Source organism: Streptomyces sp. NPDC090106, assembly GCF_044747265.1.
In the GTDB taxonomy this organism is placed as follows: domain Bacteria; phylum Actinomycetota; class Actinomycetes; order Streptomycetales; family Streptomycetaceae; genus Streptomyces.
Genome location: NZ_JBIVDS010000009.1, coordinates 230,686 through 288,356 on the forward strand (window position 1 = coordinate 230,686; position 57,671 = coordinate 288,356).

Annotated in this window: 42 protein-coding genes (2 of these 42 only partly in view); 18 read left to right on the plus strand and 24 right to left on the minus strand. The window is 72.2% G+C overall.

Features of this window, described 5'->3' with window-relative positions; all coding sequences use genetic code 11:
* From ACIPSE_RS28405 to ACIPSE_RS28420, 4 genes are all read left to right on the plus strand, one after another.
* A protein-coding gene (locus tag ACIPSE_RS28405) for a right-handed parallel beta-helix repeat-containing protein (protein WP_401667663.1) crosses the window boundary here: on the plus strand, nt 1-2,785 show its 3' portion. Its footprint begins 530 nt before the window's first position; 2,785 of the gene's 3,315 nt are visible here — the last part of the coding sequence; the start codon falls outside the window, past its left edge; the stop codon is at nt 2,783-2,785.
* A gap of 43 nt (nt 2,786-2,828) precedes the next feature.
* A complete protein-coding gene (locus ACIPSE_RS28410; protein WP_401667665.1) occupies nt 2,829-4,073 on the plus strand; it encodes a metallophosphoesterase in 1,245 nt (414 codons plus the stop codon).
* A 101-nt stretch (nt 4,074-4,174) separates the two neighbouring features.
* Nucleotides 4,175-5,389 (plus strand): cytochrome P450, encoded by a 1,215-nt coding sequence (locus ACIPSE_RS28415; protein WP_401667668.1) that lies wholly within the window; start codon nt 4,175-4,177, stop codon nt 5,387-5,389.
* A 385-nt stretch (nt 5,390-5,774) separates the two neighbouring features.
* Complete coding sequence (locus ACIPSE_RS28420) at nt 5,775-8,786, plus strand: glycosyl hydrolase (RefSeq protein ID WP_401667671.1); 3,012 nt, start codon at nt 5,775-5,777, stop codon at nt 8,784-8,786.
* A gap of 71 nt (nt 8,787-8,857) precedes the next feature.
* Here the strand turns inward: ACIPSE_RS28420 and ACIPSE_RS28425 are convergent, their stop codons facing one another.
* Entirely contained in the window at nt 8,858-11,155 is a 2,298-nt protein-coding gene (locus ACIPSE_RS28425) for an ATP-binding protein (RefSeq protein ID WP_401667673.1), read from the minus strand.
* A 333-nt stretch (nt 11,156-11,488) separates the two neighbouring features.
* Between ACIPSE_RS28425 and ACIPSE_RS28430 the strand changes: the two genes are divergently transcribed.
* The gene (locus tag ACIPSE_RS28430; protein ID WP_401667676.1) at nt 11,489-12,181 is read left to right on the plus strand and encodes a DUF4232 domain-containing protein; all 693 of its coding nucleotides are present in this window, start codon (nt 11,489-11,491) and stop codon (nt 12,179-12,181) included.
* A gap of 100 nt (nt 12,182-12,281) precedes the next feature.
* Here the strand turns inward: ACIPSE_RS28430 and ACIPSE_RS28435 are convergent, their stop codons facing one another.
* Both ACIPSE_RS28435 and ACIPSE_RS28440 read right to left on the minus strand, forming a co-directional pair.
* On the minus strand, nt 12,282-12,653 hold the full coding sequence (locus ACIPSE_RS28435; RefSeq protein WP_401667678.1) for a VOC family protein: 372 nt from the start codon (nt 12,651-12,653) through the stop codon (nt 12,282-12,284).
* Between the two features lie 322 nt (nt 12,654-12,975).
* Complete coding sequence (locus tag ACIPSE_RS28440; RefSeq protein WP_401667681.1) at nt 12,976-13,335, minus strand: hypothetical protein; 360 nt, start codon at nt 13,333-13,335, stop codon at nt 12,976-12,978.
* Nucleotides 13,336-13,676: 341 nt separating this feature from the next.
* Here ACIPSE_RS28440 and ACIPSE_RS28445 point away from each other — a divergent pair, with 341 nt between their 5' ends.
* Nucleotides 13,677-16,946, plus strand: a complete 3,270-nt coding sequence (locus tag ACIPSE_RS28445) for a LamG-like jellyroll fold domain-containing protein (protein ID WP_401667683.1) — start codon at nt 13,677-13,679, stop codon at nt 16,944-16,946.
* Nucleotides 16,947-17,028: 82 nt separating this feature from the next.
* On the opposite strand, the gene ACIPSE_RS28450 is transcribed toward ACIPSE_RS28445, so the two are convergent.
* The 11 genes from ACIPSE_RS28450 to ACIPSE_RS28500 all read right to left on the minus strand — a co-directional run bounded on the left by ACIPSE_RS28450 (nt 17,029) and on the right by ACIPSE_RS28500 (nt 32,716).
* Nucleotides 17,029-19,392 carry an AbfB domain-containing protein gene (locus tag ACIPSE_RS28450; RefSeq protein WP_401667685.1) on the minus strand — a complete coding sequence of 788 codons (2,364 nt, stop codon included), beginning with the start codon at nt 19,390-19,392 and terminating at the stop codon, nt 17,029-17,031.
* A 127-nt stretch (nt 19,393-19,519) separates the two neighbouring features.
* On the minus strand, nt 19,520-20,554 hold the full coding sequence (locus ACIPSE_RS28455; RefSeq protein WP_401667688.1) for an ABC transporter permease: 1,035 nt from the start codon (nt 20,552-20,554) through the stop codon (nt 19,520-19,522).
* Complete coding sequence (locus tag ACIPSE_RS28460; protein ID WP_401667690.1) at nt 20,551-21,513, minus strand: ABC transporter permease; 963 nt, start codon at nt 21,511-21,513, stop codon at nt 20,551-20,553. Before ACIPSE_RS28460 ends, ACIPSE_RS28455 begins: the two co-directional genes overlap by 4 nt.
* Nucleotides 21,506-23,065, minus strand: coding sequence for a sugar ABC transporter ATP-binding protein (locus ACIPSE_RS28465; protein ID WP_401667693.1), 1,560 nt, complete (start codon nt 23,063-23,065; stop codon nt 21,506-21,508). Before ACIPSE_RS28465 ends, ACIPSE_RS28460 begins: the two co-directional genes overlap by 8 nt.
* A 99-nt stretch (nt 23,066-23,164) precedes the next feature.
* Nucleotides 23,165-24,259 (minus strand): ABC transporter substrate-binding protein, encoded by a 1,095-nt coding sequence (locus ACIPSE_RS28470; RefSeq protein ID WP_401667696.1) that lies wholly within the window; start codon nt 24,257-24,259, stop codon nt 23,165-23,167.
* A gap of 665 nt (nt 24,260-24,924) precedes the next feature.
* The gene (locus tag ACIPSE_RS28475) at nt 24,925-25,959 is read right to left on the minus strand and encodes a LacI family DNA-binding transcriptional regulator (protein ID WP_401667698.1); all 1,035 of its coding nucleotides are present in this window, start codon (nt 25,957-25,959) and stop codon (nt 24,925-24,927) included.
* A 312-nt stretch (nt 25,960-26,271) separates the two neighbouring features.
* On the minus strand, nt 26,272-27,378 hold the full coding sequence (locus ACIPSE_RS28480; protein ID WP_401667701.1) for a peptidase C39 family protein: 1,107 nt from the start codon (nt 27,376-27,378) through the stop codon (nt 26,272-26,274).
* 136 nt (nt 27,379-27,514) lie between these two features.
* Complete coding sequence (locus ACIPSE_RS28485) at nt 27,515-29,617, minus strand: iron ABC transporter permease (RefSeq protein ID WP_401667703.1); 2,103 nt, start codon at nt 29,615-29,617, stop codon at nt 27,515-27,517.
* On the minus strand, nt 29,614-30,678 hold the full coding sequence (locus ACIPSE_RS28490; RefSeq protein ID WP_401667706.1) for an iron-siderophore ABC transporter substrate-binding protein: 1,065 nt from the start codon (nt 30,676-30,678) through the stop codon (nt 29,614-29,616). The genes ACIPSE_RS28485 and ACIPSE_RS28490 overlap by 4 nt, the downstream gene beginning before the upstream one ends.
* Nucleotides 30,679-30,791: 113 nt before the next feature.
* The gene (locus ACIPSE_RS28495) at nt 30,792-31,676 is read right to left on the minus strand and encodes an ABC transporter ATP-binding protein (RefSeq protein WP_401667708.1); all 885 of its coding nucleotides are present in this window, start codon (nt 31,674-31,676) and stop codon (nt 30,792-30,794) included.
* Between the two features lie 167 nt (nt 31,677-31,843).
* On the minus strand, nt 31,844-32,716 hold the full coding sequence (locus ACIPSE_RS28500; protein ID WP_401667710.1) for a helix-turn-helix domain-containing protein: 873 nt from the start codon (nt 32,714-32,716) through the stop codon (nt 31,844-31,846).
* Between the two features lie 242 nt (nt 32,717-32,958).
* Here ACIPSE_RS28500 and ACIPSE_RS28505 point away from each other — a divergent pair, with 242 nt between their 5' ends.
* Nucleotides 32,959-34,191 (plus strand): phosphatidylserine/phosphatidylglycerophosphate/cardiolipin synthase family protein, encoded by a 1,233-nt coding sequence (locus ACIPSE_RS28505; protein WP_401667713.1) that lies wholly within the window; start codon nt 32,959-32,961, stop codon nt 34,189-34,191.
* 30 nt (nt 34,192-34,221) lie between these two features.
* On the opposite strand, the gene ACIPSE_RS28510 is transcribed toward ACIPSE_RS28505, so the two are convergent.
* The 3 genes from ACIPSE_RS28510 to ACIPSE_RS28520 all read right to left on the minus strand — a co-directional run bounded on the left by ACIPSE_RS28510 (nt 34,222) and on the right by ACIPSE_RS28520 (nt 36,577).
* Nucleotides 34,222-34,917: an SDR family NAD(P)-dependent oxidoreductase gene (locus tag ACIPSE_RS28510; protein WP_401667715.1), complete on the minus strand. Its 696-nt coding sequence runs from the start codon at nt 34,915-34,917 to the stop codon at nt 34,222-34,224.
* 40 nt (nt 34,918-34,957) lie between these two features.
* Nucleotides 34,958-35,539 (minus strand): DUF4383 domain-containing protein, encoded by a 582-nt coding sequence (locus tag ACIPSE_RS28515; RefSeq protein WP_401667718.1) that lies wholly within the window; start codon nt 35,537-35,539, stop codon nt 34,958-34,960.
* 144 nt (nt 35,540-35,683) lie between these two features.
* Entirely contained in the window at nt 35,684-36,577 is an 894-nt protein-coding gene (locus ACIPSE_RS28520) for a hypothetical protein (RefSeq protein ID WP_401667720.1), read from the minus strand.
* 304 nt (nt 36,578-36,881) lie between these two features.
* Here ACIPSE_RS28520 and ACIPSE_RS28525 point away from each other — a divergent pair, with 304 nt between their 5' ends.
* A complete protein-coding gene (locus tag ACIPSE_RS28525; RefSeq protein ID WP_401667722.1) occupies nt 36,882-38,090 on the plus strand; it encodes an oxygenase MpaB family protein in 1,209 nt (402 codons plus the stop codon).
* Between the two features lie 72 nt (nt 38,091-38,162).
* Here ACIPSE_RS28525 and ACIPSE_RS28530 read toward each other — a convergent pair whose 3' ends face one another.
* The 5 genes from ACIPSE_RS28530 to ACIPSE_RS28550 all read right to left on the minus strand — a co-directional run bounded on the left by ACIPSE_RS28530 (nt 38,163) and on the right by ACIPSE_RS28550 (nt 44,075).
* Complete coding sequence (locus tag ACIPSE_RS28530) at nt 38,163-39,383, minus strand: TetR family transcriptional regulator (protein WP_401667725.1); 1,221 nt, start codon at nt 39,381-39,383, stop codon at nt 38,163-38,165.
* Between the two features lie 102 nt (nt 39,384-39,485).
* Entirely contained in the window at nt 39,486-40,526 is a 1,041-nt protein-coding gene (locus ACIPSE_RS28535) for a porin PorA family protein (protein ID WP_401667728.1), read from the minus strand.
* A gap of 205 nt (nt 40,527-40,731) precedes the next feature.
* A complete protein-coding gene (locus ACIPSE_RS28540; RefSeq protein ID WP_401667730.1) occupies nt 40,732-41,379 on the minus strand; it encodes a TetR/AcrR family transcriptional regulator in 648 nt (215 codons plus the stop codon).
* Nucleotides 41,380-41,458: 79 nt separating this feature from the next.
* Entirely contained in the window at nt 41,459-43,291 is a 1,833-nt protein-coding gene (locus ACIPSE_RS28545; protein ID WP_401667733.1) for an AMP-dependent synthetase/ligase, read from the minus strand.
* Between the two features lie 61 nt (nt 43,292-43,352).
* Nucleotides 43,353-44,075, minus strand: a complete 723-nt coding sequence (locus ACIPSE_RS28550) for a TetR/AcrR family transcriptional regulator (protein ID WP_401667736.1) — start codon at nt 44,073-44,075, stop codon at nt 43,353-43,355.
* 258 nt (nt 44,076-44,333) lie between these two features.
* On the opposite strand from ACIPSE_RS28550, the gene ACIPSE_RS28555 reads away from it, so the two are divergent.
* The 6 genes from ACIPSE_RS28555 (at nt 44,334) to ACIPSE_RS28580 (ending at nt 51,560) form a co-directional block, all read left to right on the plus strand.
* Entirely contained in the window at nt 44,334-45,563 is a 1,230-nt protein-coding gene (locus tag ACIPSE_RS28555) for an oxygenase MpaB family protein (protein WP_401667738.1), read from the plus strand.
* A gap of 182 nt (nt 45,564-45,745) precedes the next feature.
* The gene (locus ACIPSE_RS28560; RefSeq protein ID WP_401667741.1) at nt 45,746-46,969 is read left to right on the plus strand and encodes an oxygenase MpaB family protein; all 1,224 of its coding nucleotides are present in this window, start codon (nt 45,746-45,748) and stop codon (nt 46,967-46,969) included.
* A 119-nt stretch (nt 46,970-47,088) separates the two neighbouring features.
* Complete coding sequence (locus tag ACIPSE_RS28565; RefSeq protein WP_401667743.1) at nt 47,089-49,395, plus strand: molybdopterin cofactor-binding domain-containing protein; 2,307 nt, start codon at nt 47,089-47,091, stop codon at nt 49,393-49,395.
* Nucleotides 49,396-49,410: 15 nt separating this feature from the next.
* Complete coding sequence (locus ACIPSE_RS28570) at nt 49,411-49,887, plus strand: (2Fe-2S)-binding protein (protein ID WP_401667746.1); 477 nt, start codon at nt 49,411-49,413, stop codon at nt 49,885-49,887.
* Between the two features lie 68 nt (nt 49,888-49,955).
* The gene (locus tag ACIPSE_RS28575; RefSeq protein WP_401667748.1) at nt 49,956-50,420 is read left to right on the plus strand and encodes a DUF4334 domain-containing protein; all 465 of its coding nucleotides are present in this window, start codon (nt 49,956-49,958) and stop codon (nt 50,418-50,420) included.
* 45 nt (nt 50,421-50,465) lie between these two features.
* A complete protein-coding gene (locus ACIPSE_RS28580; protein ID WP_401667750.1) occupies nt 50,466-51,560 on the plus strand; it encodes a zinc-binding dehydrogenase in 1,095 nt (364 codons plus the stop codon).
* Nucleotides 51,561-51,591: 31 nt separating this feature from the next.
* Here ACIPSE_RS28580 and ACIPSE_RS28585 read toward each other — a convergent pair whose 3' ends face one another.
* Both ACIPSE_RS28585 and ACIPSE_RS28590 read right to left on the minus strand, forming a co-directional pair.
* Complete coding sequence (locus ACIPSE_RS28585) at nt 51,592-52,437, minus strand: oxygenase MpaB family protein (protein WP_401668286.1); 846 nt, start codon at nt 52,435-52,437, stop codon at nt 51,592-51,594.
* Between the two features lie 2 nt (nt 52,438-52,439).
* The gene (locus tag ACIPSE_RS28590; RefSeq protein ID WP_401667753.1) at nt 52,440-53,369 is read right to left on the minus strand and encodes an oxygenase MpaB family protein; all 930 of its coding nucleotides are present in this window, start codon (nt 53,367-53,369) and stop codon (nt 52,440-52,442) included.
* 106 nt (nt 53,370-53,475) lie between these two features.
* On the opposite strand from ACIPSE_RS28590, the gene ACIPSE_RS28595 reads away from it, so the two are divergent.
* The 4 genes in view from ACIPSE_RS28595 to ACIPSE_RS28610 are tightly spaced (at most 23 nt apart) and all read left to right on the plus strand, a layout consistent with a single transcriptional unit that may run on beyond the window.
* A complete protein-coding gene (locus ACIPSE_RS28595; protein ID WP_401667756.1) occupies nt 53,476-54,108 on the plus strand; it encodes a DUF6230 family protein in 633 nt (210 codons plus the stop codon).
* A 23-nt stretch (nt 54,109-54,131) separates the two neighbouring features.
* On the plus strand, nt 54,132-55,553 hold the full coding sequence (locus tag ACIPSE_RS28600) for a DUF6114 domain-containing protein (RefSeq protein WP_401667758.1): 1,422 nt from the start codon (nt 54,132-54,134) through the stop codon (nt 55,551-55,553).
* Nucleotides 55,554-55,564: 11 nt separating this feature from the next.
* Nucleotides 55,565-56,458 carry an oxygenase MpaB family protein gene (locus tag ACIPSE_RS28605; protein ID WP_401667761.1) on the plus strand — a complete coding sequence of 298 codons (894 nt, stop codon included), beginning with the start codon at nt 55,565-55,567 and terminating at the stop codon, nt 56,456-56,458.
* On the plus strand, nt 56,455-57,671 hold the 5' portion of the coding sequence (locus ACIPSE_RS28610; protein ID WP_401667764.1) for an aldehyde dehydrogenase family protein. The gene runs 298 nt beyond the window's last position; only the first 1,217 of its 1,515 coding nucleotides appear in the window; it begins with the start codon at nt 56,455-56,457; its stop codon lies beyond the right edge, outside the window. Before ACIPSE_RS28605 ends, ACIPSE_RS28610 begins: the two co-directional genes overlap by 4 nt.

Here is a 57,671-nt window from a genome sequence, read left to right on the forward strand (position 1 = left end):
CCGCGACGCCCGCGCGAACGGCATCCTGGCCAACGGCACGGCGCAGGGGCTGGTGGAGCGCTGCGACATCTCCGGCACGGACAAGCCGGCGATCGCCCTGGAGGGCCGCTGCGCCACCCGTGTCACGCACAGCGACGTCCACGACACGACGATCGGCGTCTACGTCACCAGCGGCTCCCGCCCGGTCCTGGAGGAGGTCTGCGTCACGGACACCTCCGGTCCCGGGTTCCTGCTCGCCTCGGCCGCGGACCCGGAGCTGCTGCGCTGCCGGACCGCGCGCACCAAGGGCAGCGGACTGGCCGTGTCCGAGCGCTCCCGGGGCACCTTCAGGGACTGCTCGTTCGACAACGCCGCCGTGCCGGCCATCAGGGTCATCGGCTCCAGCTCGCCGTCCCTCACCGGCACCACGGTGCGCGGCTGCGCCGACAAGGACTGCGCGGTGCTGCTGGAGGACGAGTCGGCGGCGGAGTTCGACTCCCTGCTGATAGCCGACGCGGTCGGCGCCGGCATCCGGATCCGCACCGCCGCCAACCCGCTGCTGCGGCGCGCCCGGATCACCTCGCCGGGCGGACACGGTGTGGAGGTCGTCGAGGACGGGCGCGGGCGCCTGGAGAACTGCGAGATCGACCGGGCGGGCGGCGCGGGACTGCGGATCGCCTCGGGCGGACGGCCCGAGGTCCGCGACACGGTGCTGCGCGAGGCGGCCGACGCCACGGTGTCCGTCGGCTCGGGCGGCATCGGGGCGCTGCGGGACTGCCGCGTGGAGTCCGGTACGGCCTCGGGTCTCGTCGTGGACAACGGCGGCGAACTCTCCGCGCTGCGCACCCATGTCACCGACTGCGGCGCGCACGGCGTCCTGGTGTCCAACGGCGGCAGCGCCTCCCTGACCAGCTGCCAGATCAACGGCAACGTCGGCGACGGCATCCGCGTCGACAGTTCCGAGCCGGTCGCCACGACCGACTGCACCGTGCGCGACAACCGCGGCGCGGGCCTGCGCCAGACCCGCGTGAACGAGCGGTTCGAGGTGCACAACCTGAGCAGCGCGGCCAACGGCGCGCCGGACGCCTGGGGCGACACCCTCCCCGCGGACGTCGCGGCGGCGGGACCGGGCGGCGGCGAGCAGGCCAAGGGCCCCCAAGGGCCCCTGGAGCAGCTGGAGTCGCTCGTCGGACTCGCGGACGTCAAGCACCAGGTGCACACCCTGGTGAACCTGAACCAGCTCGCCCAGCGGCGCCTCCAACTCGGCATGCCCGTCCCGTCGATGAGCCGGCACCTGGTCTTCTCCGGGCCGCCCGGCACCGGCAAGACCACCGTCGCCCGCCTCTACGGAGGCATCCTGGCCGACCTGGGCGTGCTGCGCTCCGGGCATCTGGTGGAGGTCTCGCGCGCCGACCTCGTCGCCCAGGTCATCGGCGGTACGGCGATCAAGACCACCGAGGCGTTCAACGACGCGCTCGGCGGCGTGCTGTTCATCGACGAGGCGTACACGCTGCTGTCCGACAGCAAGGGGTCCGGCGCCGACTTCGGCCGCGAGGCCGTCGACACCCTGCTGAAGCTGATGGAGGACCACCGCGACGACGTGGTCGTCATCGCGGCCGGCTACACCTCGGACATGGACGCCTTCCTGTCCTCCAACGCGGGCCTGGCGTCCCGCTTCACGCGGACCATCGAGTTCGACAACTACTCGGTGGACGAGCTGGTGACGATCACCGAGAACATGTGCGCGGCGCACCGCTACGAGCTGACCCCGGCGACGCTGGAGGCCCTGGCCGGGCACTACGGGCGGATGCCGCGCGACGCCGCCTTCGGCAACGGCCGTGCGGCCCGCAAGGTGTTCGAGGAGATGGTGGACCGGCAGGCCCACCGGCTCGGCGCCATGACCAACCCGGCGGAGAGCGACCTGAGTCTGCTGCTGCCCGAGGACGTGGCCGCGGACGCCGGCGCCACCGACACCGGGCCGGGCTCCGAGGAACTCCTCGCCGAACTGCACGCCATGACCGGTCTGACGGCCGTGAAGAACGAGGTGACCTCCCTGGTCAACCTCCTGACCGCCACCGAGCAGAGACGGGCCGCCGGACTGCCGGTCCCGAAGATCAGCCACCATCTGGTCTTCTCCGGCCCTCCCGGTACCGGCAAGACGACGGTCGCCCGTCTCTACGCGGACCTGCTGCGCTCCCTCGGCGTGCTGCCCAAGGGGCAGTTGGTGGAGGTGGCGCGCGCCGACCTCGTCGGCCGCTACGTCGGTCACACCGCGCAGCTCACCAAGGAGGCCTTCGAACGGGCCCTGGGCGGCGTGCTGTTCGTCGACGAGGCGTACACGCTCACCCCCGAGGGCTCCGGCTCCGACTTCGGCCGCGAGGCCGTCGACACCCTGCTGAAGCTGATGGAGGACCACCGCGACGAGGTCGTCGTCATCGCGGCCGGCTACACCCGGGAGATGGACCGCTTCCTGGCCTCCAACCCGGGCCTGGCCTCCCGGTTCTCCCGGACCGTGGAGTTCGAGGACTACACCACCCAGGAACTCCTCGACATCCTCACCAGCGCCGCCTCGGGCTACGGCTACGACTGCTCCCCCGAGGCCCTGGACGCGCTCGGCGCGCACATCGACGCCCTGCCCCGCGACCGCTCCTTCGGCAACGCGCGCACGGCCCGCCGTCTGCTGGAGGCGATGATGACCCGCCAGGCGGGACGCATCGGAGCCCTGCCCGCCCCCGGCCTGGACGATCTGCGCATGCTGCTCCCGGAGGACCTCCCGCCCCAGCCCTCGAAGACGAGCCTGCTGTGACGCGGGTCCATCATGGAAGGGACGGAACAGCAGAAGGAGCAGTGTGACCGACACCAGCGACACCCGAACCGCGGACGGCGCAGCGCGGGCGGCCCGGCCCAGCCCGCTGCACCGCCTGATGCGCTACCTCCCCCTGGTCGCCCCCGTCCTGCTGTGGGCGGTGCCCTGCTGGGTGCTGCTCCACTCCGGCCAGCACTGGCCGCTGCCCGTCACCGTGACCGGCACGGTCGTGTTCGTCCTCGGCCTGGTCGTGATGCCGCTCGCGATGGCGCGCGGCCACGGCAGGCGCCAGCAGGACGCGGCGGCGATCGTGGGCGACACCCTGCTGGGCGGGAGCTGGATCCTGTTCACCTGGTCCGTCCTGCTGGGCGTCCTGCTGCGGCTCGCCCTCGTGCTGGCCGGTGTCGGGGACGGTGAGGAGCGCGCCCGGATCGTGGCCTGGGCCGTCCTCGGTGTGACCGCCGTCGTGCTCGCCTGGGGGACCTTCGAGGCCCGTCGCGTACCGCGCGTCCGCCGGATCGACGTGCCGCTCCCGCGCCTGGGAGCCGGGCTCGACGGCCTGCGGGTCGCCCTCATCACGGACACGCACTACGGGCCCCTGGACCGGGCCCGTTGGTCGGAGCGGGTGTGCGAGGTGGTGAACACGCTGGAGGCCGACGTGGTCTGCCACACCGGTGACATCGCGGACGGCACGGCCGACCGCCGCCGTGCCCAGGCCGCCCCGCTCGGCACCGTGCGGGCCACCCGTGCGCGGGTCTACGTCACCGGCAACCACGAGTACTACAGCGAGGCCCAGGGCTGGGTCGACCTGATGGACGAGCTGGGCTGGCAGCCGCTGCGCAACCGCCATCTGCTGCTCGAACGCGACGGCGACACCCTCGTGGTGGCGGGCGTGGACGACGTCACCGCCGAGTCCTCCGGTCTGGCGGGCCACCGCGCCCACCTCGACGGAGCCCTGGACGGCGCCGACCCGGATCTGCCCGTACTGCTCCTGGCGCACCAGCCCAAGTTCGTCGACCGGGCCGCCGCGGCGGGGGTCGACCTCCAGCTGTCGGGGCACACCCACGGCGGTCAGATCTGGCCCTTCCACCACCTGGTCCGTCTCGACCAGCCCGCCCTCGCCGGGCTCAGCCACCACGGCCCCCGCACCCTCCTCTACACCAGCCGCGGCACCGGCTTCTGGGGCCCGCCCTTCCGCGTCCTCGCCCCCAGCGAGATCACCCTGCTGGTGCTCCGCTCACCGCATCAGAAGCCGGAGCAGGAGACGGAGCCGCAGACGGCTCCCTGACCTCTGGCGGCGAGGGCAGGCGCTCCTGGATCCTGGGCGGACGCACCTGACAGCGGGTTCCGCCCGCCCAGGGTGTCCCCCGACGACGGAGGCGGCAGTCGATGGAGCGAGCCGAGGACGCGCGCAAGATCCGCAGGGACGGCACCGGACCCGTCTGCCCGATCGCCCACGGCGAGGACGGCACATGGCGGGTCCGGGGCTATGAGGCGGCCCGCGCCGTTCTGCGCAGCACCGGCACCGTGCAGGCGGGCCTCGGGATCGAGACCGTGGAGAAGATGCCCTCCCGGATCCGGCGGCCCGTGCTCTACCGGGACGGTCCCGAGCACCGCGAGCACCGCCGTCAGACGGCCCGCTACTTCACCCCGCGCCGGGTGGACGAGCACTACCGGGAACTCACCGAGCGCGTCGCGCTGCGCCATCTAGACACGCTGCGCGGCGCGGGCGAGGCGTGGCTGGAGGACCTCACGTTCGGCGTCTCGATCGACGTGGCGTGCGAGGTGATCGGCCTGACGCACAGCAGACCCGGCATCCAGCGCCGACTGGAGCGCTTCTTCCCCGAGAAGTTCGGCAGACCCGGGCTGACCAGCTGGCACGGGCTGTACTGGCTGTTGCGCCAGAACAGCCAGTGGCTGCGCATCTATCTCGCCGACGTCCGCCCGGCCGTCCGGGCCCACCGCGAGCGGCCTGCCGACAACCTGATCTCCCATCTGATCACCGAGGGCTGCTCCGACGCCGAGATCCTCGGCGAGTGCCTCACCTACGCCGCCGCGGGCATGGTCACCACCCGCGAGTTCATCAGCGTCGCGGCCTGGCACCTGTTCACCGACGAGGAGTTGCGCGAACGCTATGCGGCGGGAAGCGACAGCGCGCGTATGGCGGTGATCCACGAACTCCTGCGCCTGGAACCGGCCGTGGCCCGCCTGAAGCGGCGCACCACCGGCGCCGTCGACGTACCGGGCGCGGACGGTCCGGTGACCGTGCCCGGCGACGCGCTCGTCGAGATCCTGGTCGACGAGGCCAACACCGACCCCGGAGCCATGGGCAAGGACCCCACGTCGGTCCGTCCCGGCCGTCCCGCCACGACGGGCCGGTACGCGGCAGCCCTGGCCTTCGGCGACGGGCCGCACCGCTGCCCGGGTGCCGACATCGCCCTGATGGAGACCAACGTCTTCCTCGGGCATCTCTTCGCCCTCGACAACCTGCGCATGCTCACCCCGCCCCGTGTCACGTTCCAGGACGAGATCGGCGGCTATGCGATCCGGGGGTTGCGGGTGGGCGTCGGCGAGCCGAAAGCCGTTGACCGCACTGCGAGTTGAAGCGATTCAATGCCCGGCGCCCCGCCACGGGGCCTCGGGCGCGCGTGAGCCGAAGGCGGGCCCGAACACGACGAACGGCACCCAGTTCCCGGTCGCTTCCGCGAACCGGCGCTCCTCACCGGCGGGGACGAAGTCCACCACAGGCGGGCCGACTTCCCCGTCCGGCCGGGCGGCACGATCATGGCGCGCCCGGCCGTACGGCGGGAGCCTGGCCCCGGGCCCTGGACTCGTCACCCCCTCGGACGGGACGACGGCAACCGCGTTGCACCGAAGAGGCTTTCACGGAAAACGCCCGCTGCACAGATCTTGACGCCACCGGTACGGCGAGATTAGCGTTCCCGCGTTTCCAGCATATTGAATCGTTTCAAGCACTCTGGGGCGAAACATGCACAAGCCCATTCCGCAGCGTGGCGGGATCTCCCGGCGTACCGTTCTGGCCGCGTCCGTGGCCACCGGTGCCGCCGTGGCGTTGACCGGGGCGGGTACGGCGAGCGCCGGGACCGGCGGCCGGACCGGCGCGCAGAACCTGTCCGGCGACTGGTTCGCCACGACCCCGCGCTCCGTGCGCCCCAAGTTCCGGTGGTGGTGGCCGGACGGTCTGGTCGACCCGGCGGAGATCGCCCGCGAGATCGACCAGATGGCCGACGCGGGCTTCGGCGGGGCCGAGATAGCCGCCGTCCACCACAGCATCAAGGACAAGTCCGTCCTCGACACCGCCCACCACGGCTGGGGCAGCACGTCCTGGCGCGAGGGCGTCGAGGCGGCTCTTCGGCAGGCGGCCCGCCGGGGCCTGACCATCGACCTCACCCTCGGCCCCAGCTGGCCCGTGGCCGTCCCCGGTCTCACCCCGGACGACGAGGCCGCCGCGCAGGAACTGGCCTACGGGCGCGCCTCCGTGGCCGCCGGGACCACCTATCAGGGCCCGGTGCCCGAGCCCGCGCACGAGGCGGCCTCCGGTGTCACCCGGCGCAGCCTGCTCGCCGTCCAGGCGGCTCGTGTCGAGCCCGCCAACGCGACCCGCAAGGAGACCGGTCTCGACCTGGCCAGCGTCCAGGACCTGACCGCCACGGTCACCGACGGGGCGCTGACCTGGACCGCGCCCGCCGAGGGCGACTGGGTGATCGTCTCCTACTGGCAGCGCGGCAGCGCCCAGCAGCCCGAGTCGGGACCGCACTCCTCCCCGGCCGCCTACGTCGTCGACCACTTCAGCGCCGCCGGCACCGCGGCCGTCACCGGCTACTGGGAGCGCGCCGTGCTGACCGGCACCGTGCGCAGGCTGCTCAAGGCCGCGGGCGGCGCGTTCTTCGAGGACTCCGTCGAGCTGGAGACCGACGCGCTGGTGTGGACGTCCGCGCTGCCCGCCGCGTTCAAGAAGAAGACCGGCACCTCCCTGCTGCCGTATCTGCCCGCTCTCGTCCTGGACAAGAGCAACCAGGTCTTCGCCTTCGAGGCGCAGATCACCCGGCAGATCCGGCACGACTTCTGGGAGACCGTCTCCGAGCTGTTCAACGCCCACCACATGACCGCCCTGCGCGACTGGGCCCACTCGCTCGGCATGGAACTGCGCTCGCAGCCCTACGGACTCCAGACCGACGCCATCGCCTCCGCCGCGATCCTCGACATCCCCGAGGGCGAGTCGCTCGGCTTCAAGAACCTCGACGACTACCGCTGCCTCGCGGGCGGCCGGGACATGGCCGGGCACACCGTGCTGTCCTGTGAGTCGGGCGCCTACAACGGCTCGGCGTACAGCACCACGTGGGACCGCTTCCTGCGGACCATGGGCGGCGCGTACGCGGCCGGCGTCAACCAGACGGTCCTGCACGGCTTCTCGTACGCGACGGCGCCGGGTGTGGCCTGGCCCGGCTTCGCCGCCTTCAGCCCCTACAACGGCGCCCCCGGCTACGGCGAGTCGTGGGGGCCGCGCCAGCCCACCTGGAAGCACGCCGAGGACATCTCCGGGTATCTCGGCCGGGTCCACCAGGTGCTCCGGACCGGCACCACCCGTGCCGACGTCGCCGTGTTCCGGCAGACCGGCTACACCGCCACCGGCATCGGCGCCTCCTGGTTCACCTCGACCGGCATCCCGCTCGGCTGGACCCACCAGTTCCTCAGCGGCCCGCTGCTCGACCTGCCCAGCGCCCGCGTCGAGAACGGACGGCTGGCTCCGGAAGGCCCTGCCTACCGTGCCCTGTTCGTCGAAGGCGACTTCTTCTACTCCTCCACCCCGACGCTCGCCCTCGCCGACGCCCGCAAGCTGCTCAAGCTGGCCAAGGCCGGGCTCCCCATGGTCTGGCTCGGCGCCTTCGACCAGGCCCTGACGCCCGGCGTGCCCGAGCAGGACGAGACGGCCCGGCTGCGGGAGGTCCTCGCGACCCTGCTCGCACTGCCGCACGTGCGCACGGTCACCGAGAAGACGGCCGTCGGCGACGCCCTCGCCGCCGTCGGAGTCACCCCGGACGTCCGCTACGCCACGTCCTCCACCCTCCTGAACGCCCACCGTGTCACCGGCGACACCGACCTGTTCTACCTCTGCAACGGCAAGCACGCCGAGACGGTCAAGCCCGCGGTCGCCACCATCGACCACGACATCACCCTGCGCCCCACCCGGCGCGGCACGACCGTCCCGTACCTGCTCGACCTCTGGACGGGTGAGGCGACCCGCGTCGGCCGCTACACCGAGGGCGCCGACGGCATCACGCTGCGCGTCACCCTCGAACCCGGCCAGGCGATCGTCGTGGCGCTGGGCAGGCCCGGACTCTTCGGCGAGTGCAACGGCAACCGTCCGCACGCCGTGGAGAGCAGCGCCGACCGCGTGCTCTTCACCGACCGGGGACTGACCGTCAGGGCCGCCGCCCAGGGCACCTACACCACCCGTCTCTCCCAGGGCCGCACGGTCACCACCAAGCTGCCCGCGGTGCCCGCCCCGGTGACCCCGTCCAGCTGGCGGCTCGACGTGGAGGACTGGCTGCCCGGCTCCGACGCCACAAGCACCCAGGTCGTCCGGCGCTCACTCACCCTGGACGCGCTGCTGCCCTGGTCGCAGATCCCCGAACTCGCCGACTCCGCGGGCGTCGGCCGCTACCGCACCACCGTGACCCTGCCCTCCGGATGGACCTCGTCCCACGGCGCCTACCTCGAACTGGGCACGGTCAGCGACACGTTCCGGGTCACCGTCAACGGCACCCGGCTGGCCCCCGCGGACCGGCTCCACCCGGTCGTCGACCTAGGCGGACACCTCAGGCGTGGCGACAACGTCATCGAGGTGGAGGTGGCGACCCCGCTCATCAACCGCCTCCGCGTCAGCCAGCCCGCCGTGTTCGGCACGTCGTCCCGCCAGGCGTACGGGCTGTCGGGGCCGGTGCGGCTGGTGCCGTACGTGCAGGGGCAGGTGGACTGACGAGGTATCCGTGAGCGGTGTCCGCCGGGTTCGCAGGCCGTGCGTCGGCCGTGCGGACCCGGCGGGGCCGTTCACCGGACGGCGGTGTCCCGGTCGAGTTCGGCGAGGGCTGTGGCCGCCTCCATCCGGCGTGGGCTCTTGAGCGCGGCCAGGGCGTCGCGGGCGGCGAGGAGGGTCCGGCGGGCCTCGGGGTGGCCGGTGGCGCCGAGCGCGCGTCCGAGGTCGAGGCGGGCCTGTGCGGCCCAGATCGGCATCTGGGCGGCCTCGAAGTCGGCGAGGGCCCGGCGCAGCGGCGGCTCGGCCTCGTGCCAGCGTTCCAGGGCCGCGAGGTCGTTGCCGATCTGCTGGCGGGCGACCGCGTGGTACAGGCCGATGAGCTCCTTCGTCCGGCCGGGGATGCCCGCCCGGCAGATCTGCTCGCTGCGGCGGTGGATGTCGAGGGCCTCGGCCGCCCGGCCGGTCTGCCGCAGCAGCGTGCCCAGGGTGTTCAGGATGGTCAGTTCGGCGAGCCGGGCCTGTGGCGAGTCCTGCGCGGCGAGGCAGCGCGCCGACGCGCGCAGCCGCACGTGGGCGTCCTCGGTCCGGCCCAGCCGGTGCAGTGCGCCCGCGCCGTAGCCCAGGGCCCAGCCCTCCTGGAGCCCGTCCCCGCACTCGCGGGCCGCGACCAGCGCGGCGTCGGCCGACGTCAGGGCCGCCTCGGGGTCGTGGACGCAGAGGTTGTGCGCCCAGGCCAGGTAGTTGAGCTGGACGGCCTCTTCCTGCCTGCTGCCCAGCGCGCGGGCCGACTCGACGGCGCGGGTGAACACCTCGACCCACTGCTCCCAGTGCTGGGTGACGTCGGAGAACCAGTGCATGGCCTCCGCCGTGTCCAGGACCTCCCGGTGCCAGCCGGAGGCGTGGGCCCGGCGCAGCGCGGCGAGCCACTGGGGCCGCTCGGCCTCCAGCCAGGCCCGCGCCTCGTCCCGGCCGGCGGGCGCGGTGTCGGGGTCGGGGTCTCCGTGCTCCGGTACGGCCCGCTCCTGGTCGACCTCGAAGTGCAGCGCCGCCGCGGTGGCCCGGCGCAGCATCCAGCGCGCGGTGCGGTCGAGGGCGGTCTCACGGACGCCGGGGCCGTCCTCGGTGTCGGTCTGCTCGATCGCGTAGAGCCTGAGCAGGTCGTGGTAGCGGTAGCGCTCGGCCTCGGGATCGCTCTGGAGGAGTCCGGCGTCGGTGAGTTCCTCGGCGCAGGCGCACGCGTCGTCGTAGGACAGGCCGGAGAGGAGTGCGCCGGTCTCCGGGCTGAAGTCCGCCCCGGCGGCCAGCGCGGCGCGGCGCAGGAACGTCGATGATTCCGGCGAGAGTTGGCGGTAGGAGAGGGCGAACGCGGCTCGTACGCGCAGGTTTCCGGCCTGGAGCCCGTCGAGGCGGCGCCCCTCGGCGGCGAGGCGGGCGGCGAGTTTGCCCAGGCGCTCGTGCGGCCGGCCGAGGAGCCGCTGGCCCGCGATCCGGACGGCCAGGGGCAGATGCCCGCACAGGTCGGCGAGGTCGCGCGCGGCCTGTGCCTCGGCCTGGACGCGGTCGGGGCCGAGGATGCGGGTGAGGAGTTCCACGGCCTCCTCGCGGCGCAGCAGCGCCAGGTCGCAGCGGTGGACGGAGGCGAGTCCCGCCAGGGAGTGGCGGGAGGTGACGAGGGTGAGGGACGGCCCCGTGCCGGGCAGCAGGGGGGTGATCTGGTCCTCGTCGGCGGCGTTGTCGAGGAGCAGCAGTACGCGCCGGTCTCCGAGCGACGACCGCCACAGGTCGGCGCGTTCGTCGGTGCCGTTGGGTATCGCGGTGTCGGCGATGCCTGTCGCGCCCAGGAGCCGGGCCAGCGCTTCCCGGGGCGCGGTCGGCTCGGGGTCCATGCCGCGCAGGTCGAGGGCGAACTGCCCGTCGGGGAAGTGCGGTGCGAGACGGTGGGCCGCGTGGACGGCGAACGCCGTCTTGCCCAGGCCGGGTTGCCCGGTGACGACACCGACCTCGGGGCGCCCGGCCGCGGCGTCCTGGGCCAGTTCCAGCAGCCGGGCGAGGGCGGGGGCGCGGGCGGTGAAGTCCCGGATGTCGCGCGGCAGGGCGAGGGCGGCGGGCCGGGACGGACCGTCGGCGGTGCGCGGACGCGGCCGTCCGAGGGCGGCGGACTCCTCCAGCCGCGCCGTCTCGTCGTCGTCGAGTCCCAGCGCTTCGGCCAGGGCCTGGACGGTACGGCGCTGCGGGCCGCGGGTGCGCCCGCGTTCCATGTCCGCGAGGGCTCTGACGCTGGCTCCGGCCTCGTGGGCGAGGGCTTCCTGACTGAGCCCGGCGCGGGCCCGCAGATCCCGCAGCCGCTGCCCGAATTCGCCGTCCACGGGCATGGAACCGCGCACCGTTGATGTCCCCGATCGTCCGGCTCGCTGTGCGTGAGCCACCGGCAGAAGTATGACGGACGGTACTTCTGCCGGAAGAACCGCCTGGTGGGCGGTGGTTCGGGGTGGTCGACTGAGAACAGACGCGGAACGGGGCCCGGTGCCGTTCGGTACCGGGACGTTGCGCGTCGGGCCGCTGCGCCCTGCCCGAACGGGCACGGTCGGCTCGGGCTCAGCACCGCACATCAGACCAGACCGGACCGGGCCAGACCGGACCGGACCGGAGGACCAGGGCCGTCGGCGACCGTCGGGGCCCGGCACCACTTCATCGGGGAATCCTTCATGAACACTGTCCTGCGCCGCTCGGCGATGCTCGCCGTCGCCGGCACGGCACTCGTCCTCTCCCTCACCGCCTGCCAGGGTGGCGAGGACGACAACTCGGCTCCCGCCGCGACCGCTTCGGCGACCGGAGCGGCGGCGGACGGCGCGGCCGACGCCACGTCCACGGCGACGGGTGCGGCGGACTCGGCCGGTGCGGAGGATTCCTCGGGTTCGACCGGCACGACCGACACCGGCGGTTCCACGGGCTCGACCGGCGAGCAGGCGAACGCCTCCACCCCTGTGTGCGCCGCCGGGGACGTCAAGGTCACGGCTGCCACGCAGGACGGCCCGCCGTACACCCACGTCGTGCTGACGGCGAAGAACACGTCCGGGCACGCGTGCCGTCTGGCGGGCTATCCGCACGTCCAGCTTCTGGAGAGCCACAAGCAGGACGTCCCGGCCGTCGCGAAGAGCAAGCCCGCCTCACCGGTCGTCCTGGCGGCGGGCGAGCCCGCGTACGCCCTGCTGAAGGTGTCGGACGGCGGCGTCGACGAGGACAACGAACCCGTGTCGGCGTTCTCCGTCGTCCTGGACGGCGACTCGGCCGTCATCGCCGTCACCGCGCCGGGCAAGGGCGGCATCGCGGCCGACCCGGCCAAGGCGCTCGTCGGCTACTGGACCCCTGAACTGCGCAACGGGGCGGACGACTTCTGAGCGACGTGCGGTCACTCGACTGCTTCTGATACAGCGTGAACGGGGGGAGGCGGCTGAGGCCGTCTCCCCCTGCCGCGTTGGTGGGCGGACGGGTCACCCCTCAGGCGATGAGGGTCCGTTTGGGGCGGACCACACAGAATTCGTTGCCCTCAGGGTCCGCCAGCACGACCCACGACTCGTCGCCGCTCTGGCCGACGTCCGCCCGACGGGCGCCGAGGGCGAGGACGCGCTCGATCTCGGCCTCCCGGTCCCGCGCGTCGGACATGAGGTCGAGGTGCAGCCGGTTCTTGACGGCCTTGCGGTCGCTCACCGGCATGAAGCAGATGCCGACCGGGGCGTTCTCGTCCGGGCCGATGACCACCTCGCGCTCCCGCTCGGACAGGATCCGCCAGCGCAGCACCCCGGCCCAGAAGCGGGCGAGGCCGGGAAGGTCGTGGGCGTCGATCACGATGTGATGCAGTGACAGTGGCATGAGGGCCAGTGTGCGCGCCGCCCACGCGTGCAACGGGCGGGTCACCGAACACAGCGGAGCCTGCCCGCAGTTGCGGACAGGCTCCGATCGGAGCGCCGGGCAGGCCTTGCACCTGCATTTCCCCGCAGGAAGCGGGGCGTCTTTCCTTGGACCACCAACGCGCGTCCAGTTCACCGTTGTTGCGGCGACCGGCTCGTGATCCACTCTACCGCACCTCGCGCAGGTGTACGACCAACAGGGTCCTCGCCCGCCGAATCACGGAGGAGCGGGCGAACTACCTGCCGTTGTACGCCTGTTGACGCCGTCCGGACGTTTCAGGTGATCACGCGGCGTGGGGGTCCGGGTGGGCGAGCATCTCGGCGAGCGGGGTCCCGTTCCGTGTCGCGACGACGCGCCGGGCCCGCACCTGGGCGCGGGTGCGCGGGCGGAACTTCGGGTCCCGGCCGCAGCCGCAGGGTTCGCGGCCCTCGTACCGGAGGCCCGCTCCCACCACCGCCGCCACGACCGTCCACGCCTTCACGTCCCGGCGTCGCGGTGCCGCGAAGTCGCGCCCCGCGCAGGCCATGGGTGCGGCGCACAGGGGGCACCGGTGTCCGTCGGGCCCGAAGTGCCGCTTGAAGGCGACCCGGCAACCCACGCACACGTAGTGCATCTTGTAGTGCTTCCCGGCGTAGTGACACACGGGCCGACCCTAGCCGGGATGGCGACCGGCGCCGAAGCGGTTTTCCGTGGCGCCCTCTCCCGCCCAGGGTCCGGTTCCGCTCCGCCCACACAGGCCACTCGACGTGAACTCGGCCCTGCCAAGGCCGCGTTGTCGGCGGCTCCGTGTCCGCCTCACCCGCCGCCCGGACCTCGACGCGCCGGGCGCGACCGTCCGGTGACGGCCGGTGCCCGAGTGCTGCGCGAGGTCTGGACAGCCTCCGGAGGCCGTGTTGTCATACCGCTGTCACAGGATTTCCAACGTTGAAAAGGCGCACGCCGGTCCCTCGCCCTGCGTGGCCTCTTGTACGAGGAAAAGGTTCGATGACACGACACCGCACCCGCCCGCGCCCCAGACTCTGGGCTCTGATCGCCGCGACCGCCCTGACCCTTCCGCCGCTCGGACTGATGCCCGTCGCCACCGCGGCGGAGCTGCCGGGCGGTACCTCGGCATCCGCCGCCGCCCAGGCCGCCGTTCAGACGCACGGCCTGAAGGGCGAGTACTTCAGCATGTCCGCGCCCGGAGCCCGCGACTTCGCCAAGCTCGGAGGCACCCTCCTCGATCCCCAGATCAACTTCTCCGGACTGACCAGCACCTTCCAGGAGTTGACCGGCCAGACGGAGCACACCACCGCACGCTGGACGGGGCGGATAGAGGCACCCGCCACCGGCGACTACACCTTCTACGCCATCGGCGACAACGGCTTCCGGCTGTACATCGACGGTCAGCCCGTCATCGACCACTGGGTGGGCGACTGGGACAAGGAGCAGACCAGCGCCGCCGTCCGGCTGACCGCCGGCGAACAGCACGACTTCCGCCTGGAGTTGTTCCAGGACACCGGCGGCGCCAACATGTTCCTGCGCTGGTCGACGCCGACGCTGGCCAAGCAGCTCGTACCGATGTCGGCGTTCACGCCGCCGGACGACTTCGAGGTCTACCCGGTCGAACCGACCGTCGCCACGGACGGCAAGCGGGTACGGCTGCGCTTCGACGGCAGGACGGGCGGCCTCCAGGCGGTCAAGGACCATCTGGAGATCCAGGCCGACACCACCGCGATACCCGTCAAGTCCGTCAAGGCCTACCCCGGTGACCGCAACTCCCTGCTGGTCACGCTCTCCGAGGCGATCCAGCTGAACCAGTCGGTCAGGGTCTCCTACGACGGCCAAGGCGGCCTGACCGTCGGCGGCGAGAGTGTGCCGAAGCTGATCCGCTACGCCGAGAACGCCTCCACCCACCGGCTCACCACGGAGTGGGGTGACAAGCTCGACACGAAGCATCCGCTGCCGGAGTATCCGCGCCCGCAGCAGGTGCGCTCGGCGTGGAAGAACCTCAACGGGCCGTGGGAGTTCAGTGCCGCCGAGGCGGGCGAGGCCCCGGTCTTCGGCAAGAAGCTCGACGAGAAGATCATCGTGCCGTTCGCCGTCGAGTCCCAGTTGTCGGGGCTGGAGCGGCACGAGGACCACATGTTCTACCGCAAGCTCGTCGACGTACCCAGCGGTTGGAAGGTCGGCAAGAGCGGGCAGGCGAACCGGCTGAAGCTCAACTTCGGCGCGGTGGACTACCGGGCGACCGTGTACGTCAACGGCACGAAGGTCGCCGAACACACCGGCGGCTACAACGCGTTCAGTGCCGACATCACCGACGCCCTCAAGGGGAGCGGCCGGCAGGAGATCGTCGTCGCGGTCACCGACACCGGCGGCGCCAATCAGCCGATGGGCAAGCAGTCCACCAACCCCGGTGGGATCTTCTACACGCAGACGTCGGGCATCTGGCAGACCGTGTGGATGGAGCCCGTCGCCACCGCGTCCATCGACGACATCGTCACCACGCCCGACATCGACACCGGCACCCTGGCCGTGACGGTCGACTCCGCCGACGCGTCCCCCTCGGCCCGGGTCGAGGCCGTGGCCAGGGACAAGAAGGGCAAGGTCGTCGGGAAGGTCAGCGGCCGGGCAGGCGAGGAACTGACGCTCCCCGTCGCCAAGCAGCACCTGTGGAGCCCGGACGACCCCTACCTGTACGACCTCGACGTCAAGCTCACCGACGGCCGCGCCACCGACAAGGTCGGCAGCTACTTCGGTATGCGCGAGATCGGCGTCAAGAAGGTCGGCGGTTTCAACAAGCTCGTCCTGAACGGCAAGCCGATCTTCTCGCTGGCCACTCTCGACCAGGGTTTCTGGCCCGACGGCCTGTACACCGCGCCCAGTGACGAGGCCCTCGCCTTCGACCTGAAGGCGCACAAACAGCTCGGTTTCAACGCCGTCCGCAAGCACATCAAGGTCGAGCCGGCCCGCTGGTTCTACCACGCGGACAAGCTCGGGCTGCTGGTCTGGCAGGACTTCGTCTCGGGGAACATCACCGACAAGACCGGCCAGAAGGCCTTCGTCGACCAGGGCCGGGAGACCATGCGGCAGCACCACAACTCGCCGTCGGTCATCGGCTGGATCGTCTTCAACGAGGGCTGGGGCGAGTGGAGCCGCGAGGAGACCGGGCGGATCACGGAGGCCGTGAAGGCGGCCGACCCGTCCCGTGTCGTCAACGCCCACAGCGGTGTCAACTGCTGCAACTCCAAGGGAGATTCCGGCAAGGGCGACATCATCGACCACCACGACTACAACAACACCGACCCCGCCTTCCCGGACGACACCCGGGCCGCGATGGACGGTGAGCACGGCGGGTTCGTGCTGCGGACCCCGGGCCACATGTGGCCGGGCGCCCCGACCGTGATCTACAGCGGCGTCAACTCCAAGGCGGAACTGACCCGCAAGTACGTGGAGAACACCGAGCGGTTCTATCTCGCGCAGGCCGGCGCGGAGCTGTCCGGGTCGGTCTACACCCAGATCACCGACCTGGAGAACGAACTCAACGGCCTCTACACGTACGACCGTCGCGAGATCAAGGTCGACGCGGCCCAGGTGCGGGCGGTGAACCGCGAGGTGATCGCCGCGGGCGCCGCGGCCGGGTCGAAGCCGCTGACCGGCGGCCGGTGGAACCTGGACGAGAGCACCGGCACGACCGCCGCGGACCAGAGCCCCGGCAACCAGCCCCTGACCCTGCGCGAGGGCGCCTCCTGGACGCCCGGCGTCAGCGGCAGCGCGCTGAAGTTCGACGGCCAGAAGCAGTACGCCGAGACCGCGGGCCCCGTCCTCGACACCTCGGGCAGCTACTCGGTGGCCGCCTGGGTCCGCCTCGACCAGATCCCCGGCAACTACGCCACCGCGGTCAGCCAGGACTCCCGTGCGACGGCCAACTCCTTCTACCTCCAGTACGGGCACGGCAACTTCGCCTTCAGCACGCCCGGTGAGCGGCGCGCCCAGGTGGCCACCGCCGTGGAGACGGGCCGCTGGTACCACCTGGTGGGCGTACGGGACGCCACGACCAACGAGATCCGCCTCTATGTCGACGGGAAACTCGCCGCCACGACCACCGGAGGCGCCGCCTACCCGAGCACAGGTGGGCTGACCGTGGGCCGCGCCCACTGGGACGGCTCGAACGTCGACTTCTGGAACGGCGCGGTCGACGAGGTCCACGCCGTCGACAAGGCGCTGAGCGCCGAGGAGGTGAGCGCCCTCTACGGCGACGAGAAGCCCTGATCCTCCCCCTCATGGAAAACCGGCCCCTTCGACGGGAGTTGACCTTCCGTCGAAGGGGCCGTCTCATGCTGTCAGGCGGCTGTCACGGCGCCCAGGGCGCCTCGACGGACCAGGTCGTGTCCTCGGTGAACAGGGCGGGGTTGTCATAGGTGTGGGTGCCGCCCGGTGTGGCGAGCCACAACTCGGCGTTGTAGTGGCGCAGATACTGCTCGGGGAAGTTGTAGGCGGAGAGGCGGACGCCGCCGTTCGCGCCGGGGACCGGGCAGAAGGTGGCGTCGGCGCGGAACAGGTCGGTGGTGCCGGACTCCTTGTAGACGCGGTACTCGCGGTGGCGCAGGTACTCGCCGGGGTAGTTGCGGGACTCGAAGCTGTAGCAGGTGCTGTTCGCCAGGCCGGGGACGATCTTCCAGGTGGCGTCGTTCTTCAGCAGGGCGTCGCTGCCGCTGCCCACGACCGCGGTGAAGGCGGCGCCGTCCTGGTGGCGGAGATAGCGGTCGGTGTAGCCGGGGGTGGTCACGCGCAGGGACTTGTACTGGCCGGTGGGCAGGGTGGACGGGGTGGTGGTGCCCTGGGAGGCGTCGATCAGGGCCCGGTTGGCGGCGCGCACCCGGGCCTCGTCGACCTTGACGACCTGACGGTCGTAGGTGAGCAGGCCGTTGGCCTCGTTCTCCACGTCGGTGATCTCGGTGTAGACCGACGCGGACAGCCCGCGGGGCATCCGTACCTGGCGGATCGAGTCGATCAGGCCGATGAACCGGTTGTTCAGATGGGCGGTGCTGGACTGGTCCTCGTAGCTGAAGCCGCCACCCGGGTACCACTCGTGGCCGGAGACCTTGTAGCCCAGTCCGCCGAACTCGCCGAGCACGGCGGCCCGGGTGGTGCTGGGCACGGTGGTGCCGGGCCCGACGTAGACGTGGTGGTCGAGGAGGTCGCCGTTGCCGCCGTCGACGGCCCCGCAGCAGTTGACGCCGCTCATGTTGTCGACCAGGCGTGAAGGGTCGTACGCCTTCACCTCGCCCGCGATGCGCGCCTGGTCGTACTGCCCCCAGCCCTCGTTCTGATTGACCCACACCACGAGCGAGGGCGAGCTGCGGTGCTGGTCGATGATCCGGTCGTACTCGGCCTCCCACTGGGTGCGGGCGGCGTTGTCGGGGGTACGGGTGTCCATGGCGGGCATGTCCTGCCAGACCAGCAGGCCGAGGCGGTCGGCCCAGTAGAACCAGCGTTGCGGTTCCACCTTGATGTGCTTGCGGACCATGTTGAAGCCCAGGTCCTTGTGCTTCTGCAGGTCGTAACGGAGCGCGGCGTCGGTGGGGGCGGTGTAGATGCCGTCGGGCCAGTAGCCCTGGTCCAGGGTGCCGGTCTGGAAGACGAACGTGCCGTTGAGGACGGGCCGGAGCCGGCCGTCCACGCTCGCGAGGCCGATGGTCCGCATGCCGGTGTAGCTGCCGACGGAGTCGACGACGGCGGAGCCGGACAGCAGATCGGCCTTGACGTCGTACAGGAACGGGTCGTCCGGGGTCCACAGGTGAGGGCTCGGGACAGGGACGGTGAACTCGGTGCCGACCGCGCCGGTGGCCGTGCCGATGACGGTGCCGCCGGTGGAGACGGTGACACGGGCCTGGTGGCCGTTGATGCCGGTGCCGCGGACGGTGACCTTCAGTCTGCTGTTCACCGGGTCGGGGACGAGGTCGAGGCGGGTGACGGACGCGGAGGCCGTGGGCTCCAGCCACACCGTCTGCCAGATGCCGGAGGCGGCGGTGTAGAAGATGCCCCCGCCGGAGTGCGGGGCGACGTCCCGTATGCGCTGTTTGCCGATGGCCTGGCCGCCGGTCTCGGTGGGGTCCCAGACCGAGACGACGATCGTGTTGGTGCCGCCGTTGAGCAGGCTCGTGATGTCGAACGAGAACGCGTCGTAGCCCCCGTTGTGCACCGCGCCCGCCTGGACTCCGTTGACCCACACGGTGGTTCGCCAGTCGCTGGCACCGAAGTTGAGCTGCACGTTGCGCCCGTTCCAGCCCGCGGGGACGGTGAAGGTGCGCTTGTACCAGAGCTTGTCGTTCTGGGTGATCTTGCGCTGGATGCCGGAGAGCGCGGACTCGGCGACGAACGGGACCCGGATCTGTTCGGTGAACGCGGCAGGCTGGCCGGCGTCGGCCGAGGTGACCGCGAAGTCCCAGATGCCGTTGAGGTTGGCCCAGTCGGGGCGGGTGAGCTGGGGGCGGGGGTATTCGGGCAGGGGGTTGTCGGTGGGGACCTGGTCGGTCCACGGGGTGGTCATCGGGGACGGTTTGGGGGTCCACGCCTGCGCGGCGGCGGTCGCGGACCCGGTGACGGTGAGGGCCGTGCCGGCGACGAGCGCGAGGGCGGCGAGCGCGGTGGTCGCCCCGCGCGTGCGGCGTCTCAGCCAGGCCAACGGCCCACGGCCTGCGGGTGTTCGACGCATCGTGACTCCTTGTGTGGTGGGGGCGGGGAGACGTGCGCGTGCGAAAGGCGGCCGGGGCGTGAGCGTCCGACCGCCTGGAACCGGAAGCGGCGGCGGGCCTGTGGGGCCTGCCGCCGTCCGGGGTCTGTCACATCAGTTGCCGTCTGCGGCCCAGCCAGGTCTGGGCGATGACGACGACGGCCAGGAAGGCGCCGCTGACGACCTGTTGGTAGGAGGAGTCGAGGGAACCGATCTGGTTGATGACGTTCTGGATGACCTTCAGCAGCAGCACCCCGACCAGCGAGCCGCTGACGTAGCCGAGGCCACCGGTGAGGAGGGTGCCGCCGATGACGACGGCGGAGATGGCCTCCAGCTCCATGCCGGAGCCGAGGATGGTCACCCCGGAGGCCAGCCAGGCGGCGTTCAACGCTCCCGCCAGGCCCGCCAGAAGCCCGGACAGGGTGTAGACGAGGATCTTGGTGCGGGCGACCGGGGCGCCCATGAGGGCCGCGGCGTCCTCGTTGCCGCCGACGGCGTACACGTGCTGTCCGAAGCGGGTGCGGCGCAGGACGACCGCGCCGGCGACGAACAGCGCCAGGGTGATCCAGACGGGGTTGCCGAGGCCGAGGGTCTTGCCCTGGCCGAGTTCGGCGAGCACCGAGCCCTTGCCGATGAGGTAGGTGTCGGCGCCCTCGTCGGTCAGCGCCAGCATCAGCCCGCGCGCGCCCAGCATGGCGGCGAGGGTGACGATGAACGGCGCCAGCCGGGACCGGGCCACGAGCAGGCCGTTGACGACGCCGATGAGGCCGCAGACCGCGAGCGGCAGCAGCAGCGCCACCAGGGTGCCGTAGCGGGAGCCCCAGGCGGCCAGGACGCCGCCGAGGGCGAAGAGGGAGCCGACGGAGAGGTCGATGCCGCCGGTGATGATGACGAAGGTCATGCCGAGGGCGACGACGGCGAGGAAGGCCGAACTGGTCGCCATGTTGCCGAGGTTGTCGCCGGTGGCGAAGGAGTCGAAGGAGAACGACGCCACCAGGGACACCAGGACGAGCACGGCGAGCGCGCCGTGCTGCTGGATCAGGGCGCTGAGCCGCTCGGCGCGGGCGGAGCCCACCGGTTCGGCGGCGTCCTTGGGTTCGATGCTCGCGGTGGTCACGGGCGCGTCCGTCTCGGTCGTGGTCATCGCTTTCCCCGTCCCCGCGCCGCGTAGACCGCGGCGACGATCACCATGGCCTGTGCGATCTGCGTCCAGGACGGCGGCAGGTCGTGCTTGATGAGCGTGGCGGTGAGGAGCTGGATGAGGACGGCTCCGGCCACGGTCCCGGCGATGTTCACGCGCCCGCCGGTCAGCGGGGTGCCGCCGACCACCACGGCGGTGATCGCCGAGAGTTCCATCAGGTTGCCCAGCGAGGTCGGGTCGCTGGCCTGGAGCCTGGCGGTGGCCAGCACACCGGCGACGGCCGCGAGGAGCGCGCTGACGACGTACACCACGATCAGGACGCGGCGTACGGGGAGGCCGGCGAGCTGGGCGGCGGGCCGGCTGTCGCCGACGGCCAGCAACTGCCGTCCGAACGTGGTGCGGCGGACGACGAACGCGATCAGCAGCGCGAGCCCGGCGGCGATCAGGATCAGATACGGCACGCCGAGGACGTCGCCCGAGCCCAGGGAGGCCAGCGAGGGGTTGCGCAGGTCCTTGAGCTGGGGCAGCAGCACGAGGGCAAGGCCTCGGCCGCCGACCATCAACGCCAGGGTGGCGACGATGGGTTGGACGCCGATGACCGCGACCAGCGCGCCGTTGGCCAGTCCGACGGCCGCCGCGAACAGGGCGACGGCGAGGAGAGCGGGCAGGAGTCCGTAGCCCAGGTAGAGGGCGGTGACGGAGGCGGCCAGCGCCATCACGGCGCCGACGGACAGGTCGACGCCCTCCGTGCCGATGACCAGCGCCATGCCGAGGGCGACGATGATGACCGGGGCGACCTGGACGGCCTGGGTGCGGAAGTTCTCCGCGGTCAGGAAGTGCGGGGTGATGACGATGTTGACGACGAGCAGCGCTCCGACGCCGGCGTAGACGCCGTAGGTCTGGAGCCATTGCAGGACGCGGTTCTTGTCGAACGGGACGGTGCGCAGGGCGGCTTCAGCCATCGACGGCCGCCTCCTGCTGGGCGCCCCGCGCGAGGGCGTCCCCGGCGATGGTGCGCATGAGCTTCTCCTCGGTGACGTCGTCGCCGGTCAACTCGCCGACGACGGCGCCGTCTTTCAGTACGACCACGCGGTCGGACCCTTCGATCAGTTCCTCCAGATCGGAGGAGATGAGCAGGACGCCCAGGCCGTCCGCGGCGAGTTCGTCGACGAGTTTCTGCACCTCGGCCTTGGCCCCGACGTCGATGCCACGGGTCGGTTCGTCGAGGAGGAGCACCTTGGGGTGCATGGCGAGCCAGCGGGCCAGGAGCACCTTCTGCTGGTTGCCGCCGGAGAGTTCGCCCACCTTCTGCTGCGGCGAGGACGCCTTGATGCGCAGGCGTTCGATGAAGGTGTCCACGACGGCGTCGACGCGGGCCTCGGAGACCAGGCCGAAGCGGGACAGTCGGGGCAGGACGGCGAGGGCGATGTTCTCCCGCACGGACAGGCCCGGCACGATGCCCTCGCTCTTGCGGTCCTCGGGCAGCAGGCTGATCCCGGCGCGCAGCGCGGCCGGTGTCGATCCGGCGCGCAGGGGCACACCGGCGACGGTGACGGAGCCCGAACGGGTGGGAAGGGCACCGGCGATGGCCTTGGCCGTCTCGGTGCGGCCGGACCCGAGCAGCCCGCCCAGGCCGACGACCTCGCCGGGACGGATGGTCAGCGACACGTCGTGCAGCTTGTGAGGGACCGTCAGCCGGCCTGCTTCCAGGACCGGTTCGGTGTCGGTGGCCCCGTGGTCGCCGGTGAACTTGGTCAGGCCCTCCGCGCGGACCTCCCCCAGGTCCCGGCCGAGCATCGTCGACACGAGTGACAGGCGGTCCAGTCGGGCCAGTTCGCCGTGGTGGACGCGCTTGCCGTCGCGCAGCACGGTGACGGTGTCGCACACGGCGTACAGCTCGTCGAGGCGGTGGCTGACGTACACCACCGCGATGCCCGCGTCACGGAGACGGCGGATGACGGTGAAGAGGGTCTCCACCTCGCGGGGTTCGAGGGACGAGGTCGGCTCGTCCATGATGACGATCCGCGCGTCGGTGGCGACGGCGCGGGCGAGGGCGACCATCTGCTGGGCGCCGACGCCGAGGGTGCGCAGCGGACGGCGGACGTCCACCCGCACGCCGTAGGTGCGCAGCATCTCCTCGGCCTGCCGGTTCATCCGCGCCATGTCCAGCACACCGAGGCGGTTGCGCGGTTCGCGGCCCAGGAACAGGTTCCGGGCGACGCTCAGCAGCGGGATGAGGTTGACCTCTTGGTAGATGGTGGAGATGCCCGCCTTCTGGGCCTCCAGCGGGGTGGCGAAGGAGACCTCGCGGCCCTGGAAGGTGATCTCGCCCGCGTCGGGCCGGTAGACGCCGGTGAGGAGTTTGATGAGGGTCGACTTGCCGGCGCCGTTCTCGCCGATCAGGGCGTGGACCTCACCGGCGTGCAGGGTGAGGTCGACGTCGTCCAGGGCCCGGACGCCGGGGAAGGTCTTGCTCAGTCCGCGGACGGCGAGGACTTCGGCGGGGGGTGCCACCTTGTGCCTCCAGAGTGCGAGGTGGGGAGAGCCGGGGGTGGTCGGGGCGGGGCCGGTGGCCTGCGCGGGGGCCCGGCGGACCCGGGCCCCCGCGACGGGTCAGTAGGCCTTGCCGAGGTCGCCCTTGGCGTTGTCCGCGGTGTAGGCGCCGTCCTCGATGATGATGTCCTGGGAGACCTCCTGGCCCTGGGTGAAGGTGTCCAGGGTCTGGAAGGCGAGCGGTCCGAAGCGCGGGTTGGACTCGATGACCCCGCTGATCCAGCCGTCCACGATGCCCTGGACGGCGTTGCGGGTGCCGTCGACCGTGACGATCTCGATGTCGCCGGCCTTCTTGCCCGCGCCCTTCAGCGCGGCGACCGCGCCGAGGCCCATCTCGTCGTTCTCGGCGTAGATCCCCTTGATGCCGGGGTTGGACTGGATGAGCTGCTCGGTGACCTGCTGGCCCTTCTCGCGGGCGAAGTCACCGGTCTGCTCGAACACCACCTTCAGGTCGGGTGCCTTCGCGGCGATCTGGTCCTTGAAGCCCTTGGTGCGTTCGGTGGTGACGTTGTTGCCCGCGGCGCCGAGCAGGATCGCGACCTCGCCCTTGCCTCCGGTGGCCTCGATCATCTGGTCGGCGGCGCGCTTGCCCTGCTCGACGAAGTCGGAGGCGATGAAGGAGACGTAGTCCTTGCAGGCGGTGGCGTTGATCTTGCGGTCGATGGTGACGATCGGCACCTTCTTGGCCGCCGCGGCCTGGAGGACCGGGTCCCAGCCGTCCGAGTTCAGGGGCGCGATGACGAGCAGGTCGACGCCCTTGGCGAGCAGGTCCTGGACGTCGCTGATCTGCTTGGAGAACTGCGACTGGGCGTTGGCCGTCAGGAGTTTGACGCCGCGCTTCTTCGCCTCGTCCTTGATGGACTGCGTCTCGGCGATGCGGAACGGGTTGGCTTCCTTCTCCGACTGGGAGAAGCCGACGGTGGCGCTCTTGAGGTCGAGCTTCTCGGCGCCGTAGGCATCGATGGTGCAGGTCTTGGCATCCGGCGCGGGCGAGGCGACCTTCTGTTCCGAGTCTGCGGCGGCCGAGGTGGAGGAGTCGTTCGACGCGTCGTCCTCCGACTTGGCGCAGGAGGTTGCGGTCAATGCCACCGCCACGGCCAGCGAGACAACCACTGGACGGGCGAGGAGACGACGACGGTGAGTGGTGCGCTGCATGGTGACCCCGATCCGGGCGACGCTGAAAGGAAACTGGGGAGCTGGTGGGCGAACAAAGGCCGAGCACAGGTCGAGCACAAGCCGAGCAGGACGGTCGAGCGGAATGGCGCTTCTCCCCCGGCGGGACAGCCGTTCGACCCGCCGCACAGAGGTTTTTACATCGTTGGAAGGATGCTGTAAACCCCCTGTGCACGCCCTGAATCCGAGGTCTTGACGACGAGGCCGACCGCAACACCTGTTCCTGCGGCGGACGTTGCAGAACGAAAGCCTCAGACGCGTTGCGAGGCGGCCCTGTTGAGAGCTGTCGCGGCCCATCGGCCGGCGAGAGGCCGAGGGCGCGACTCGGCGGCGGACGTGTCACCGCCCGGCGCGGGGGCGGGAGTTGCGTACGCCAGGCCGTCCGTCGCCCGCTCCGCCCGTACGGGCACCGCCACCTGGGCATGCCGGTGGACCCGCGCCCGAACGGGGTCGGCCGCGCCACGGCAGGGCCCGATCGGGCACGGGCGGATCACGTCCGGCGTCGGCACGGAGGCGTCCGGCGCGAGCGCGATCGCAAACACGGCGGGGAGGGGCGCGGGTTGCCGGAGTTCTTGTCCGGCGCCGGGAGCGTCAGGCGCGGGCGCACCGGAGCGGTGCACCCGGAGCGGCGGAGGCGGCTGCGGGGGTCACCTCAGTCCGCCTGCGCCGGGTGCGCCGCGGCCCAGCGTGCTCTCCCGTTCGACGAGTCGGTGGTCGGCCCACACGCGGCGGGCTTCGTGGGGCGCGTCGCCGCCCAGACGGGCCAGCACGGACTCGACCGCGAGCCGGCCGATGGCCTGCTTGTCCGGCGAGACGGAGGTGAGCGTGACCGCGCCGAACCGTCCCTCGACGACGTCGTCGAAGCCGACGACCGCGATGTCCTCGGGCACCCTCAGCCCGCGTTCGTGCAGGACGCGCATCGCGCCGATGGCCATCGGGTCGTTGTAGGCGAAGACGGCGTCCGGGCTGCGTCCCGACTCCAGGATGCGGGTCATGGCCTCCGCGCCGTCCATGTGCCCCCAGCCGTCGGTGGCGGCGACCAGCCCGTCGTCGGCCGGAAGACCCGCGGCGCACAGTTCCTCGCGCCAGCCCAGGACGCGCAGTTGGGCGGGTTTGCTGTGCCCGCGCCGGGCGCCGATGAACGCGATCTCGCGCCGCCCCAGGCCCACGAGATGGCGTACGGCGGCACGGGCGGCGGCGACGTTGTCGATGGCGATGTGGTCGTACGGCAGGTCGTAGTCCCGTTCGCCGAGCAGGACCAGGGGGACGTTCTCGGCCCGGTCGCGCAGGTCCTCCGCCTCCAGTTCGATGGGGCTGAGGATGAGCCCGTCGATCACTCTCGCCCGGAAGCCCTGACTGACCAGCACCTCCTGCTCGCGCAGGCCGCCGGTGTGGTCGAGGAGGACGATGTAGTCGTGCGAGGAGGCGGCGTCGATGACGGCCGCGGCGAGCTCGGCGAAGTAGGGGTTGCCGAGCTCGGGCAGGGCGAGCGCGATGATGCCCGTCCGCCCTTTGCGCAGATGCCTGGCGGCGAGATTGGGCCGGTAACCGAGCGCGTCGATCGACCTCTGGACGCGCTCGCGCATGGCAGGTGTGACGTGCTGGTAGTTGTTCACCACGTTGGAGACGGTCTTGATGGAGACCCCAGCGTGCGCGGCAACGTCTTTGAGGCTGACCCGCACCGCATTCCCTTCGACAGCGTCCCGGCCGGATCGGCCCGCGAGGGTACGGAGGCCGCACCTTGGGCCGTGCCGGGCCCCGCACATGAATTTTTACAACGTTATACAGGCAGGGTCGCGCGGCTGACAATACGGCTGCCTGCGGTGACGCACCAAGGGTTCCGGCACCATCACGGCCACGGTCACATCCGACGAGATGATCGGCCAGGACGTCACGTCCGTCCGCTACCGGTGTCCGTGAGCACGCCCTCCTGAGGCAACCGTCAGAAGGGCGACCGCGAAAGGCGGCGGAGGAGCGACGGGCTCATGCGCTTCTCAACCGATGCTCACGGCGCCTCGGAATCCGTCCGGCGCCATGGTCGACATCGCGTCGAGGCTCGCGTCCGGGACCGGGAGGAGGTGGGCGTCGACCCAGGTGTCCCCCGCGGTGGCCTGGGCCCAGGGGTCGTCGATCACCACGGCTCCGGCCACGGCGCCGTGACACAGGACCCAGTGCGGCACGTCGAACCCCTGCATCTCGGCGAGGGACAGGAGCAGCAGCACATGTGCCCCTCGGCCGACGAGGTCCCGGACCGCGGCCAGGGACAGATGGCCGGGGTCGACAGGAACACCGAGCCGTTCGGCGTCCGCGCGGGAACTGTGCTGGAGCAGGGCGCGCCAGTCCTGTTCCTTCGCGTCGAGGTGGTCGAGCAGGACGGGCCGGTCGGTGTCCAGGTGCACGGTGACGTCCGGCTCCGGCCACTGCCGGCGCACGGCCACGCCCAGTCCGACGGGTTCGCACGCGGGGAAGTTCGTGGCCTGCCGCCAGAACGTCAACTCCGCGCGCCGGTCCAGCTCGTCGCCCGCCAGGACTCCCGCGTGCGCCCGGGCGACGAGCGCCGTGACGGCACCGCAGGTGAAGTGCGTGCTCTGCCCGTAGTAGGGCGGCGCGTCGTAGGCAGGCTCCTCGTGCGGTGGTGGCGCGACCCCGGCGTCGTCCAGCCAGCGCACGTATCCGGTGGCGGGTCCGGAGGCACCGTCGGACAGCGCGAGGGGAGGGCTCAGCTCCGTGAACCCCGCGGCGGCGGCCTCCTCGGGGCCGCCCGTCCATCCTTCCCACTTGACCTGGGCCAGTCGCCGTTCGCCCGCGTGGGCGAGGACGGCCGCCACGCCCGCGGGCACATCGCCCACGACGTCGACGATCTTCAGGTACGAGGTGCCCGGTCGCGCCGTCACCAGCGCGACGGAACTCCACCGCTCCCCGCCCTCGCCCTTGTCCTCGTCCGGGACGGCGATGAGGGTGGGCCCGTGGGCGGAGCGGTCCACGGTGTGCCAGCGTTCCGGCACCTCGTGCGGTGCGCACCGCCGCGTCAGCGTGGGCACCGCGTCGCGCACGAAGGGGACGACGACGTACTCGGGGGGCGCTTGACGTGAGGACGGCATACCGGCACTCCGTTCGGGACGAGAGGGAAGGAAGGGTGGGGGCGGTGGCTGCCGGGGCTTTCGAGGCCTTCGATGCCTTCGATGCCTTCGATGCGTCATGCGCGCGACTGCCTGGACAGCCACACGAAGTGAGACGTCATACGCGGGACTGTCTCAGGACCCACACGAAGTACGGGGCCCCGACCAGCGCGATCATCAGGCCCGCCGGCAGTTGCGAGGGGGCGATGACCGTGCGGCCCAGCGCGTCCGCCACGCACACCAGCAGTCCGCCCAGCAGCATCGCGACCGGGATCGCGCGGCTGTGCCGGGCGCCCACCAGCGAGCGGGCGAGGTGCGGGGCGACGAGTCCCACGAAGCCGACGACGCCCACGGCGATCACGCTGAGCGCGGCGAGCACCGCGGCGATCGTCAGTGCGGCGAACCGGGTGCGCTGCACCCGGACGCCGACGACGCGCGGGGTGTCCTCGTCGACGGCGAGCAGGTCGAGCCGGTCGCGCATGCCCAGCAGCACCGGGAGGGCGATCGCCAGTGCGACGGCGACCGGCAGGACGTCGGCGAAGGTCCGCCCGTAGGTCGTGCCGGACAGCCAGGTGAAGATCCGCGGGGTGTCGTAGGGGTCGGCGCGCAGCAGGAGGAAGGTGGTGACGGAGCTGAGGCCGTAGCCCATGCCGATGCCGATCAGGACGAACCGGTCGGGCAGGAAGCCGCCGCGCCACGACAGCAGGGCGATCACGGCGAAGGTGAGCAGGCCCGCCGCGATGGCCACCGCGATGAGCACGGGCCTGCCGCCGGACACGCCCGAGGTGACGACGGCCGCCGCGCCGAGCCCGGCGCCCGCGGTGATGCCGAGGACACCCGGCTCCGCCAGCGGGTTGCGCACCGAACCCTGCACGACGCACCCGGCCAGTCCGAGCGCGGCCCCGGCGACGATCGCGGCGCTCACCCGCGGCACCCGGTCGTCGAGCGCCTGGCCGATCAGGTTCGGGGCGCTCCCCTGGAGCCACAGCACGATGTCCCCGGTCCTCAGCCACAGGCTTCCGGCCAGCACGGACACGACGGCGGCCACCGCGAGCAGCGCCACCACGCCCGACACGACGACGAGGAAGGCGCGCCGCGACCGTACGGCGACCCGGGCCGGGGGCGGTTGCCGCACCCCGCCCGTGTCGCGCAGGCGCAGCGCGAGCACGACGATCAGGACCGAGCCGAGCAGTGCGGTCGGTACGCCGGTGGGGATGGAGGCGGCGCCGTCCGCGCCCTGGATCGCGCGCAGCACCGCGTCGGCGAGCAGGATGAGCAGCGCGCCGAGCAGCCCCGCGGCGGGCAGCAGGAAGGCGTGCCCGCGCAGCGCCTTGACCTTGGTCCCGATCAGCCGGGCCAGCACCGGTGCGCCGAGGCCGACGAAGGCGATGGGGCCCGCGAGCGTGACCGCGGTGGCGGTCAGGAGCACCGCGCAGACCACCGCGCCCACGCGGGTGCCGCGGACCGGTACGCCGAGGGTGGCGGCGGTGTCGTCGCCGAGACGCATCACGTCCAGCCGCCTGGACAGCGCCAGCGCGGCGCACAGCACCACGGCGACGAGCGGGAGGGCACGCATCGACGCGTCGATGTTCAGCTGCGCGAGGGAGCCGCTCCCCCAGGCGAACAGGCCCGTGGTGTTCTTGGAGAACAGGATGAGCAGCATCCCGGTCGCGGCGTCCAGGGCCATCGCCACCGCCGAGCCGGCGAGGATCAGGCGGGTGCCCGCCGTGCCCGCGGCCCGGCCCGCGAGCGCCAGCACCGCGCCCGCCGCGAGGAGGCCGCCGGTGAACGCGACGGCGCCCGACGCCCACAGCGGCACGGAGAGACCGAAGGCGGCGACGCAGGTGACGCTGAAGTAGGCCCCCGCGGTGACGGCGACCGTGTCCGGGGAGGCGAGCGTGTTGTGGGTGACGGACTGGAGCAGAGTGCCCGCGCAGCCCAGCGCGAGGCCCACCGCGACGCCCGCGAGCAGGCGCGGCAGCCGGGAGCCGGTGAAGATCTCCCCGACCAGGACCCCTTGTGTGCTGTCACGGTGTCCGGCGGCATAGCGCACCAGGTCGGCGAAGCCGACGCCCGATGTGCCCTGCGTCAGATGCCACAGGCCCACCAGGACGGTCGCGGCGGCGAGCGCCGTCAGGACGGCCGCCCCGGCCGGGCCGCCGCCGCGCTCGGAGGCGGGCGGCGACCCTTCGCGGGGCGGTGCGAGGCGTACCGTGCTCACTTCTTGTCGAGGACGTCGACGTAGGCGTCGATCGCCTGCTCGCAGGAGCGCGGACCGCCGGCGCCCCAGACCCGGGCCGGGAAGGCGTGCGCGCGGCCGTCCTCGACCGCCGGGAGGGACTTCCAGATCGGGTTCTTCTGGAGCGCCGCCACATAGCCGCCGGCGCCTTCGTCGTTCGCGTAGAAGAGGTTCGCCTCGCCGACGGCGGTCAGGCCCTCGACGTCGGTCTGCGCGAGACCGTAGGACGGGTCGACGCCGCCGTCACCGTGCTTGCTGTTGACGTCCTTGGTCCACGCGGGCGTCATGCCCAGTTCCTTGCCGATCTCGGTGAACAGGGCGCCGTCGCTGTACGGGCGGATGGTGAGGTTGCCGCTGTCCAGCCAGCCGTCGAAGAACACGAAGTCCTTGGTGGGCAGGTCGGCGTCGGTGACCTGCTGCTTGGCGTCGGCGAGGTGCTGGTCGAACTCCTCGAGGACCTGGTCGGCGCGCTCGGTGCGGCCCGTCGCCTCGCCGATCATGCTGAAGACCTCGCGCATGTTGCCGATGGGGTCGGCCGGGTCCGCGCCGCGCGTGGCCATCACCGGCACGCCCCGCTTCTCCAGCTTCGCGATCATCTCGTCGTCGGCGTCGAACGCCTCCACCACGATGAGGTCGGGGTTCGCCGCGTAGAGGGTGTCGAGGTCGGGCTCCTCGCGGGTGCCGATGTCCTTCACCCCGTCGGGCAGCTTCTCGGCGCTCACCCAGGTGCTGTAGCCCTTCGCGTCGGAGACCGCGGTCGGGGTCACGCACAGGGTCAGCGCGTCCTCGACCTGCTGCCACTCCAGGACGGCGATCCGCTGCGCGGGCTTGTCGAGGGTCACCTTGCGGCCGACGCCGTCGGTGAGGGAGACCGGGCCGGTGGAGGTGGTGGTCTTGTCGTCGGCGCAGCTCTTCGAGGCGGGCGACGCACTGGCGCTGCTCGCACCTGTCGCCTTGTCGACGTCGGTCGTGCCGCAGGCCGTTGCGGCGAGCAGAGTGAGTCCGGTGGAGGCTGCGGCCGCCAGACGACGGGCACGGTTCATGGAGGGTCCTCGATTCTCAGAAGGGAGGGAGGGGGAGTGCGGGGTGGGAACGGCGGGGCCCTCTGCGGGGCCCGGCAGGTCAGGAGGGGGCGACGGTCAGGAAGGTCGCCGGGTCAGGAGGGGTGGCGGCCCAGGGGGTCGATGCGCAGCCGGCCCGTCCGGGGGTCGGTGTGGACCTCGACGCGGATGTCGTAGACCGCGCTGATGTGGTCGGCGGTGAGGACCTCGGCGGGGGTGCCTACGGCGTGCACCCGCCCGGCGTGCATGAGGACCAGCGTGTCCGCCGCACGGGCCGCGTGATCGAGGTCGTGGAGGACGATCCCGACGGCGATGCCGTGGTCCTGGACGAGGTCGCGCACGAGGTCGAGGGTCTCGATCTGGTAGCGCAGGTCCAGGTGGTTGGTGGGTTCGTCGAGCAGGACGACGCCGGTGTCCTGGGCCAGGCAGGCCGCGAGCCAGACGCGTTGCATCTCCCCGCCGGAGAGTTCCCCGACGGGCCGGCCGGCCATGTCGTGCACCCCGGTGGCGGTCATGGCGTGCTCGACGGCGGCCCGGTCCTCTGCGGTGGGTCCGGCGAATCCGCGCCGGTAGGGGTGGCGGCCGAAGGCCACGACCTCGGCGACGGTGAGCCCCTGCGGCGCGGGCCTGGACTGGGAGAAAAGGGTGACCTCGCGGGCGAACCGGCGCGGGCTGAGCAGGGCCGCGTCCCGTTCCTCCGATCCGTCACCGCCGAGTGTCAGCCGGCCGGCGTCCGCGCGGTGCAGCCGGGACAGCGCGCGCAGGAGGGTGGACTTGCCGCTGCCGTTCGGCCCGACCAGGGCGGTCGCGCGTCCGGCCTCAAGGGTGAGGGAGACACCGTGGACGACGGGCCTGCCGCCGTAACTGAGCTCCAGCGCACGCCCGTTCAGCGCGCCGACCGGAGCCTGTGCTGCGGCCGGAACGTCCGGTCCGGCCGGGGATCCGCCGTCGGGCGTTGAAGGGCTGGGGTGGGTGAACATCGTTGGGTCCGCACACTTCGGGGGGTCGAGGACGACGGCACCCTCTGCCCGGACTTCTCCGGCCGGGCAGCACGCGGTACCGCGCACGGACAGCACCGTTCACGGCGAGCACCAACTAAGGGTTACCTAACTCCGTGAAGGCTATATTCCGGTCGCCCTGTCGACAATCAGGAGTTCCGGTCACCCGATACGGGATTCCGGACACCCTGCGCGCTCCCCCGGGCCGCGAAGAACGCGCCGGGCGTGGTGCCCATGACCCGCCGGAACGCGGCGATGAAGGAGCTGGGCTGCGCGTAGCCGAGCACCTCGGAGACCGTCATCACGTCGAAGCCCTCGGACAGCAGCATCAGCGCCCGGTGCACCCGCAGCAGCTGCCGCCACTGCGCGAAGGCCAGACCGGTCGCCTGCCGGAAGGCGCGTGTGATGGTGCGGTCGCTGGTCCCCATGTGCCGGGCCCACTCCTCCAGCGAGCGGTCGTCGGCGGGATCGTCCAGCAGGGCCTCGGCGATGGCGTCGATCCGGGGATCGCCGGGCAGCTGCAAGGTCAGCTGACGCTGCGACGGTTCGATCACGTCGAACACGACGGCCTCCGCCCGCGCTCTGGCGGCCTCGCCGAGATCCGTGCGCGACAGATGCCCCAGCAGGGACTCCAGGAGCGGCGTCATGGTGATCGCCTGCGGCGCGTTGAACGCCACGGGGGTGCGCTCCGGGGCGAAGAAGGCGCCGTGGAACTCCGCGCCCGCCGTCGCCCGGCCGCCGTGCTCGACCCCGGCGGGCATCCACAGGCCGTGTCCCTCGACGACGGTGAAGACGCGGTCGCCCACCCGGGAGGTCAGGGTCCCGTCGCGCACCCAGACGAGTTCGTGCAGGGAGTGGGCGTGCGGAGTCCACTCGGTCGGCACCGGCACCACCTGGTAGCCGGCGATGACGGTGAAGGGGGCCTCGTCGGAGCGCGGGAGCTCGACGGCCCGCCGTACGACCGTGTCCGGTTCGCGCCGCCACATCCCGAGCGCGGGGGCGTCACGGGGCGATCGGATCATGCGACGGATTCTATTCGCCCGGTTCCGCGGCCCGGGCGGGCCCCTGACTCGCCCCTGGCTCGCCCCTGACTGGCCCCTGACTGGCCTCTGACTGGCCCCTGCCTGGCCGAGCGTGCCGCGCGTGCGTGCCGCGTGTCGTCCCACGAAGGACCGGCGTAAGTCCGTGTCGGCTGGGCATCCGCAAGTCTGGCCCGCTCGGCAGCCCGTGCCGTTCCCGTCCTCCGGGCCAGGGGGGATTCACCGTGACAGTCGACGACGCGACCGCGACCGCCGCTCACGACACCGCGCCGGACGCGACGTCCGGGGCGGTACCGGACGTGGCGGCGCGCAAGCAGCGTCTGCGCCGCCGCCTGGAGCGGCTGATCGGCGTGGCCGCGACCGAGGGCAACGAGCTGGTGCCGCTGCGCAACGGGGACGCGATCTTCCCCGCGATGCTGGAGGCGATCCGCTCGGCCCGGCACACCGTCGACATGATGACGTTCGTGTACTGGCGGGGCCGCATCGCGCAGGACTTCGCCGCCGCGCTGGCCGACCGGGCCCGGGCGGGGGTGCGGGTACGGCTGCTGCTGGACGGTTTCGGCGCCAAGGAGATCGAGGGGAGGCTGCTGGAGCTCATGACGTCCGCGGGTGTGCAGGTGGCCTGGTTCCGCAAGCCCCTGTGGCTGTCGCCGTTCAAGCAGAACCACCGCTGCCACCGCAAGGCCCTCGTGGTCGACGAGCGGACCGCGTTCACCGGTGGCGTCGGCATCGCGGAGGAGTGGTGCGGTGACGCCCGCGACGCCGGCGAGTGGCGCGACACGCACGTCCGGGTCCGGGGTCCGGCCGTGGACGGCATCGCGGCGGCGTTCGCGCAGAACTGGGCGGAGTGCCATGACGAGCTCTTCGACGACCGCGACCAGTTCACCGAGCACGAGCAGAACGGTTCGTCCGTGGTGCAGGTCGTGCGCGGGTCCGCGAGCATCGGCTGGCAGGACATGCAGACCCTCATCCGCGTGATGCTCGCCTCCGCCGAGGAGCGGTTCCGGCTGGCCACCGCGTACTTCGCGCCCGACACGTACTTCGTGGACCTGCTGTGCGCGACCGCCCGGCGCGGGGTGCGGGTCGAGATCCTGCTGCCCGGCCCGCACACGGACCAGCGCGCCTGCCAGCTCGCGGGCCAGCACCACTACGCCCAGTTGCTGGAGGCGGGGGTGCGCATCCGGCAGTACCGGCCGACGATGATGCACGCCAAGATCATCACCGTGGACTCGGTCGCCTCCCTCATCGGCTCCACCAACTTCAACCGCCGCTCCATGGACCACGACGAAGAGGTCATGCTCGCCGTCCTCGACGAGGTGTTCACCGCCGAACTCGACCGCGACTACGACGCGGACCTGGAGCGCAGCACGGAGATCGACGCACGGCGCTGGAAGCGCCGGGCGGTCCCGCAGCGGGTCAAGGAGACCCTGGTCCTGCCGCTGCGCCGGTTCCTCTGAGCCGTCCGCCCGAAGGCTCGGCCCCGTCGCCTACCGGACCACTTCCAGCGGGGCGTTCGCGCCGGGACGGACGAAGCGGGCGTTCTCGGCCAGGGCTCTCACGACGGCGTCCACGGCCTGCTCGACGGGCAGCCCCGGCGGCAGCCGTGGCGCCTCGCCCTGGACGGCGCGCTCGGCGAAGCGTGTGTCCATGTGGGGGAGGTTGATCTCCAGGACGCTCACGCCCCGGCGCCGCTGTTCCCGGCGGACCGCCGTGAGCCAGGTGGCCAGGGCCGCCTTGGCGGCGGCGTAGTCCGCCATCCGGGCCGGGGCCGCCTCGGCGACGACTCCGGTGACGGCGGCGAGGACCCCGCCGTCCGCGACCCGGGGCGCGGCGGCCCGCAGGAACGCCATCGGCGCGAGGGCGTTGACGCCGACGAGGTACTCGGCGACGGCGTCGGTCATCTCCTCGGCCGGGCCGAACGCGCCGATGCCGACGCACACGACGACGCCGTCGAGGCCGCCGAGTTCACCGGCCGCCCAGGTGACGGTCTGCGCGCAGGCGTCCAGGTCCCAGGCGTCGAACGTCCGGGCGGGAGCGTCCGCGCAGGCCGCCTGGACGGCCGCGAGCGCGTCCGGGTCGCGGCCGGCGAGGGCCGGGCGCGCCCCGAGGGAGTGCAGGCGGGCCACGAGAGCCGCGCCTATCTCCCCGGTGGCACCGGGGACCAGCACGCGTGCGCCGCACATGTCCATGCCGCACCTGCCTTTCCGGGGCCACCGCCCCGGGTCACCCCGTGCGCGGTACGTCGGTCCCGGCGAGCCCTTGTCGGGACACCGGGCCGCCGACCGGCAGGGGCAGCTTGTCGCCCCGTTCCCGGCGGCGTGCCGCGAGGGACTCCCGGGCCGCCTCACGGGCGTGCCGGCGGCGCCAGTACGGGTTGTCGTGGGGCAGCTTGCTCGACACCCGTCCGTACATCCCGAACGTGAGGATGACGAGCCCCATGACGAAGCTGAAGACGACGTTGGTCATGCCGAAGCCGAGGACGTTCGACGGCTTGTCGAGGATGAAGACGTGAACGAATCCACTCAGCAGGAACAGGGTTCCCACGACCATGTTGAGCGTCGAGGCGAAGTTCCCGCCGACGACGGCTCCGCAGACGAGGGCCACTCCCACGATCACGGAGACGAGGCTGAGCACGCCGTTCGTCGACATGCCCGCGATGCTGTCCCCGTCGGTGCTGAAGGGGCTCAGTTCGTCGGCGAATCCGAGGGCGCCGAAGACGAGGAGGGTCAGCCCGCAGAAGGCGGCGCCGTACCGGTAGACCGCGGCGAGTCTGTGGTCCACGGGGAGCTCGTCGCTCAGTTTCATGGCGATTCCTTTCCCGATGCGCGAACGCGTCACGAGGTTCGACACGGCGGCCTCGCACATCGGCCGCTCTGCACTGCATTCGGCGGAAGACCTTCGGACGGTTGCACCGATTCGGACATTTCACCCCTCGTGTCCGCGGCGGGATCAGGGCCGCAGCAGGCTCACGGCACCCGTGGCCAGCACCCGGCCGGCGACGGTCACGGCGAAGCGGGCCCTGCCCCGTTCCCCGGCCACCTCGACGGCTGCGCCCCTGGCCGGGACCGGCGACGCGACATCGGCGTGAAGTCCCACCACGGCGCGGGCCGCCATGCCGGAGGACAGCAGTACGGCCTGCCGTCCGGCCTCCAGGACGGCCGACGTGGTCAGGTGGCCCGGCGCCCCGGGCAGGAGCACGGGGTGGGCGGGATCGCGCGGGGCGATCACCAGACGGCCCTGGGGCCCGCGGGCGAGCAGCACGTCCGCGTCACAGGCCGCACCCACGGCCGCCGCGGCCGGATGGAGGAGTCCGGGCAGGGACGGCGGCGCAGTCGGTGAGCTCTCCCGCGGCTGCGGTTCCGCGAGCCGCATGGCGCAGGTGGCGAAGGGCTGCCCGGCGTGCAGGTACTCGGCCGTGACGCGGAAGGAGGCCGGACCGCCGTCCCGGACGACCACGTCGCCGAGGATCACCCGGACGGACAGATCCGTCGCGCTGCCGCTCTCGGTCGGCGTCGCGCTCGGGCGCAGCCCGAGACTCACCGACCTCACCTCGCAGGCCGGCCGTCCGGCGGAGGGGAGATGCCACCGCTCGACGGCCGCGGCGATCTGCCGTGTGGTCTCGACGGCGATCAGCGGGTGGTGCGCCACGGTGGTGTCGCGTTCGTTCAAGGGGTGCGTACGCGGCCACTGGCACTGGCTCTCGAAGAAGCGGTCCCCGACCCGGCTCAGGGACACGACGAGCAGGGACGCCATCGTCTCCAGCCCCAGCGAGCGCCAGGTCGGCGTCCCGTCGGCCCTTTCCCGAGCCGTCTCCCCCATGAGCCGGGCGGCGACAGTCTCCATTCCTGGGCCTCCTCGATACGAAAACGGACACGGACGCGGATTCAGATGCGAGTACGGACGGATACGACATCCTTCGGCCCGGACCGCCGCGCCGGATGCAGGACAGCCGCCGCCACCTCTGCGCCGCCCCTGTCGGCACATCCCCGCCGCTCGCCCCGTGACCACCATTGCCGACACCGCGCCGCACCGCTATGTTAACGCAGAATCACATCTCTCACCTGAGCGCGAAACACGAACGTCACCCAACTGACCAGTAAAAACGCATCACTTTGACGATCCACCCCTCAGGGAAGCAGGTAAGTCAATGGAGAATCTCAGCAGGCGCAGAGCTCTGACGCTCGGTGCGGCGCTCGGCCTCGTGGGAGTGGCGGGCGGAACCAAGGCCTGGGCCTGGCCGGCGTCGGCGTCGGTCGCGGGAGCGGGCGCGGGCACCGATCCGGAGTACGTCTGGGACAGCGCCGTGGACCCCGTGATGGCGGCGGTGATCGAGAACGGCCAGGTCCCGGCGGTGAACACCGCCATCAAGGACTGGGTGAACAACGGCGACGCGCTCCCCACCGGCCTGCCCACCGACCTCGCCGCCCATCTGCGGCAGGCCAACGCGCTGCCCTCCTGGGCCGACACCGCCAAGCTGACCCGCGCCGCGGACTTCAACCGGCGCCGGGACACCTACCTGTTCATGCTCTACGGCCTCGGCAGCGGGATCATGAGCACGGTGATCCCGCGCGAGGCCCGCAGCGTCTACTGGTCCGCGGGCGGCGCGAACATGCAGGACCGCGCGGCGAAGACGTTCACCTTCGGCTACGACCTGTCCCAGCTCAAGGCCTTCGAGCCCACGGGCCAGTTCGTGGTCACCGCCAACAAGACGCGGCTGGTGCACGCCGCGGTGCGCCATCTGCTGCCGCAGTCGCCGCACTGGACGGCGAACAGCACCCAGTCCATCCCGATCAGCGCCGCCGACATCCTCGTCACCTTCCACAGCCTCGGAACCTTCGTCCGCAGGCGGCTGCTCGACTGGAACGTCCCCTTCCCGGCGGCGGACCAGGAGGCCTTCCTGCACTCCTGGCAGGTCGCCCTGCATCTGCTGGGTGTCCCGGACGAGTACATCCCGCAGACCTGGGCCGCCGCGGACGCCCAGTCGGCACAGGTGCTCACACCGATCCTCGCGTCCACCAGCGAGGGCCTGGAACTGGCCGAGGACCTGCTGGGTCTCACCGCCCAGATCGACCTCGGCGTCACGCGCGGGTTCCTCAACGAGTTCGTGCGCTACGTCCTCAGCAACGAGGTCGGCGACTGGCTCGGGCTGAAGCGCGACTACGCCGCCGCGGCACTCGTGCGGACCGTCTGGCCCGCCTACATCCTGTTCCGCGAGGGGCTGTCGCCGGTGATGCCCGGATCGTTCTACGTGGTGGACCAGTTCGTGCGCGCGCTGGCCATGCTGTTCCTCAACAAGGGCACCTCGCCCACCGCCACCCTCATCACGATCCCCACCGGGAACCGCCCCGCCGCCTGAAGCCCGGGCCCCGGCCCCGGTTGTCCGCCCCGCACCGGTCACGGTCGGGCGGGGCGGGCAGTCAGGCCGGTGTCACAGCCCCAGCGCGCCCACGACCAGCGCCGTGACGACGTCACGGTGCTCCTGTGTGTCCCGCCACCGCAGTCCACGCCCCGCCTCGACGGCCACCCCGAACCCCGCGTGCACCAGCACACGGGCCTGCCGTGGATCCAACTCCGCCCGCACCAGCCGGAGTTGCTGTTCCCATACGGCGATGTACTCGCGCTGCGCGAGGACGACGGGCCGTCTCAGGTCGTCCGGCAGGCCGGCCACCTCGGCCTCGGCGACGCTGTTCAGCGCGGTGTGCTCGAAGCAGTACGCCACGTGCGTCGCCGCCAGCGCGACGACGGCGTCGTAGGGGTCGGCGATGTCCCGCAGGCCGCGGTCGACGCCCTGCGTGACCACTCCCGCCGCCTGGAGGCAGGCCGCGGCGAGGATGTCGACCTTGCCGGGGTAGTGCCGGTACAGCGCGGAGGGCGCGAGACCGACCGCCTCCGCGATCTGGCCGTTGGTGACGCTCGCGAAGCCGTCCCGGGCGAACAGCGGGATGGCGGCGGCCAGGATCTGCGCACGCCGGGTGCGCGGCACCGGCTGGGCGGGCGGTTCCACGGGGCGGGCGGCGCCCCGCGGAGCCGCGGCCGGGTCGGTCGCGGCCACCCGCGCCGCGGACGCCGACAGCAGCTCCTCGGCCCGGCGCGCGGCGATCGAGGTGTGGTGCATCGTGATGGACCCGATGGCCCCGAGAGCGGCCACGGCCCGCAGGTGCGCCAGGGAGAGCGGTCGGGACGCGGCGGGCGGCTGCCCCGTGGCCGGCGGACCCGTCGGGGGCAGCGGGTGCTCGCGCCCTACCGCCTCCTCCACCCGCCCGACGACGTGCGCGAACTTCGCCCGCAGATGGCGCCGGTCCTCACGGTGGAGGTAGCGGGCCTCCCACCGGTACACCCCGCCGGACGCCCGGTAGGCGACGGTGACCCGGCCGAGGGCGGCCAGGAGGTCCGCGAGGGGCGCCGCGGGCGGCACCTCGTCGACGGCCGCGACCAGTCGGTCGGCCATGATCTCGGTGCACTCGGCGAACAGGGCGTACTTGTTGGGGAAGTGGCGGTACAGCGCCGCGGCGGTGATGCCCACGCGGGCGGCGATCTCCTCCATGGAGGTCCAGTGGTAGCCGCGTTCACTGAAGACCCGGCCCGCGGCCTCGACGATGAGCTGCCTGCGGTTGCGGGGCCGAACGGCCGCGGTCGGCTCGGTGGTCACAACCGAACGGGCGGGAGCGGGAACGGGGCCATGTCGAGCAGTCAATCACACTTGCCGACGGCCCCCGGGGCATCCGTCGCAGGTGGCGGCGCGGGCCGGGTCTCACCGCGCCGCGGAGGCGACTTCCTCCTCGCTCGGCTCGGCGGTGGCGGCGGCGCGGGCCTTGCGGCGGTCCAGCCAGAGGGCGAGGGCCAGGAGCAGCAGGGCGAGCACCAGCAGGCCGATCGGGGTCGCCGTGCCGAGCAGCCACAGCAGCCGCGCGGTCGTCTCGGCGTCGTCGGCCTGCCGGTGGACCGAGGCCTGGGCCCCCTGGACGTCGACGTCGCTCACCGGGAAGAGCGGCACGGCCCCCTCGGCGCCCTGCGTCCGCGCGACGACCTTCTGGTGCAGGGAGCCGTTCAGGGACAGCCCGGTCTCCGCGTCGACCCAGCCCCGCCGTTCGGTGGCGGTGGTGTACGTCAGCGGCACCGACTCCGGCAGAGCGTCCAACGCCCCCTGTTCCGGGCGCTGTTGCTCGGGGAGCGCGGCGACGAGGCCGAGCACCGCCGCGCGCGGCAGGACGGGCGGCAGCGCCTTGAGGGTGGCGGTGTCGGCGAGGGCTCCGTCGGAGGAGATGCCGTACACGTAGGCCTCGCGCCCGTCGACGGTCTGCGTGCCCTCGTACTCGGCCGGGAACGTCTTCTTCGTTCCGGTGTCCCAGAACCGGTAGTCCCGCTTCTCGGGTTCGAGAGGCCAGGAGATGACGAGGCCCTCGTGCGCCTCGGCCCCGGAGCCGGCGGGGGCGGGCCGCTCGGTGAGGTCGCGCCGGTCCAGCGCCCACACATACGTGGAGGCGCTCAGCTTCGCACCGCCCGGGCCGCGCAGCACGGCGTCGTCGGAGACAAGGGCGGTCCGGCCGTGCGTCTCCTTCACCTCGATCCGGCGGTCGAGGGTGACGGGCACACCCGTCAGGAAGGCCTTGCTCATGTCACCGGCCTGGAGCGCCTGTGCGTTGAGAAGGGTGGCGGTGCCTTCGTAGCGGAAGGTGCTCTCGGCGTCGGCCGGCACCTGGTGCAGCGCGGGGTAGACGGTGAACCGCGTGACGGCGGACGCCGCCACCAGAAGCACGGCCGATCCGGTCAGTACCCAACTGGTCCTGCGCATGGCTTCTCCTCAAAGGAGCTGTCACAGACGGAGAGGAACTTAGCGAGCGCTAAGAAGGTAGGGCGGTGCGCTGAGGGCGTCAACACTCTGAACAGGGCCTGCTCTATTGGCTTTTGACCTGATCAGGTTCAACACGCGGCCCCAAAAGGCCTCATCACCCGAGCAGTTCACTGAGCGATCGATAAGTGGCGTCGAGACTCCGGGTTCAGGGCTCCTCCGGCCCGTTCGTCCGGTGGGCCGGGTGGAGTGCGGGGAAGACCGCCTCGACCAGATGCAGGGCCGTACTGGTCAGCATCACGTGCAGATCGCCGCGTTCCAGCGTGCCGCGCACCAGCCACTCACGGGACGCGGCCTTGAGCATGCCGCTGTGCGCCCGTACCAGCGCGCGCAGTTGGGTCCGGCCCTCGGTGACATCGCCCATCATCGCGGCCTCCAGGACGCAGTCGATGGCCGCCTCGTCGGCCTCGAACATGATCTGGTCGATGTCGGGGTCACGGCTGACCGCTTGGAGGTCGATCGCGGACAGCCACATCTCGCGGTTGTTCCCGACCACGTCGAGCCAGCGGTCCACGCAGATCGACAGGCGCTCCCGGGCACCCGTCGCGGGCAGGCGCTGGGAGACGGAGTCGGGGACGACCATCACCTGGCGCACCACGGTCAGGTAGAGCTGCCGCTTGCTGCCGAAGTAGTGGTTGATCAGCGCGCGTGCCGCCCCGGCCTCGGCGGCGATGTCGGCGAGCGACACCGCGCCGTAGCTGCGGGCCCCGAACAGCCGTCGTGCGGCGGCGAGGATCTCGGCACGCCGGGCGTCCGGCGCGAGTCGGCGGCGCCGGGCCGCACGCTGAACGCCCATGTGGTCATCTCCTCGACGTGGGTCCCGGTGGGTCGGCGTTCACGCGTACAGCAAGTCGTTCACGCGTACAGCAAGTCGTTCACGCGTACAGGGAGTCGACGACAGCGGCGTACCGCTCCGCGAGGGCCCGCCGGTCCGGGGTCGCGCCGGCCTTCAGCTCGCCCGTCTCCACCGTCCAGGGACCGGGCAGGGCGTGGTACCGGCGCACCCGACCCCACTCGGGCAGGCCCGCGTTGGCCCGCGCGACCGCCTCGTCCAGGGCGGCGAGGACGCGCGGGTGGCCGGCGAGGACGGCGGGGTCGTCCGCGTCGAGGCCGTTCTCCCGCGCCCAGCGCGGGGCCGTGTCCGGGTCGAGGACGAGCAGGGCGGTGACGTACGCGCGCCGGTCGCCGATCGCGAGGGCGTGTCCGACGAGCGGATGGGCGCGCAGGAGCGCCTCGATCGGGGCGGGTGCGACGGTCCTCGTGCCGTCGACGACGAGGAGGTCCCGCGCGCGGCCGGTGACCGTGACCGTTCCCCGGGTGTCGACGGTGCCGGTCCAGCCGGAGGCCAGTCGGCCCTGCGGGTCGACGGCGGGTTCGACGGCGCCGTCGGGACGCAGGTGTCCCGCGCAGACCACGGGCCCGCGGACCAGGAGTTCACCCTCGGCCGACTCCTCGACCTCGACCCCGGGCAGCGGTGTCCCGGCCGTGCCCGCCCCGAACCCCTCCGGCCCGCTCACCACGACGGGACCGGCGGTCTCGGGCAGGTGCCACACCTCGCGCACGGGCAGCCCGAAGCCGGCCAGCCGTTCCCTCGTGGCGGTCGACAGGGGCGGGCCCGCGTTGAGGGCCAGGTGGAGGTCGTCGGCGCCGACGGCCGCCCGCACCGGTCGCAGCAGCGTCGCGTCGAGCTGGGCGAGCGGGACGGCGACGTCCGGGGGCAGTTCCTTGCCGGCGGCGCGCAGCCGGAAGACCTCCAGGATGGTCCGCCCCGCCTGGGCGACGGCCGCCGAGTGCTCCCGCGGCAGCGACTCCAGGTGGGTCTCCAGAGCGACGGCGAGTCGGTCCCAGACGGGAGGCGGCGCGAAGAAGGTGTGCGGTCGCGCGGCGAGCAGAGAGGGGAGGAGCCGGTCGGGGTCGGGGCAGAGCGTGACGTGGCCGGCGGCGCAGACCGGCTCGTAGAGGCCGAGGACCCGTCCGGCGGCCCGGGCCGGGGACAGGTGGGCCACCGACCTGCGGTGGTCCGGGTCCGTCAGGGGCTCGGTGTGCGCGAGGGCCTGGTGGACGACGTTGCGATGGGTGAGCACGACGGCGCCGGGCGCACCGGTGGAGCGGGGCGTGTACAGCAGGGCCAGGGGGTCGTCCGGTGCGGCCGACCCGGCGAGCGCCTCGAACGCGGTGTCGTCGGGCCGTACGGCGTCGCGTACGGCCGCGTAGCCGACGAAGCGCGGATCGTCCGCGAGGGCGGCGGCCGGGTCGAGGACGATCACCGCGCGCAGGGCGGGCAGGCCGTCCAGGAACGGCAGCCAGCGCCGCACCTCCCGTTCGTCCTCCAGGACCAGAACCGGCGCCGCGCTGTGCCGGGCCACGGCCTCCAGTTCGCCGGGGGTCCAGGTGTCGCAGGTGCTCGACGACAGGACACCGAGGTGGACGGCGGCCAGGTCGGTGACCCAGTGCTCGGGGCGCCGGGACATCCCGACGAGCATGCGGTCGCCCCGCTTCAGGCCGAGTGCGCCGAGGCCGCGGGTGAGGGCGGCGGTCTCGGCGCGGAGCTGGGCCCAGGAGAGGGTGACCGCGTCGGCTCCGTGGCCGAGGGTGAGGGCGGGGCGGTCGGCGTGGTGGCGGGCGTTGCGGCGCAGCAGGCCGGGGATGGTCGACGCGGGGGTGAGCGGCTCGGGTGCGAGCCGGGGTGGCTGCTCCTTCGTGGGCATGTGCGGCTCCTTCACTGCGGGGGTGGTGGGCCGTGCGGGGTGCTCGCCCGGGTGAGGTGTCTCAACGCGGCTGCGGGGGCGCCTCGTTGAGGCTGGTCCGGTCCGACGGGTGGTGCTGGGGCGGCGGATTCAGCATCGGCGCCAGATGGGTGCGGGCGAGCGCGGCCAGTTGGGTCTCGTCGGACAGGTCGATGACATGGCTCGGGATGACGAGCAGGGACGCCGAGACGCGGACCATCATCTCGGCGACGACGGCGACGTCCACGCTGTCGGCGACGTGCCCGGCACGCTGTTCCTGGCGCAGCCGTCCGGCGAGGAACTGCCGCACCATGCTGAGCGTGCGCCCGCCGTCGCCGGTCATGGACAGCACGACGGACTCCGGCTCGGCGGCCATGAGCGCGCCGATGAGACGGTTGCCGCGAATGGCGCGCATGGAGCTGACGAAGCCGAGGGCGACCCGGTCCGTGAGCGTCGGGGCGTCGCGGATGTCGGCGATGAACTGGTCGAAGTAGCGCCGGAACTCACGCCGCACCACCTGCTGGACCAGCTCGCCCTTGGTGGCGAAGCGGCGGTACACCGTGATCCGCGAGACGCCGGCCCGGTGTGCCACGTCACCCACGCTGCACCGCGTGATCCCCATGCGGCAGAACTGCTCGAAGGCGGCGTCGAGCAGACGCGCGGTCATCTCGTCGTCGCGGTCGGCGCCTCCCACGGCGTCGGCGAACGCGATGTCGAGCAGGGACGGAGGGTCCGGCGGGGTTCCGGAGGGTGCGGCGAGTGTCACGAGCGTCTCCCTGATTCTGTGCGGCCCCTGGCGTTCATGCCTCGGTTGTGCTCCCCTGGAGATACAGAGATGCTCAATCTGTTTCACCGTATCAAACGGGACGGTTGAGTCACAGGACCCGCGCACCACCCGTCGGTCCAGCCGACCCCCGGCCCTGCCGCTCCCCGGTCCCGCGGCGCGCCACAGGACCGACGGACCACCGGACCGACGAGTCATAGGTCCGCACCACACCCGCAACTCAAGGAGGAGTTCGCACCCATGGACGGACTCAGTAGGCGCAAGATGCTGCTCACGGGCGGAACGCTGGGCACACTGGGGGCACTTGGGCTCGCCTCACCCGCCCGGGCGCGGACCCTGTGGACCTGGGCACCGAGCGCCTCGGTCGCCGGCACGGGCGCGGGCCTGGACCCCGAGTGGGTGTGGGACGACGAGGCCGACCCGCTGGTCGCCTCCGTGATCGACCGCGGTGACGTGCCCCGGGTCAACGAGCTGCTGCGGACCTGGACCCGCAACGACCAGCCGGTGCCGGCACAACTGCCCTCGGACCTGCGTCAGTTCATGGAGGAGACGCGACAGCTCCCCGCCTGGGCCGACCGGGCAAAGCTGGAGACCGCGGCCAGGTTCAACGAGTCCCGGGGCATCTACCTCAACCTGCTCAACGGGGTGGGCGGCGGCATGCTCAGCACCGCCATCCCCCGCGAGGCACGCGCCGTCTACCACTCCAAGGGCGGCGCCGACATGGAGGACCGTGTCGCCAAGACGAGCCTGCTGGGGTTCGCCGTGGGCGACCTCAACGCCTACCGGCCCGACGGCAGGATCATGGTCGAGGCGGTCAAGACCCGGCTGGTGCACGCCGCCGTACGCCATCTGCTGCCCCAGTCGCCCCACTGGACCCGCACCAGCGGCGGCCAGGCCGTTCCCATCAGCCAGGCCGACATGCTCGTCACCTGGCACAGCCTGCCCACGTACGCCATGCGGAAGCTGCTCGACTGGAAGGTGCCGCTGACCGCCGCCGACTCCGAGGCCTACCTCCATGTGTGGCAGGTGACCGCCCACATGCTCGGCATCCGCGACGAGTACATCCCGGCCACCTGGGCCGCGGCCGACGCCCAGTCGCGGCAGATCCTGGACCCCGTCCTGGCCGCCACCCCCGAGGGCGTCGAGCTGACGGACATCCTGCTCGGCCAGCTCGCCGAGCAGACGAGTCCCGGCGGGCTCGACCGCCCCCTCGTCAACGCCCTCGCGCGCTACCTGGTCGGCGACGACGTGGCGGACTGGGACGGCATCCCCCGCGAACCCTTCTGGGAGCAGGCCATCGCCACCGCCTGGCCGAAGCTGGTGGCCTTCCGCGAGAAGCTCATCCCGCTCCCCCTGGTCCCGCCGCTCGCCTGGACGATCGACGAGGCCGCGCGCAAATACATCATGTTCTTCCTCACCAAGGGCCAGGGCACCAGCATCGTCATCCCGGAGACCAATCGGCCCGGCTGAGCCCCGCCGGGCCGATACCGCAGAGCCGCGCGCACAGTGCCGCTCGCGCAAAGCCGCGCGCACAGTGCCGCTCACACAAAGCCGGTCGCTCAGTGCCGCTCACGCACTGCCGTTCGCACGGAGCCGCCCACGCACTGCCGCTCGCACAGAGCCGACAAAGAACCAGGACAAGGAGCTCATCCATGGAAGAACTCAGCAGGCGCAGAATGCTGCTCGCGGGCGGGGCGCTCGGAGCACTGGGCGCGCTGAGCGCCGCCACCCCCGCCCAGGCCCGTCCGCCGTGGACCTGGGCGGCCTCCGGATCGGTCGCCGGACAGGGGGCGGGCCTCGACCCCGAATGGGTGTGGGACGACGAGGCCGACCCGGTCCTCGCCGCCGTGATCGACCGGGGCGACACATCCAAGGTCAACGAGGCGCTGCGGCAGTGGACCCGCAACGACCAGGCGCTGCCCGCCGGACTCCCCGCGGATCTGCGGGAGTTCATGGAGGAGGCACGCCGGATGCCCTCCTGGGCCGACCAGGACAAACTCCGGGCGGCGGCCCGCTTCACGACGAAGAAGGGCATCTACACGGGCGCCCTGTACGGGCTGGGCAGCGGTCTGATGAGCACGGCCATCCCCCGGGAGGCGCGCGCCGTCTACTACTCCAAGGGCGGCGCGGACATGAAGGACCGCATCGCCAAGACCGCCCAACTCGGCTACGACGTGGGCGACCTGAACGCCTATCAGCCCCAGGGCGCCATGGTCGTCACCGCCGTGAAGACCCGGCTGGTGCACGCGGCCGTACGGCATCTGCTGCCGCAGTCGCCCGGCTGGTCCCGTACCGGCGACGGCCAGACCATCCCCATCAGCCAGGCCGATCTGATGGTGACCTGGCACAGCCTGCCCACTTTTGTCATGCGCAAGCTAAAGGACTGGAGGGTGCCCATCTCGGCCGCGGAGTCCGACGGCTTCCTGCACGTGTGGCAGGTGACCGCGCACTTGATGGGCATCCGCGACGAGTACATCCCCGCCTCCTGGGAACAGGCCGAGGCCCAGTCGCGGCAGGTGCTCGACCCGATCCTGGCCGCCACCCCCGAGGGCGTCGAACTCACCGACGTGCTCCTGGACATCGTCGCCGAGCTGGACGCGGGGCTGACCCGGCCGCTGATCAACGCCTTCTCCCGCTACACGGTCGGCGACCGCGCCGGCGATCTCATCGGGCTGGACAAGGAGCCCTTCTGGCAGCCCCTGATCAGTGCCGCCTGGCCCCTGCTGGTCGCCTTCCGCGAGGGCCTGATCCCGCTGCCGCTCGTCCCCGCGGCGGCCTGGACGGTGGAGGAGGCCATCCGGAGGTTCGTCCTGCTGTTCCTGGCCGAGGGCCGCGGCATCCATCTGGAGATCCCCGACACCAACCGCCCCGCCTGAACCGCACCCGTCACACGGCGGCGCGGGGCCGCCCCTTCTCCGGTGGCCCCGCGCCGCGTACCCCAAGTCCCGTGCCCCGCACCCGAGCCGGGCACCCCGGCGCCCGGAAGGACGCAGAGATGACAGGCAAGGCTCACGCGCCGGAGCCGGAGCCCGGCCCGCACGGTCCGGGCAGGCGCCGGTTCCTGGGCTACGTCCTGGCCGCCACCACCTTGACGACCGCCGCCGAACTCCTGCCCGCGCCACCGGCCCACGCGGGCGTCCCCTCACCCGACCTCACCCGACTGCTCGACCTCAACGACGTGATGACGGTGGCCGCCGCGCCCACCTCCGCGCTGATCACGGTCGAGGTCGCCCCGGACGGCACCGTGTCCTTCGCCCTGCCCAGGACCGAGGTGGGGCAGGGCATCACGACCTCGACGGCGATGCTCATCGCCGAGGAACTGGACGTGCCCGTCGAGCGGGTGCGGATCACCCTGGCCGACGCCCGGCCCGAGCTGGTCTTCAACCAGCTCACGGGGGCGTCGAACACGACCGTCTCGACGTTCACCCCGGTCCGGGTGGCCGCGGCCGTCGCCCGTGGCCGGCTGCTGCGGGCCGCGGCGCAGGACTGGGGGACCGACGTCGCGGACCTCACGCTCGAGGGCGGCATGGTCACCGGCCCCGGTGGCCGCAGCGCCGGCATCGGGGAACTGGCCGGGCGGGCGGCGAGCCAGGACACCCTCCGCATGGCCGTCGACCTCAAACCCCGTTCCGAGTTCACCGTCATCGGCCGGCCCCACGGACGTATCGACGCCCTCGCCGCCGTCACCGGACGCAAGACCTTCACCATGGACCTCGACGTCCCGGGCGCCCTGCCGACCATGGTGTGCCGTCCGCCGACGATCAACGGAACGGTCGTCTCGGTGGCGAACGCGGCCGAGGTACGCGCGTTGCCGGGCGTCACCGACCTCGTCGTCATCTCCACCGGCGTGGCGGTGCGCGCCCTGACCTTCGGGCAGTGCATCGACGCGGTGCGCGCCCTGCGGGTGACATGGAAGGCGGGCACGGCGGCGGGAAAGTCCGACACGTCGGTGCTCGCCGAACTCCGTTCCGCCGAGCTGCCGTTGGGAGTGCCGCCGCTCGCCCCGAGCGTGGAGGGCAGGTTCACCTTCGCCTTCCGCGGCAACAGCGCGCTGGAGCCCAACTGCGCCATAGCCGACGTCCGCCCCGACCGCGCCGAGGTCTGGTCGAGCCTGAAGGCGCCGATCGTCGCCCAGGAGTCGATCGCGGCCCGGCTGGGGCTGCCGGTCGGCGCGGTCACGGTCCATGTCACCGAGGGCGGCGGTTCCTTCGGCCGGAAGCTGTTCTTCGACGCCGCGCTCGAAGCCGTCGAGATCTCGCGGAAGCTGGGCAAGGCGGTGAAGCTGATGTGGCATCGCGCCGACGACGTCCGGCAGGGCCGCGCCCACCCCATGGCCACCTCCCGCGTCCACATCGCCCACCTCGGCGACACGGTGCTCGGTTACCGGCAACGGCACACCAGCGTGGCCACCGACCTCGGTCACGGCCTCGGCGAGATCCTCACCGCCTTCGCCGCGCAACTCCCGGTCGGTGACATCGGCTTCGCGGAGACCTTCTTCCAGCTCTCCCAGTCCATGCCGTACGACATCGGCGTCACCAGCCGGCTGCTGAGCGAGACGGACAAGGGCTTCAACACCGGCAGCATGCGCAACGTCTACTCCCCCGACGTGACCTGCGCCCGTGAGCTCATGATCGACCGGCTCGCCCGCGAACTGGGCAAGGACCCCTACCGGTTCCGGCTCGGCCTGCTCCGGGACGACCGGGCCCGGGCCGTCCTGGAGAAGGCCGCGGAGTCCGGCGACTGGGGGCGGTCCCTGCCGGACGGAATGGCGCAGGGGATCGCTCTGCACACCGAGTACCACTCGGCCAACGCGGTGCTGGTCGAGATCGACTGCCGTCCCGAGACCGTCCACCGGCCCGTCCGAGACGGCGTCGGCGGACCTCGCGTCACCAAGGCCGTGTGCGTCGTGGACGTCGGGCTGACCGTCAACCCGCGCGGCCTGGAGGCGCAGATGGCCGGCTGCGTCATGGACGGCATCGCGCTGGCCCTCACCTCCAGCCTGCACCTGCGCGACGGCGCCTTCCTGGAAGCCAGTTGGGACAACTACTTCTACACACGCCAGTGGAACACCCCGGCCGAGCTGGACGTCGTCGTCATGCCAACCACGACGGGTGAACCGGGCGGCGCCGGGGAGCTGGGGGTCGCCGCCTCGACGGCAGCCGTCGCCTGCGCCTACGGCCGTGCCACGGGAACCATGCCGACCTCGTTCCCGATCAACCACGGCACCCTCTCGTTCGAGCCCAAGCCCACCGTCCCGCCCGTCCCGCCGTCGCCCACCGACGGTCTGGACCACGTGCGTTGACCCTCTGGAGGTCCTGTGCCCACCCACACCTTCCGCCTCAACGGCGAACAGGTGACCGTCGATGTCGCCGACGACGTACGCCTGCTGTGGGTGCTGCGAGACGTCCTCGGCGTCACCGGCCCCAAGTACGGCTGCGGCATCAACGTCTGCAAGGCGTGCACCAGCCATCTCAACGGCCGGGCCGTGAACCCCTGCGCGGTGCCCGTGGGCGCGCTCGCCCCGACGGACGAGATCACCACGATCGAAGGGCTCGCCGCCACGGCGGGAGAGGAACTGCACCCGATGCAGAGGGCTTGGCTGGACCAGGACGTGGCCCAGTGCGGCTACTGCCAGCCGGGCCAGATCATGGCCGCCGTCGCGCTGGTCCGGCGGGTGCGGGAGGAGGGCCGCGACCTCACCGACGCCGACCTCGACGGCCTGCGCAACATCTGCCGCTGCGGGACGTACTTCCGCATCCGGGCGGCGATCAGGGCGGGCGCCGAGAACATGTGAGACCTCTACCCTCACGGGAAACAGTGAGACACAATACGACTGTTTGTTTCTCAGAGACGAGGAGAGCTATGGACATCGACGAGGCGCGCTCCCGGTTCGCCGTGCTGCGCGAGAAGGACTCCGCGGTCTCGGACGAGGAACTCGACTCCGTCTGGGCCGCGTTGCCGACCGTGCGCGTCGAGGCGATCCTCGGCCGCTGGCGGGGCACCGGCTTCGACACCGGGCATCCCCTCAACAAGAAGCTGGCGCGCTCGGGTTGGTACGGCAAGACCTTCGTGGCCGTCCACGACGCCAAGCCGCTGATCCTGCGGGGCGAGGACGGCGAGCTGTACTCCGACACCGAACTCGGCAAGGGCGAGGCCAGTTTGTGGATGGTCGAGTTCCGCGGCGAGTCGACGGCCACGATGGTCTACGACGGCCAGGCCGTCTTCGACCACTTCAAGCGGGTCGACGACGACACGCTCATGGGCATCATGAACGGCAAGGGCTTCGGCGACGGCCCCTTCTTCTACTTCGTCCTCGACCGCGTCTGACCCCGGCACCGCCGAGACGGCGGGTGCCGGAGAGGGAGTCCGTCCGTGAAAGCCGCAGTGGTGGAGAAGGCCGGTGAGGGCTTCGTCCTCCAGGACATCGACATCGCCGAACCCGCCGACCGCGAGGTGCTCGTGGAGGTGCGGGCCGCCGGTCTGTGCCATACCGATCTCACCCTCGCGACCCACAATCCCGGCCGTCTGCCCCTGCCCCTGGTGCTGGGGCACGAGCTCGCGGGCGTGGTCGTGGCGCTCGGCCCGCGGGCCGCCGCCTTCGGGGTCGGCGACCATGTGGTGGGGTGCCTGGTGCAGTGGTGCGGCGCCTGCGCGGCCTGCCACGACGGCCGGACATATCAGTGCGCTCACCCCGAGGCCACCCTGCGCGATCCCGCCCGGGACCGCCCGCGACTCAGCCGGGACGGAGAACCCGTCACGCAGGGCATGGGCCTCGGCGGCTTCGCCCGGCACGCGCTCGTCCATGAGAACCAACTGACGTCCGTGCCACGGGAGATGCCCTTCGCCCCCGCCGCCCTGCTGGGATGCGGGGTGCTGACGGGGGTGGGCTCGGTGTTCAACGGCGCGCGGGTCGCGCCGGGTGAGAGCGTCGCCGTGATCGGGGCCGGGGGCGTCGGGCTGAGCGCGGTGAGCGCGGCGCGGCTCGCCGGGGCCTCGCCGATCGTCGCGATCGATGTCCAGGACGGCAAGCTGGAGCGCGCCCGCGCCTTCGGTGCCACCCATGTCGTCAACTCCGCGCGCACGGACGCCGTGAGCGCCGTGCGCGAGCTGTCCGGGGGCGGGGTGCGGCACGCCTTCGACCTCGTGGGCACGGCGGCGACCGCGGACCAGGCGCTGCGGATGACGGGACTGGGAGGCGGGATCCACCTGGTGGGGCTGGCGCCGGGCGGCGCGGAGCTGCGGCTCTCGCTGCCGCGACTGCTGCTGGAGCAGAAGCGCGTCCAGGGGCTGATCATGGGCGCCGGTGACCCGCGCCGCGGGATCACCCGCTGCGCCGACCTGTATCTGCGAGGTGAACTGCCCCTGGACGAGCTGGTGTCCCGGCGCATCGCGCTGGCCGACCTGGACGCCGGTTACGCCGCCCTCGCCGACCCCGACGTGGCCCGGGTGGTCGTCACCTCGTTCTGAGCCTTCCGGAGCGGCCAGGCTCCGGCGCGTCTCAGGGCGCCCGATGGCCCGCCGCGCGTCGGGCCCGGTACGCCAGGGGCAGATAGCGCAGCCGCTCCGGCAGGAGCGGGACGAGGGTGCGGACGACGGCACCGAAGCGGCGCAGCCGGCGTTCGTCCCGGCGCGTCCAGGGCAGGCCGAGCCACGCCCGGGCGACGGGCGGGAGCAGGCCGATGGTGACGAACACGTGCAGGCGGCCCAGCGGTGGCCGCAGCACGGGCCACAGGAGGCGCAGGAGGGCGGGCGCGCCGGGCGGGAGGGCGATGCGGCGCCTGGGGTCGAGGAGTTCCCTCACCACCACCGTGGGCTCCAGCTCCTCGCTGACCATGGTGTCGAAGTACGGCCAGAACTCCTCCGGGGTGCGGGGCATGTCCCGGCGGTTGATGCCGAGGATGTCGCCGAGGCGCAGCAGTTCGTCGTAGAGGCGGCGCTCCTCGGCGTCGTCGAGCGGGTCGGAGAGGTAGCGCGCGGCCCGCAGGAAGCCGGGGTACGCCGTGGCGTGCACCCAGGCGTAGTAGGCGGGTGCCAGGGCGTGGTAGGAGCGGCCCCGGGTGTCGATGCCGGAGATGCCCTTGTGCAGCTGCCGGAGCCTGAGCCCCTCCTCGCGGGCCTGTTCGCCGCCGTAGACCCACAGTTGCAGGGAGCCGAGCGAGCGCTGGGCGCGGCCCCAGGGGTCGGTGCGGAAGACGGAGTGGTCGTCGACGCCGGCGCCGACGGCGGGGTGGGCGACCTGGAGCACGAGTGCGGCGGGCAGCGACAGCAGCAGGCGTACGTCGCCCGCGATGTCCCAGAGGATGGATCCCGGGGCGAAGGGCTCGGGTCCGGGGCGGTCCGTCATCGTCACCACGCCCCGAGCGGCTGCCGGGCGGCGGCGTCGGTTCCGGGCCGGTGCGTGGCCCAGTAGGCGATGGCCAGGGAGCCGGCGATGCGCAACGGGGGCGGTGTGAGCGTCGCGAGGAGGCGGACCAGGCGGGCGAAGCGTCGCAGGGAGCGCTCCTGGCGGGCGCTCCAGGGCAGGCGCAGCCGGGTGCGCAGGACGGGTGGCAGGGTGCCGACGGTGACCAGCAGCGCGTAGTGGGCGGCGAGTCGGGCGACCGGTCGCCACAGCGGTCCGGGAATCCACCGGAACGGCTTCGCGGGGCGGGCGAGTTCGTCGAGGACGTCCTGGACCGACCGGTTGCGTTCCAGGCGGTGGGCGACCATCTCGTCGTAGTACTCGACGAACGAGGGCCAGTCGGGCGGCAGATGGTGGTCCCGCAGCCCCCACACCCGGCCCACGTCCCGCATGCCGCGGTAGTACTCGGCGAGTTCGCCGTCGGTCATCGCCCTGCCGAACAGCCTCTGGGCGTCGACCGGTCCTTTGACGAGGGTGGCGTGGACCCAGTGGTAGGCCTCGGGGTTGAGGGCGTGGTAGCGGCGGCCCTCGGAGTCGGTGCCCTTCATGGGCGCGTGCACGCGGATCAGTCTGCGCGCCTCGGCGGTCGCCGCGGCCTGGCCGCCGTAGACGACGGTGGTGAGGGAGAGCAGCGTCCTGATCAGGCGCGGCCAGGGTTCGGCGCGGAAGGCGCTGTGGTCGGCGACGCCCGCGCCGACGACCGGGTGGGAGACCTGGAGCAGGAGCAGTTGCGGTGCCATGAGGGTGGCCCGGGCGTCGCCGAAGACGCGCCACACGGGGTCGCCCCGGCGTGGTGCGCGAATCCGCGACGGCTCCTCAAGTGGCTTTCCGTTGTCGGCAGTTGGTGCGGCGGACGTGTGCGGCAGACCGGTCATGGCACCTCCGTTGCTCCGTCGTGTCCGGAGTATTGACGCGCCCCGAGAAACAAGTCAATAGTTTTTGTATCTTCGACTCTCGATGTTCCCCCCGGAAGGACCCGGCATGAGCGGCAGTCAGCCAGCGACAGGGCAGGAAAGACTCGGTGAGGGACGCACCCGCTGGAGGCGCAGCGCGCTGATGTTCGTGCCGTGCACCCTGGCCGTGGGCGCTCTGGGCGTCGCCCTGGCCGAGGGCGCGCTGGCCGCGTCGTTCGCCGTCTCCGGCACGGCGTTCAAGGTGTCCGCGTCCGAGGTCACGGCTCAGGGCGTGTCCTCCTTCCCGTCCTCCGTGGGCGGTTCGGCCGACGACGCCGAGCCGGTGCTGCTCGCCGCGGTGAAGAGCGGCACCGTCTCGGACGTGTGCGTGTCGCTGAAGCAGAAGGTGCCCCTGCTCGGGGAGATCGCCATGCTGGTCCGCTCGGGCGCGGACAAGCCGCTCGCCGGGACCGACCTCGTGGTCAACGCGGACGCCCTGACCGGCGCCGGCGGAAAGGTCACCGGCGTCGAGGCCGGCCGGGACGCCTCCACGCTCACCGGCGCACCCGGGGTGCGGGGTCCGGCGGGCGTGTTCGGCGTCCAGGCGGCCACCGCGGTCGCCCGTGACGTCCGGAGCACCGCGTACTCCGCCAACGGCGGCACCCTGACGCTGGAGAAGCTGGAGATCGAGTTCAGCCGCACCGGCGAGCAGTGCTTCTGACGGCCGAGGGGCGGACCCGGCTCATGTTCACCTTCGTCCTCGGCTTCCTCGCGGAGCTGGCCAGGGAGACCGGCGACTGGCTCGACCGCGCCCTGCCCGCGCCCCGGGTGCGGCGCGCGGTGCGCGGCTGGCGCAGGCGGCGGCCGTTCTGGGCCGCGGTGTGGGTCGTCGCGGGCGGTGTCGAGATGGTCGCCATCCCGCTCGCCCCGCTGCCCCTGATGATCCGGATCGGCGTCGGCGCGATGTCGGCGGTCGGCATCGGGGTCGTCCTGGTGACGGGCGGCTTGTTCTTCCTGTTCAAGCCGGAGCAGCGGATGTTCGTGTCGATCGTCACGGCGGTCGCCTCCCTGACGTCGATGGCGACGACGAACCTGGGCGGCTTCGGCGTCGGGATGGCGGCGGGCCTGATCGGGTCCTCCCTGGCGTTCGGCTGGATGCCCGACCCCGTCCCGGCGGGGGATCCGGCCGACCCGGCGGAGGAGCGGGCGCCGGTACCTGGAGCCGACGCGGACCACGCCGACGCCGCGAAGGAGCGGTCGCCGGTCCCGGAAGCCGAGGCGGACCGTGCGGGGCGGCGCCGTCGCCGTGCCCGGGGTGCCGCCCTGATGGCCGTCAGCGCCCTGCTGGCGGCAGCGGCGCTCCCCTCGGCCCGGCCCGCGTACGCCGCGCCGCGCGCCGACCTCTTCCCCCTGCCCTGGCCTACGCTCACCTGGCCCTGGGACGTGCCCTCGCCGTCCCCCGGCACGTCCGCCCCGTCACCGTCCCCCTCCGCTCCGGCCGCGCCGGACCCGACCCCGAGCCCGACCCCGACCCCCGGAACCGAGCCGCGAGAAGGCGCGTCCGGAGCCGCCCAGGTCACCCTCCCCTGCCTGACCGGCGTCGACACCGGCGGACTGCCGAACCCCGACGAGGCCGTCCCCGGCGAGACGCCGGAGGACCCCGACGACCTCACCGCCCTGCGGCCCCCCGTGGTCGTCGGCCCCCAGCCCGGCCGCCCGCGCGCGACCTACCCGGTCAACCGGCTCTACCCCGCCGTCGGCGCCGACCGCCTGACCGCGTACGGCGCGATCATCCACGGGGCGACCTATCTGACGACCTCCGACGGCGGACGGCTGAAGGTGCTGTGGGTGCACGCCGACCGGCTCGTCGCGGACGACTACACCTTCCGCCTCGACACACCCGGCCAGACCCAGACCATCGACGTCGACCTCGACATCCCCCAGGTCGACGTCTACGTCACCGAGTTGACCGGCTCGATCACCATCCCCGTGCTCGGCGTCGGCACCCCGCGCATCTGCGTCGGCGCCGACGTCGTCCCGGCCAATCTGCCGATCGCCGTGCAGCTGCCCGAGCTGTCGGTCACCGCCGTCGAGGCCGGGCAGGTCCTGGTCGACGCCGAGACGGTCGGCTTCACCGACCTCAGCGCACACAGCCGGCCCCGATAGGAGGAACCGCCATGGGCCGTTACAGCCGGCTCCGCCGCATCAAGCGACTCGACCCGCACAAGGACTACGAGCAGATCTTCTGGTGGCTCACCCAGTACGAGTTCCCCTGGGACTACCTCCAAGGGGTGTCCGTCGCGTTCCTGCGCGACTACGGCGTCCCCCGCATCTCACAACTCCTGGACCGGACGCAGGAGTTCGAACGCGCGGGGCAGAAGCGGTACGACGACACGGTGCTGATCGCCTACGAGCTGGTCCGCGAGGGCATGCACTCCGACCACGGCAGGGCCACCGCCCGCCATCTCAACCGCATCCACGGCCGCTACCGCATCCCCAACGAGGACTATCTGTACGTCCTGGCCACCACGGTCGTCGGCCCGAAGCGGTGGATCGACCTCTACGGCTGGCGGGCCCTGTCCCCCGAGGAGACCGAGAGCCTGGCTCTGGTGGGACGGCGCATGGGCGTGATGATGGGCATCGCGGACCTGCCCGACGACTACGCCGGGTTCGAGCACTTCCATGACGCCTACGAGCGGAAGATGTTCGCCTACGACCCGGCCAACCGGCGCGTCGCCGCTGCCACTTTGCGGGTCGTGACCGGCATGTACCCGCGGCTGCTGCGCCCGTTGGTCGCCCGCTTCTCCCTCGCCCTGCTGGACGACCCGCTGCTGACCGCGCTCGGACTGCCCCGCCCGTCGCGCCGGCTGCGTGTCGCGGCCCATCGCGCACTGCGGCTGCGCGCGGCGGTGGTGCGGCTGCTGCCGGCCCGCCCGGAGTGGTGGCCGCACCGACCCAAGCCCCGTAGTTACCCCTTCGGCTGGACGCTCGACGACCTCGGCCCGCACTGGGCGCAGACCAGGCCGCGGACACCACTGGCCGAGGAGACCTCACCTCAGGAGCACGGATGACCCACACCACCCCGGACACCACCGCCGACACCGCCCCGGACGGCACCTTCGCCTCGTGCGACCCGGCCACCGGTGAGGTGCTCGCCCGCCATCCCGTCCACGGGCCCCGGCACCTCGCCGACGCGGTGGAGCGGGCGCGGCGGGCGGCCACGCGCTGGGCGGAGCTCCCGGCAGCCCGGCGCCGGGCCCATCTGCTCGCCTGGAAGCGCGAGTTGGCGACCTCCCTGGACAGCCTGGCGGACGTCGTCGCGGCGGAGACCGGCAAGCCGCGGCAGGACGCGCAGCTCGAAGTGCTGCTCACCCTCGAACAACTCGGCTGGGCCGCCCGCAACGCGCACAAGGTCCTGCGCCGGCGCCGCGTGCGGGCCGGGCTGGTGGCGGCCAACCAGGCGGCGACGGTCGTGCACCGGCCTCTGGGGGTCGTCGGCGTCATAGGGCCCTGGAACTACCCCGTGTACACGCCCATGGGGTCCGTCGGCTACGCGTTGGCGGCCGGGAACGCCGTCGTCTTCAAACCCTCCGAGTACACCCCGGGCACCGGCGTGCTGCTGGCCGAGCTGTTCGCGGCGGCCGTGCCCGAGCACGCCGATCTGCTGACGGTCGTCACGGGACCGGGGTCGACGGGTGAGGCGCTGGCGCGCTCCGGGGTCGACAAGGTCGCGTTCACCGGGTCGCCGGGGACCGCGCGCAAGGTCATGGCGGTGTGCGCCGAGTCGCTGACGCCGTTCCTGGCGGAGTGCGGCGGCAAGGACGCCGTCGTCGTCACCGCCGACGCCGATCTGGACGCCGCCGCGGACGCCGTCGTCTGGGGCGCGCTGGGCAACGCCGGACAGACCTGCGCGGGCGTGGAACGGGTCTACGCCGTGCGCGAGGTCCATGAGGCGCTCTGCGCGAAGGTGGTCGAGCGGACCCGCGCGCTGCGGACGGGCGCGGAGGCCGGGGCGGTGTACGGGCCGATGACCATGCCGTCCCAGACCGAGGTGATACGGCGGCACGTCGACGCCGCTCTGAAGGACGGCGGGCACGCCGCGTTCGGCGGGGTGGAGTCGGTGGCGGGTCCGTTCGTGGGGCCGGTCGTGCTGGCGGACGTGCCGGAGGACTCGCCCGCGGTGACCGAGGAGACGTTCGGTCCGACCGTGGTGATCAACGCGGTGGCGGACGTCGAGGAGGCGGTGGCGCGGGCCAACGCCTCCCGTTACGCGCTGGGAGCCGC

What these genes read in the sequence shown, in the direction of transcription:
- ACIPSE_RS28415 (WP_401667668.1), top strand. Translation starts at nt 4,175, where the DNA reads ATGGAGCGAGCCGAGGACGCGCGCAAGATCCGCAGGGACGGCACCGGA.
- ACIPSE_RS28420 (WP_401667671.1), top strand. Translation starts at nt 5,775, where the DNA reads ATGCACAAGCCCATTCCGCAGCGTGGCGGGATCTCCCGGCGTACCGTT.
- ACIPSE_RS28425 (WP_401667673.1), bottom strand. Translation starts at nt 11,155, where the DNA reads ATGCCCGTGGACGGCGAATTCGGGCAGCGGCTGCGGGATCTGCGGGCC.
- ACIPSE_RS28430 (WP_401667676.1), top strand. Translation starts at nt 11,489, where the DNA reads ATGAACACTGTCCTGCGCCGCTCGGCGATGCTCGCCGTCGCCGGCACG.
- ACIPSE_RS28435 (WP_401667678.1), bottom strand. Translation starts at nt 12,653, where the DNA reads ATGCCACTGTCACTGCATCACATCGTGATCGACGCCCACGACCTTCCC.
- ACIPSE_RS28445 (WP_401667683.1), top strand. Translation starts at nt 13,677, where the DNA reads ATGACACGACACCGCACCCGCCCGCGCCCCAGACTCTGGGCTCTGATC.
- ACIPSE_RS28450 (WP_401667685.1), bottom strand. Translation starts at nt 19,392, where the DNA reads ATGCGTCGAACACCCGCAGGCCGTGGGCCGTTGGCCTGGCTGAGACGC.
- ACIPSE_RS28455 (WP_401667688.1), bottom strand. Translation starts at nt 20,554, where the DNA reads ATGACCACGACCGAGACGGACGCGCCCGTGACCACCGCGAGCATCGAA.
- ACIPSE_RS28460 (WP_401667690.1), bottom strand. Translation starts at nt 21,513, where the DNA reads ATGGCTGAAGCCGCCCTGCGCACCGTCCCGTTCGACAAGAACCGCGTC.
- ACIPSE_RS28470 (WP_401667696.1), bottom strand. Translation starts at nt 24,259, where the DNA reads ATGCAGCGCACCACTCACCGTCGTCGTCTCCTCGCCCGTCCAGTGGTT.
- ACIPSE_RS28480 (WP_401667701.1), bottom strand. Translation starts at nt 27,378, where the DNA reads ATGCCGTCCTCACGTCAAGCGCCCCCCGAGTACGTCGTCGTCCCCTTC.
- ACIPSE_RS28490 (WP_401667706.1), bottom strand. Translation starts at nt 30,678, where the DNA reads ATGAACCGTGCCCGTCGTCTGGCGGCCGCAGCCTCCACCGGACTCACT.
- ACIPSE_RS28495 (WP_401667708.1), bottom strand. Translation starts at nt 31,676, where the DNA reads ATGTTCACCCACCCCAGCCCTTCAACGCCCGACGGCGGATCCCCGGCC.
- ACIPSE_RS28500 (WP_401667710.1), bottom strand. Translation starts at nt 32,716, where the DNA reads ATGATCCGATCGCCCCGTGACGCCCCCGCGCTCGGGATGTGGCGGCGC.
- ACIPSE_RS28510 (WP_401667715.1), bottom strand. Translation starts at nt 34,917, where the DNA reads ATGTGCGGCGCACGCGTGCTGGTCCCCGGTGCCACCGGGGAGATAGGC.
- ACIPSE_RS28515 (WP_401667718.1), bottom strand. Translation starts at nt 35,539, where the DNA reads ATGAAACTGAGCGACGAGCTCCCCGTGGACCACAGACTCGCCGCGGTC.
- ACIPSE_RS28520 (WP_401667720.1), bottom strand. Translation starts at nt 36,577, where the DNA reads ATGGAGACTGTCGCCGCCCGGCTCATGGGGGAGACGGCTCGGGAAAGG.
- ACIPSE_RS28525 (WP_401667722.1), top strand. Translation starts at nt 36,882, where the DNA reads ATGGAGAATCTCAGCAGGCGCAGAGCTCTGACGCTCGGTGCGGCGCTC.
- ACIPSE_RS28535 (WP_401667728.1), bottom strand. Translation starts at nt 40,526, where the DNA reads ATGCGCAGGACCAGTTGGGTACTGACCGGATCGGCCGTGCTTCTGGTG.
- ACIPSE_RS28540 (WP_401667730.1), bottom strand. Translation starts at nt 41,379, where the DNA reads ATGGGCGTTCAGCGTGCGGCCCGGCGCCGCCGACTCGCGCCGGACGCC.
- ACIPSE_RS28545 (WP_401667733.1), bottom strand. Translation starts at nt 43,291, where the DNA reads ATGCCCACGAAGGAGCAGCCACCCCGGCTCGCACCCGAGCCGCTCACC.
- ACIPSE_RS28555 (WP_401667738.1), top strand. Translation starts at nt 44,334, where the DNA reads ATGGACGGACTCAGTAGGCGCAAGATGCTGCTCACGGGCGGAACGCTG.
- ACIPSE_RS28560 (WP_401667741.1), top strand. Translation starts at nt 45,746, where the DNA reads ATGGAAGAACTCAGCAGGCGCAGAATGCTGCTCGCGGGCGGGGCGCTC.
- ACIPSE_RS28565 (WP_401667743.1), top strand. Translation starts at nt 47,089, where the DNA reads ATGACAGGCAAGGCTCACGCGCCGGAGCCGGAGCCCGGCCCGCACGGT.
- ACIPSE_RS28575 (WP_401667748.1), top strand. Translation starts at nt 49,956, where the DNA reads ATGGACATCGACGAGGCGCGCTCCCGGTTCGCCGTGCTGCGCGAGAAG.
- ACIPSE_RS28585 (WP_401668286.1), bottom strand. Translation starts at nt 52,437, where the DNA reads ATGACGGACCGCCCCGGACCCGAGCCCTTCGCCCCGGGATCCATCCTC.
- ACIPSE_RS28590 (WP_401667753.1), bottom strand. Translation starts at nt 53,369, where the DNA reads ATGACCGGTCTGCCGCACACGTCCGCCGCACCAACTGCCGACAACGGA.
- ACIPSE_RS28595 (WP_401667756.1), top strand. Translation starts at nt 53,476, where the DNA reads ATGAGCGGCAGTCAGCCAGCGACAGGGCAGGAAAGACTCGGTGAGGGA.
- ACIPSE_RS28600 (WP_401667758.1), top strand. Translation starts at nt 54,132, where the DNA reads ATGTTCACCTTCGTCCTCGGCTTCCTCGCGGAGCTGGCCAGGGAGACC.
- ACIPSE_RS28605 (WP_401667761.1), top strand. Translation starts at nt 55,565, where the DNA reads ATGGGCCGTTACAGCCGGCTCCGCCGCATCAAGCGACTCGACCCGCAC.